Raw genomic sequence first — 57671 nt, forward strand, 5'->3', positions numbered from 1 at the left:
CATTCTGAGATTTGGACAGGGCATTTTTCGCCAGCTCCACTGTTTCCGCCAAACCGAGGTTTTCTAGAATTACGCACTGGGTGGATTTGGGCAGCAGAAACGGGTAACTGACTATTGAACGGGTTGAAATTAAATAAATTTTCAGTTCAATAAATGTACAAAATGTGAGTTTGGAGGAACATCGGCGTTGATGGGTAAAAAACAATCTAAATATGCCGCGTGTTTGATAAAAACACCGTAATATAATTTTTTGCGATTTAAATGAAACAGTTTTTCAATTCACGCGGCGCACTACATGCAGGCACGGCCGCCCATGATGATGTATTTTAATTAGGTATATTTTTTTGCATTGTGCATTCATTATAGGGGGCGATCCCCTCATTAATGATTCACCTGATTTGTACCAGCCCTCACACAACCCCAATCACCTGCATTTTATTGTAAAGCCGACCACCATAACGAAATCACTTAAGCAGGAGTTTTTCGCTATGGCCCAAGATTATCATCACGGCGTGCGCGTGCAGGAAATCAACGCAGGCACCCGCACCATTACCACCGTCAGCACTGCCATTGTCGGCATGGTCTGTACGGGGGATGATGCTGACCCCAATACCTTTCCCCTAAACACTCCGGTCTTGTTAACCGATGTCCTTACCGCCAGCGGCAAGGCCGGCGAAACCGGAACGCTATTCCATGCCTTGCGGGCGATTGCCGATCAGGCCAAACCCGTAACCGTAGTGGTGCGTGTCGCCCAGGGCGAAACCGAAGCCGAAACCACGTCCAATATCATTGGCCGCGTCACCGATGAGGGCAAAAAAACCGGCATGCAGGCGTTATTGGCCGCACAAGGTCAGCTGGGTGTTAAGCCGCGTATTCTCGGTGTGCCCGGTCACGATACCCAGCCCGTGGCCGAGGCGCTGGCCGGCATTGCCGAGAAACTGAAAGCCATGGCGTATGTGAGCGCTTATGGCTGCAAAAAAATCGAAGAAGTTATCAACTATCGTAAAAACTTCAAGTATCGTGAGCTGATGCTGATTTGGCCGGACTTCCTGAGCTGGGATACCGTGATCAGCCGTGAAGCTGTTGCTTATGCCACAGCACGGGCATTAGGCTTGCGGGCGAAAATCGACGAGGAAACCGGCTGGCACAAAACCCTGTCCAACGTGGGCGTCAATGGGGTGACCGGCATTTCAGCGGATGTCTTCTGGGATTTACAGGACGTCGCCACCGACGCCAACCTGCTCAACCAGAACGACGTGACCACGCTGATCCGCAAAGACGGATTTCGTTTCTGGGGTTCCCGCACCTGCTCCGATGATCCGCTGTTCCAGTTTGAAAGCTACACCCGCACCGCCCAGGTGCTGGCTGACACGATGGCCGAGGCTCATATGTGGGCTATCGATAAACCGCTGACGCCCTCGCTGGTGCGTGACATTATCGAAGGCATCAACGCCAAGCTGCGTGAACTCAAATCTAACGGCTACCTGATTGACGGCCAATGCTGGTATGACGAAAGCGCCAACAGCAAGGACACCCTGAAAGCCGGCAAGCTCTATATCGACTATAACTACACCCCGGTGCCGCCACTGGAAAACCTGCTGCTGCGCCAGCGCATTACTGACCAGTACCTGATGAACTTCGCCAACAGCATTAACAGCTAAGGGGCTGCATATGGCATTACCACGCAAACTGAAATACTTAAACCTCTTCAATGACGGCAACAATTACGTTGGGATTGTCGAAGAACTGACGTTACCCAAACTGGGTCGCAAGCTCGAAGCCTATCGCGGCGGCGGAATGCCCGGCACGGCGAACGTCGATTTGGGGCTGGATGACGGCGCACTGGATGCCGAATTTACGTTAGGCGGGGTTGACGCCCAGCTCTACAAACAGTGGGGCATTGATAAAGTCGATGGCGTGGCCCTGCGTTTCAATGGCTCTTTCCAGCGTGACGATACCGGCGAAGTGATTGCCATCGAGGTCGTCATGCGCGGGCGATTTTCCGAATTTGACCACGGCAGCTACAAACAGGGTGACAACACCCAGACTAAGGTCAGCGCCAAAAATACTTACTTTAAACTGACGTGGGACGGGGAAGTGCTGGTCGAAATCGACACCGTAAATATGGTGGAAATCGTCGGCGGCGTTGACCGTCTCGAAGCGCATCGCCGTGCTATTGGCCTGTAAATATTAACCTTTTTCATCTGAGGAGCTTTTATCATGACCGAACAAACCCCTGTTACCCTGCCTGAACAGGCCTCCGTCACACTGGAAGAGCCGATTATACGGGGTGCTACCACCATTACGGACGTGATTGTGCGCAAGCCTAACAGTGGTGCCCTGCGCGGTGCCCGCCTGCAAGCCCTGATGGAGATGGACGTAGACTCCATGATGCTGGTGTTACCCCGCGTCACCGCGCCGGCGTTGACCAAAGGCGATTTGCTGCTGATGTCACCGGGCGACCTGATTAACCTGAGTATCGAGGTGGTCAGTTTTTTGCTGCCGAAGTCGGTGAAGTCCGATTTCCAGACCAACTAACCGTTGATGAACTGGTGGCAGACATTGCCACCGTCTTTCACTGGTCGCCTGCCGTAACCGCTGACATGCCCCTGCCGGAGCTGCTGGAATGGCGTTACCGGGCAATGAAGCGGAGTGGTGCCGATGAGTGACCGAAATTTACGCCTGCAAGTGATCTTAAGCGCCGTGGATAAACTGACGCGGCCCTTTAAAGGTGCGCAGGCAGCCAATAAACGGCTGGCGGAGACCCTCAAACAGTCCCGCCAGCAATTGCGGGATCTGAACCAGCAGGCCGGCAGGATTGATGGTTTCCGCAAGACCAAGCGCCAACTGACAGAAACCCAGCAGGCTTACCGCAGCGCGACTGAACGCGTAGCGGCACTGAGCCGTACCCTCAATACCAGCGCCAGCCCGACACAAGCCCAAGTCCGCCAACTCCAGCAAGCCACCAATGCCGCTGCCCAACTCAAGGAAAAAACCCAAGCCTTAAGCCAGTCTCTGCAACGCCAGCGCGATGCCTTGCGCGCCAGCGGGATTGCTACCAACCAGCTTGGGCAGGCGCAGCGGCGCATCCATGCCGATATCAGTCGCACAACCAATGCACTCCAGCAACAACAGCAGCAACTGGAACGGTTGAGTCAACAGGAAAAACGACTGGCGGCAGCTCGTTCTCGCCATCAGAAAATGAAAGATGTGCGCAATCAGATGGCAGGGACAGGTGCCACAGTTATAGCTACAGGTGCTGCCGCGCTTTTGGGTACCAAGCGGGTAATGCTGCCGGGTTATGATTTTGAAGTGGGAATGTCGAATGTACAGGCGTTAACCCGTCTAGATAAGAACGATCCACAATTAAAAGTATTACGGGAGCAGGCACGGCATTTAGGGGCAACAACCAGTTTTACGGCGAATGATGTCGCAGGCGGAATGGGATTTCTGGCAATGGCAGGTTATGACCCTGACAAGATTCAAAAGTCTATGCCTGCCATGTTGGACTTAGCAAAAGCGGCGGGTATGAATGACTCACTGGCTGAGGTGGCTGATATTGCCTCCAATATCCAGAGTGCTTACAAAATTCCCGCCGATGAAATGAAACGAGTTGCGGATGTCCTGACTTACGGTTTTACCACCTCTAACACTGATTTACGTATGTTGGGGGAAACCATGAAATATGTTGGCCCGGCTGCCCAGTCAGCAGGTCAGGATTTTGAGTCGGTGGTAGCTTCTGTTGGGCTATTAGGGAATGTGGGGATACAAGGTTCGCAGGCAGGAACCTCGTTAAGAATGGCGCTGTTGCGTCTGGCTGCTCAGCCCAAAGCGGCCAAGAAGGCGCTCGATGCATTGAATGTTACTATTGCGGACAGCAGTGGAAAAATGCGGGCCATGCCGAAGATACTGTCTGATTTGGAATCTGCTTTTAAAAAACGGGGCATTGGTGGCGTCGGTAATGCGAAGAAAATTGCGTTTGTTAAAGATATTTTTGGGGTTGAAGCCTCATCCGCCATGCTTGAACTACTGGATAAGCAAGGCGAGATAGATCCTGAAAAACGTATTGATGCATATATCAAAAAAATTCATGAGCAGGATAATACGGCCAGTCAGGTGGCTAAAGCGAAAGCCGACAATATGGATGGGGATATCAAAAACCTGCGTTCAGCCTGGGAAGATGTTGGAATTACTTTATATGATTCAGTCAGGGAGCCGTTAAGGGATATTTTTCAGAAAGCCACCGATATTATGCGTTCCATCGGTGAATGGGCTAAGGCTAACCCCGAATTGACTAAAAAATTAGCCATGATTGCCATTGGAGTGGGCGTTATCTTAACAGCCTTTGGGGCGATTACGTTGGCCTTAGCCGCATTGTTAGGGCCGTTAGCTGTCGTTAAGTTTAGTCTGAGCGTGCTGGGTATCAAGGGAGCCGGTTCTGTCCTGAAACTTGGGAAGGCCTTTTCTGCTGTCGGTAAGGTGCTGTCGTGGTTACGGGTGTTGGTGCTGACGAACCCCTTGTTATTGATCATTGGCCTGATTGCTCTGGGCGCCTATCTGATTTGGAAAAACTGGGACAAGCTGGGGCCGTGGTTTAAAAAATTGTGGGATAACATTTCAAACTACGTTTCTACGGCATGGGCCAGCATTAAACAAAAGATCCTGAGCAAGTGGGCCGAAATTAAGGCCGACATTTTAGCCCGATGGGACACCATCAAAACGTACATTTCGAATAAATGGCATGAAATTGTCGAGAACGCCAAGAAACTGCCGGGGCGGTTTAAAAAATTCGGTGCCGATATGATTGAAAAACTGATCAACGGCATTAAAGAAAAATGGAAAGCGTTAAAACAAAATGTCACTGAGCTGGGGGCACAAATTAAGGACGCAGTAACACCGGATTTTGTGAAAGAACAGACGCAAAAGTCGGGCGTGAAACAAGCACTGGATGCCTATAACGACGCCACCCGCCCCCACGCTAACCCCCTCGCCGCCTTTTCCGGTGCCCATGATACCGGCGGTTATATTCCGGCGGGGAAATTTGGCCTGGTCGGTGAATACGGCCCTGAGCTGATAAACGGCCCAGCCCGCGTGACCAGCCGCCGGCAAACGGCGACACTGGCCCGCATGGCCGCTGCCGCGCTGTCGATGGGCGCATCCACGGTCAGCGCCCAACAAGCCCCGTTGCATCCCTACAGTCTGCCGGCCGCCCAATACCAGAGCGCAGGGGTCACGGTGATAAATCAACATCAACGCAGTGAGCGTCCTGCCTGTGAAATCCATATTCACCCCACACCGGCCCAATCGGCGCAGGATATCGCTCAGGCGGTTGCCCGTGAAATGGATCGCCGTGAACAACAACAACGTGCCCGCGCCCGCAGCGCCTTTGCTGACAGAGAGGAGTATTAACGATGATGGCCGCCCTGGGTTTATTTGTTTTTATGCTGAAAACCACCCCCTACCAGAGCCTGCAACACCAGCAGTCTTGGCGCTACGGCTTCAATAACCGGATTGGTGCCCGCCCCGCCTTCCAGTTTATCGGGCCAAACAATGACACCATCACCTTATCCGGTTCGTTATACCCGGAAATCACGGGGGGCCGGTTATCGCTGCTGGCGTTACAACTGATGGCTGACAGTGGCAAAGCCTGGTCATTTCTGGATGGTCAGGGCACCATTTACGGCATGTTTATTATCGAGAGCCTGGATCAGACCAAAACGGAATTCTTTGCCGACGGGGCCGCTAAAAAAATCGACTTTACCGTCACCTTGCGTCGTGTGGATGAAAATCTGGGAAAAATGTTCGGGGATCTGGGTACGCAACTGAACGACCTGAAAATCAGTGCGACCGATATATTAGGCAGCATTAAAACAGCGGCTACCGATAAAATTACAGGATTATTCCCATGATATCATTACCAAAGCTGGACTGGGTAACCGGCAACGCTAACTCGCCTGTCTATGTGCTGAGTGCGGGTGACAGCAATATCAATGCCCGTATCCAGGACAGGTTGATTTCCCTGAGCCTGACCGATAACCGCGGCTTTGAGGCAGATCAGCTCGATATTGAGCTGGATGACAGTGACGGCCTGTTATCGTTGCCACCCCGTGGCACAGAGCTTTCCCTGCATCTGGGCTGGCAGGGCGAAGCACTTATCCATAAGGGCAAGTTTATTGTGGATGAAATCGAATACAGCGGCCCACCGGATAAAGTGACGGTTCGTGCCCGCAGTGCTGATTTTCGGGCGACCCTGAATATCAGCCGTGAGTTGTCCTACCACCAAAAAACCATTAGCGATATTGTGCGCACTATTGCCACGCGTAACAACCTCAAGCCGGAAGTGGAAGAAATACTGGCCGCTATCGCAATAAAGCATATTGATCAGACCAACGAATCCGACGGCAGCTTTTTAACCCGGCTGGCCAAACAGGAGGGAGCTATTGCCGCGGTTAAAAACGGTTACCTGTTGTTTATGCGGCGGGGGCAAAACCAGACAGTGAGTGGCCGCCCGTTGCCAGTGGTTATGATTACCCGTCAGTCGGGGGATAGCTACCGGTTCTCGCTGGCAGACCGCAGCGCCTATACCGGTGTATCGGCCAGTTGGCTGAATACCCGTGAGCCACAGAAAAAAGAGCAGGTCACTGTTAAGCGCAAGCGGCGTCAATCCCACAAGACCAGCCAGCCGAAAAAAGAGGAAAAACAGGGAGAATATCTGGTCGGCAGTGAGGGAAATGTGTTGGTGTTGAAACACACCTATGCCTATAGATCAACGGCTGAGCGTGCCGCAAAAGCGGAATGGGAAAAAATCCAGCGTGGTGTAGCGTCGTTTTCCATTCAACTGGCGAAAGGACGGCCGGAGCTGTTCCCTGAAATGAAAGTTCGGGTGATCGGTTTTAAACCGCAGATTGACCAGGCAGACTGGACATTGGTCACGGTGACGCATACCTTAAATGACAGTGGGTTAACATCATCGTTAGAACTGGAAGTGAAAATTTCGGATGCTGACATGGGCGCTTGATTTGCTATAATCACGCTATTGCCTAACAAAGCTGGCAGTCATTTTCAATAAGGCACCTCATATTATGATGAAATGCCCCCTTTGCCATCATGTTGCACACACTCGCAGCAGTTTTGAACACACCGCCGAAACCAAAGAACGTTACAACCAGTGCCAGAATATCAATTGTGGTGCCACATTCGTCAGTCATGAAACCTTTGTCCGTTGGGTGGCTAAACCCAACTTGATTGAATTCGCCCAGCCCCACCCTACGAATGGTCAACAAACGGTAATGTGTTTTGATAATCCCTGAATAATAAAAAGAGCCTCGACAGTGAGGCTTTTTTTACGTCGCCATTCCGTCGCCACTTTTCTGTTGAATACGATAAAATCACATTGATTAATAATTATTCAAATTTAATGGTTTTTTATTCAATGGAATTTTTTTAAAAATAGGAAAAATCAGGCGTTATCAAGGGCAAAAGGCGGGGCTAAATGATATTGTATAAATAAACAGCGTTGCCAAAGTGCTGCCAATCTGCTGCCAATTTCGAAATTTAATACAATCGCAGAAAGCAAAAAAGCCACCGTAAAGGTGGCCTTTTCTGACTCTAACTCGATGTTTCGCATCAAGTTTTTATTTGGTGCCCAGGGCGGGACTTGAACCCGCACAGCCTTACAGCCGAGGGATTTTAAATCCCTTGTGTCTACCGATTTCACCACCTGGGCTTAATTTGGAGGCGCGTCCCGGAGTCGAACCGAGGTGAACGGATTTGCAATCCGCTGCATGGCCACTCTGCCAACGCGCCTTTTTTGGAGCGGGAAACGAGACTCGAACTCGCGACCCCGACCTTGGCAAGGTCGTGCTCTACCAACTGAGCTATTCCCGCCTTTCTTCGAACTGCTTGATTTACTTAACTTGTTTCGTAAATTTCATGCGCCGTCCGATGCGATGCATTCTACTTACTTCACAAAATGAGTCAACACAATTATTTATAAAACGCGTTCGTTCGATGTTTTTTGCGTCATTTGGATCAACTTTCACGCAAATCATCCCATGCGGCGCTCAAATATTGAAACATTGACCAGAATGTCAAGACCGCAGCAGCATATAATAGGATGAATCCTCCCACTTCGAGTTCAATGCAAGGACGCCATAATAAGGCAACCAATGCCGCCATTTGTGCTGTCGTTTTTATTTTTCCCATCCAAGAAACAGCGACGCTACTGCGTTTTCCCAATTCCGCCATCCACTCACGCAGGGAGGATATAATGATCTCACGGGCAATCATCGTTGCAGCAGGCAGCGTGATCCACCACGTATGGTAATGTTCTGCAATCAGTACCAGCGCAGTAGCCACCATCACTTTATCCGCCACCGGATCAAGAAATGCGCCAAAACGCGTTGTCTGCTTCCACAAACGAGCAAGAAAACCATCAAACCAATCTGTTGCAGCAGCAATAATAAAGATAATGGCACATGCCATCGGTGCCCATTGGAATGGCAAGTAAAATGCCAAAACAAAGAATGGGATTAAGGCAATACGAAATAGAGTAAGCCATGTTGGAATATTTAATTGCATAATGCTTAGTAACTATCTGGCCAAGTTAAGTTTATCAGTATGGTGCATCAATACTTCTAGTGTTTCAACGCATTATAGATTTTTTCTGCCAATGCATAAGAAATAGAAGGTACTTTTGCGATCTCTTCTACACTTGCGTTGCGTAAAGGTTGTAATCCTCCCATATATTTAAGTAACATTTGTCTACGTTTCGGCCCTATACCATCAATCGATTCCAATGTACTGGTCTTTTTCACTTTTTCCCGGCGCTGACGATGTCCTGTAATGGCATGGTTGTGAGATTCATCACGAATATGTTGAATAACGTGTAACGCAGGTGAATCAGGAGGAAGTGCTATCCCCTCCCCTTCCGCTGCAAAGAATAGGGTTTCTAGCCCAGCCTTACGATCACTGCCTTTCGCAACACCAATTAGCTTAGGATACTTTTTATTCCATTCAACCTTCAAAGAATCGAAAACTTCAATCGCACGCGCAAGCTGCCCTTTTCCACCGTCAATAAAGATAATGTCCGGGATTTTTGTCTGATCGATAGCTTTGCTATATCGACGACGCAGGACTTGGCTCATCGCAGCATAATCATCCCCTGGAGTAATACCTGTAATATTATAGCGTCGATATTCTGCACGAACCGGGCCATTAGCATCAAAAACAACACATGATGCAACAGTTTGTTCTCCCATCGTGTGACTGATGTCAAAACATTCCATACGTTGGATTTTTTCAAGGCCGATAAATGCGGTCAGTGATTCTAATCGCTGATGAATTGTCGATTGTTGGGAAAGTTTGGTAAGCAAAGCGGTAGCGGCATTAGTACGTGCTAATTTTAAGTAACGCGCTCTGTCACCTCTTGGCCGTGCCTGGATATAGATTTTTCTGCCCGATATTTCAGCAAGTGATTTTTCCAATAGTTCTTTTTCAGGTAATGCAAAATCCAACAAAATTTCTGTCGGCAATGTCCTGTTTTGGCTTCCCTGAAGATAAAATTGACCAAGGAAAGTTTGCACTACTTCATCTAATTTCGTATCAACCAGAATTTTGGGATAATAACTGCGGCTGCCCAATATCTTGCCCTGACGGATAAATAAGACATGCACACAGGCCATTCCCGCCTCAAAAGCAACGCTAATAACATCAAGATCATCACCTTCTCCAGAAACAAATTGTCGTTCCGTAACTTGCCGTACTGCCTGGATCTGATCGCGATAACGGGCAGCCTCTTCAAACTTAAGCTGTTGACTCGCTTTTTCCATTTTTGTAACCAGCTCATCCAATACTTGCTGATCTTTCCCCGCCAAAAACAAACGGACGTATTCAACTTGCTGCAGATATTCTTCATCTGTTACAAATCCCTTAACACAAGGGGCGAGGCAGTGCCCAATCTGATATTGCAAACAAGGTCTTGAACGATTGCGATACACATTGTCTTCACATTGGCGAATAGGAAATAGTTTCTGCAATAAAGCTAAAGTGTCACGTATTGCATGAGAATTGGGGAATGGGCCGAAGTATTCTCCTTTCGCATGCCTGGCTCCACGATATAAGGTTAAACGGGGATGGATATCACTACTCAAGAAAATATAAGGATAAGATTTATCATCTCTCAGTAATACATTGTAGCGAGGCTGATACAGTTTGATGTAGTTATGTTCGAGCAGGAGCGCCTCTGTCTCTGTGTGGGTAACGGTGACATCTATCTGGACGATATTTTTCACTAATGATTCAGTTTTGCGACTACTAACTTGTGCCCTAAAATAGCTCGATAACCGTTTTTTTAGATCCTTAGCTTTACCGACATAGATCACGGTGCCAGCGATATCATACATGCGGTAGACACCCGGCTGACTGGTAACTGTTTTTAAAAATGCCTTTGAATTAAATAGTTCCGCCATGACTGATCACCCATCAAATCTTATTACCCACTGTGAGTTACCATATTCTGCGCATCAAACAATCCACAGCGTATTGCCATATGGGTCAATTCTACATCACCTTTGATATTTAGTTTACTGAACATCCTATAGCGGTAACTATTCACTGTTTTTGGACTCAGATTAAGCAACTCAGAAATCTCATTAACTTTACGCCCCTGAGTTATCATTGTCATGATCTGCAATTCCCGATCCGAAAGTTCATCCAACGGGTTTTCTTTTGGGGGTGATAACTGGTTGAGTGCCATCTGCTGGGCAATGTCCGAGGAAATGTAACGCTGGCCTGCATAAACCGCCCGAATTGCATTGATCATATCCTGAGGAGCGGCAGCCTTGCTCAAATATCCCCTAATCCCTGCTTGCATCACTTTTGTGGGCAAAGAACTTTCAGTATGGATAGTTAGCATAATCACCCGTGTATCAGGTGAATAACGGATGATTTTTTTAGCCGCCTCCAACCCTCCTATTCCGGGCATTCCCATATCCATCATGACAATATCCGTGCTGTTTGATCTACACCATCTGACTGCATCTTCTCCACTACTGGCTTCCCCTACGACTTTTATCCCTTTTACATCATCAAGGACGCCTTTCACACCAATGCGCACCAGTTCATGGTCATCAACTAATAAAACATTAATCAAACAACATCTCCACTAACGTAATATCCACTATAATGATAAAATTAATAAATCCCAAAACGAAACGAACACGCTGAATTTATCTTTATGATTTTCATAAGATAAATTAACAAAAGATAACAGATTATACTCACATTAGCGCAAAACAGAAAGAAAATTGTTACATATCAATGAAATGTAATAAATATATACCAATCCAACTTCAAGATGCGTGTTATATTTCCCCGCGCAGTGGGGAAATATAAGGCTTCACGTCGTCTTGCGGATTGCAACTTGAAGTTTATCAAGCATATAGCCAATTGATTTCGTTTAATATTTCTTAAAAACATATCTCTATATTATTCATAGCAATCCAGAACAATATGAGGATGATATTTTCCCCCATACTGCAATAATTATTTAAATAAGTTAAGGATATCTGCTTTAGTCAGCATAGGGGTTTTTTCAACAAAGTTATAATATGCTGGCTTGTTGTCCACATAAATTTGGCGAGATAATTTACTTTTATTACTATTATCAAACAATGCAACTGGAACATAATAAGCGCTTGGTTGATGCAGGTGGTAAAAAAGATGTGTGCCGCACCTGTTACAGAAAGCGCGTTCTGCCCATTCGGATGACGAATATGTTGAAATATTTTCAGCTCCTTCTATTTTTAGGTCATCCTTACAGTCCACAGATAAAAATGGACCTCCATTCCATTTTTGGCAATTTTTACAGTGGCATACGTTAATATCTCCAATACCTTGATTGGTTTTTACACTCACCGCACCGCATAAACAATGACCTTTATTCATCATTTAACTCTCTATCTATAATAAATTTATAGGGAAAAATCTTATATCTGAGATTGAGTAAATCTACCACTATATTTCATCAAAAATACCCTATTCACTACAATGATCCTCTAATTTTTAACCATACAAATAAGTTTTGGAAACATCAAATTATGGCTTGATAGCAGAAAATTAAGTTATTTATTTTTTCACATCTTCGTTATCCTCCTCTTCATCATCATCTATGTGCCAGCTATGCAATATTCTGTGGACAAAAGGCGTCACCACCATACCTACTGCGATAAAAAAGATAGCCTGAAGGAATAGTCCATAAACGGCAGCAAAATATTTCCCCAGAGTACTGACGGGTTCAATATGCAAGTTTTGTGTTCCAATCATTGAAACTGAATTTAGTATTGCATCAGGAATAGCATGGCTTTCGATCAAGAAAAAACCCAGTACACCAGGAATAATGCCGATCAGAAAGATAATGAATGCATGCAAAAGAAAGCGCAGTATCCGTAAAAGAAATCGGTCAAAGCTAATTAATTTATCAGTAAATTTTTCCATATCAGATCTCCACTAATAAATTAGTTACCATGGTGATTGTATGTTAGTTTTTATTTTTATCAATGTTCATGAACCGGACATTACTCAATATTCCCTGCCCCAAGAGCACCCCCACAATAGTGATAACAACGCCGATTAGTTGTGGCAAGCTGGGAATATTTCCCATCATTAGCTGTATCATGAGTGCAAACATGGGAACCAAGTTAAAAAATACCGCCGTTTTTCCTGCTCCACGAATAGCAACCCCCATATTCCAAAAAAGATAGGCAACAGTAGAACCACCAATACCTATATAAAAACAGGCCAAATGGCTTTCAAATGTTCCCGAAGATAATGCAGTTATTGGCGATTCCACAAAAATCGCAATAAACGCTAATATGATCGCACCAAAAAGCATTGTCCAGCTCGTAGTCGCCAATGGCGTCGCATCTTTGACAAACACCCGTGTTCCCACTGTGTAAATTGACCAACCAAGACTTCCCATAAAAATGATTATATCGCCGGCTACTATCTGAGAGACACCTCCCAAATTCAATTCACCGTTGGTAATAACCAAAGCAACCCCCAACAAACTGATTGCCATACCAATAACCCGCATCAATCCAGGTAACCGACGATTTATCATCGCTTCCAGAATATTGGCAGAGATAGGCGTCGTTGCCACAATCAAAGCCGCCGTCACTGGATTGGAACTTTGCAGACCAACAAAAAATGCCCCATTAAATCCCGCCACACCAATCGCCCCAAGAATAATAAATGCCCACCAGTTTTGTTTCAAAACCTTGCTGTGAATCCCCTCTTTCCATGCAAAAAAAATGAAAATACAGATAACTGCATAAAAAAAACGCTCAACAGAAGCTGTCCACGGAGGCAAACTCGTAAGTGCAAATTTTGTTATCTGAAAATTTGATCCCCAAAAGAATGTTGCAATTAACGTCAGTGCAATCGCTGACTGTGGGGTTGTTTTCATATTCATTACCCTATCTTGATTTATCTTAAACAAAGTGATCCTTGACAAAATCATTGTGGCACCTTTTAAAATTGAAATATTTAGGCAAAATTGGTAATCAAATTTTCAGAAATGGAAAACAAATCGTGCAATCACTTATTTGGGATGATATTCGAATATTCTTGGCAATCGCGCGAGCAGGGACTATCAGTAAAGCGGCTGAGTTTCTTAGTATTGGAGTGGCAACGGTATCGAGAAAAATCGAACGTCTGGAAAATACTTTCGGAATGCCATTATTTTTGCGGCATCAAACAGGCTATCAACTAACAGAAGATGGCGCAGAACTATTGGAAAAAGCCAAAGCCATGGAGATAGCAGCAAGTTCATTTCTGTTTGAGGCCGATCTACGGGCAACTATTGCAGGCAGTGTACGCCTTGCAACACTCGAAACATTATCCAATTATTTAATTATGCCCAACTTGCCGACCTTACAAAAAAATCATCCAAACCTGACATTAGAAATCACAACGGATAATTACACAGTAAACCTTCACCGCCGTGATGCTGATTTAGCACTTCGTATCATCAGACCGGAGCAAGGCCATGTTAATCTCCGACAACTGGGAACCTTGGGGTTTGGTCTGTATGGCAGCGAAACTTATTTAGCGACCTGCCCCTCCGATATATTCAAAGGTAAATACAACGATGCGCATTTTATTGGCTGGACAAGTGAGTACTCGCAATTTCCTTCCGTTAACTGGCTTAAACAAGTCTTACAAGGACGCTCACTTTCAGTCGCAACAACTTCGATTTGTTCTCAAATTGCGGCAGCAACTGCGGGCCTGGGATTAGCCGTGCTGCCTCATATTGCAGCCAATGGCGCAGGGCTTACGTGTATTTCGCCTGATTTAGGCATAGATAAACCCATCTGGCTTGTTATTCAATCTGATTTGGCCCATTCTCCCAGAATACGGAAAGTGGCAGATTTTCTGGCAGAGGTGGTTTTTCAAAATCAGGATAAACTTTCAGGACGGTCACACCAATCGGGCATACTATAACATTCAGCATGACCAACAGCGGCACACTTGGTTGGATAAGCGATAAGATAGCCATCTAATTTCAATTTGGACTCCTGTCTGATCAATTGCTATCGGCCAGGCTTCCGTTTAAGATTATGTTAAGATGTTAAAGATGAATAAATCTTTAACATCCGATTATATTCGTCTCAATGGGATTGCCTGTTAAAGCAAGTTAATAAATATTCTGATAATAAATTAATTAACTGAAATAGAAGTAAAATAACATGTTAAATATTTAAGTCCTCAAGAGAAATTAACTTATCAGTCTTATGAAATGGATCAAACTGGCAACCCATTCAATCAAGCACTTCGTTCATCAATTTGGCAATTATCTTCAACTGATAAATGGCAGCTTAGATTCCATCAAGGTACGATCCTGCCTGTTTAAGAGAAAAATGGCCCAATATTTGGGCCACCAAAATTAATCAGCAGGATTTTTTTACTTCATGAACAAGGCGAGTTTTACGCTTTTTCACAATCTGAAACCCTATCATTAGAATAATAAACCAAATTGGTGTAGCCACTAACGCCTGGCGGGTATCTGGCTGCAAGGAAAGCAATACCAAAACAAAAGCAAAGAAAACCAAGCATATCCAAGACATTACAATACCAAATGGCATTTTGTACACCGAAGCCAGATGTAGTTCTGGGCGATGCTTTCTATAAACCAGATAAGAACATAAGATCATGCTCCAAATAAACATAAACAGGATCGCAGAAACGGTTGTCACTAGAGTAAAAACCCGCATCACATCGGGGATAAAATAGATCAAAATGACCCCAAAAGAGAGGCACAGACATGTAAAGACCAACCCTGATGCCGGAACCGAACGGCGGGAAAGACGGCTAAACTGCTTTGGTGCATCTCCTTCTTTTGCCAGCCCGAACAACATCCGGCTAGTAGAGAAAACCCCACTATTTGCCGAAGATGCCGCAGAAGTCAAAACCACAAAGTTAACAACGCTGGCAGCAGCAGGCAATCCGATCAAGATAAACAATTCCACGAAAGGACTTTTATCCGCACTGACGGCTCGCCACGGTGTAACTGACATAATGACAATCAGAGCCAATACATAAAACGTGATAATACGGATAGGAATAGCATTAATCGCTTTTGGTAAAGATTTCATCGGATTTTTAGTTTCCGCTGCGGCAGTTCCCACCAACTCAATCCCAACAAAAGCGAATATCGCTATCTGGAACCCGGCAAAAAATCCGCTTAGCCCCATAGGGAACATACCACCATCATTCCAGACATTAGCAAGTGCTGCAACATGCCCTGCTGGTGATTTAAAGTTGATGCCAATCAGAATGCCTCCTGTCACAATCAAGGCAATAATGGCAATAATTTTGATCATGGAAAACCAAAACTCCAGTTCACCAAACAGCTTAACTGTCGCTAGATTCAGAGTTAACAATACCAGAACACACAAAAGCGAAGTTCCCCATTCTGGAAAACCAGGCAGCCAATATCCAACATAAGCAGTGATGGCAACAATATCTGCTATACCAGTAATTACCCAGCAGAACCAATAAGTCCAGCCGACAAAAAAACCGGCCCACGGCCCTAGTAAATCCGCAGAGAAATCGCTAAACGACTTATAGTGCAAATTAGAAAGTAATAACTCTCCCATTGCCCGCATAACAAAAAACAGCATAAAACCGATGATCATATAAACAAAAATGATCGATGGTCCCGCAAGAGAAACTGTTTTGCCTGATCCCATAAACAGGCCAGTACCGATAGCACCACCAATTGCGATTAGTTGTATATGTCGGTTGGTGAGACTTCGCTGCAAGTGCGAACTTTCAGTTTCAGTCGTGTGAGTGGGTTGTATTTTTTCTTCCATAGTTGTATCCAATTTATTCTCACAGCATGGTCTTAATACCCTCAAGCTGTGTTTAATAGAACATTTTGACATAGACAACCGCGCCATTAACAGAAGGATTTCACATGAAAAACAGAGTGATTGTAATTCGACCAATTCGTTAAGAATTTATTGTGCGTATTTTATTCAATTAGTAAAAAAATGGATAATAGGCCATTGACGCCCGGTTAACATTGGAGAATAATTAATCGCGTTGGGTCGTTAGCTCAGTCGGTAGAGCCGTTGACTCTTAATCAATTGGTCGGGAGTTCGAACCCTGTACGACCCACCAAAATTAACAAGGACTTACGCTAATATCGTGAGTCCTTTTATTTTTCAAGGATACCCTTTCAAAGTAGTAGAAAGTATAACGAGTTAATATAATTACTGTACAAAACCAGCAACATACAAGAACAAAAAAACCTTGATCTTAAAAAATGGTTAAATATTGCTCCACTTTTAATCTCAAGGCTCACATCAAAAATTATTCTTTCACAAAATAAATAACGATTAGTGAGTTATTATTACTCTGGTTTATTTCTAACCTTCATTTATTGCAACTCAAATGGGGCATGTTTCATCACAAATGGTTCACAGTGTTTACGGTGCGTGGATGAGTGAAAATAGCGATGACCAAATTAAATTGCTAAATGAAAAACTCGCAATTGCCCCACATGTGCCCCAAGCAATTAATGAAAAATAAATATTTATTTTAAATCAATTGGTTAAACTTCTAAACCTGCATATTCATAATTTCGTGATAGGCACTCACCAGCTTATTCCTTACCTGGATACCCATTTGCAGGGAAATGCTCGATTTTTGCATATTCACCATAACATCATTTAGCTCCACACCGGGTACGCCCAGGGTGAAATCTTGTGCCTGCTTCGTCGCACTCAAGCGGTTTTGGTTTATTTTTTCCACTGCCGTCGTCAGTTGGCTGGCAAAACTGCCTTGTATTGGCATGGGTTTGGCAATGTTTGCTGCTTGGAACGCCTGAACCTGCATCTGTTGCAGTACACCTTCAATTGCCGGAATTGACATAAAAACCTCGCGTTAAATCACCCTATTGATTATGTGATTAAGTGCCATATTAGCCGTAGCCTGGTTGACAGTTTTCCACGACTGCCACCGTAACATAGCCTTTCTAAACTAAAGCGGGTAATTGAAGTAAAAATTCGAAGCTTATTGTGCCATTAAAAGAGGTGTGAACAGCGAATAATGATGGGATTAATAATAGGAAGAATCTTTTCGCTTGCGTATGGGGAGTCTGTTTTGTTACGCCACGCTTTTAGTATTCATGTTGACCAGCAAGGCAAGGATCGTCTATGAGTGCAGCAACAACCGACGTTGAAAACCAAAATAAAGGCTTCAACGCTATTATCAGCAGGATAAAAGCTGATCCAAAAGTTCCGTTATTAGTTGCTGGCGCTGCTGCCATCGCTATTGTTATCGCCCTGTTTCTCTGGTTGCGCAGCCCCGACTATCGGGTGCTTTACAGCAATCTGAGCGATAAGGATGGTGGCGAGATTGTTACGCAATTAACCCAAATGAATATCCCTTACCGTTTTGCCGAGAACGGCGCTGCGCTCATGATACCTACCGATAAGGTGCATGAAACACGTCTGAAACTGGCACAACAAGGATTGCCCAAAGGGGGCACTGCGGGTTTCGAACTCTTGGATAAAGAAAAATTCGGCATCAGCCAGTTCAGTGAGCAGGTCAATTACCAACGTGCGCTGGAAGGTGAGTTGGCTCGCACCGTGGAATCACTTGGCCCAGTCCAGAGCGTCCGTGTCCATCTGGCGCTGCCTAAGCCGTCTTTGTTTGTTCGTGAACAAAAATCGCCCTCAGCCTCGGTGACGGTAGGATTGCTGCAAGGCCGGGTGCTGGATGAAGGGCAAATCAATGCCATCGTGCATATGGTTTCCAGTAGTGTTGCCGGCTTACCGGCAAGCAATGTCACGATTGTGGATCAATCTGGGCGTTTACTGACACAAAGCGATGCAACCAGCCGTGATTTGAATACCACTCAGTTGAAATATACCCAAGAAGTGGAAAACCGTTTCCAACATCGAATTGAAACCATTCTGGCCCCTGTGGTTGGCCGTAGCAACGTTCATGCTCAGGTCACTGCACAAATTGATTTCTCCCGGCGCGAAGAAACAGCTGAAGAATATAAACCTAATCAGCCACCGAATCAGGCTGCTGTCCGTTCTAAGCAGAGCAGCACCAACGAGCAAAGCGGCGGGCCATTAGTCGGTGGCGTACCGGGTGCGTTGTCAAATCAGCCAAGTGCTGCCCCGAGTGCACCAATCGAAAAACCGAACGCAAATGCCAAAAACAACGGTGATGAAAAAACTGACCAACAGCGCAGTAACGCTAACAAAAACAATAGTTACGAGCGTATGTTAAGCAACAACCGCAATAACCGTTATGACGAAACCACTAACTATGAAGTAGATCGCACCATTCGTCATACCCAATTGCAGGCTGGCGCAGTGGAACGCCTTTCGGTTGCCGTTGTGGTCAACTATGCCACCGTGAAGGGAGAGAATGGCCCTGAAACACAAGCGCTGACACCAGAACAGCTATCACAAATCGAAGCATTGACGCGTGAAGCTATGGGCTTCTCTGCTGACCGTGGCGATAGCCTGAATGTGGTTAACACACCGTTCAATGACACCACCGAAGTGATAGAACCTTTGCCGTTCTGGCAGCACCCTGCCCTGCTGGAAAAACTGTTAGAAGCCGGTCGTTGGTTACTGTTGGTACTGGTTGCATGGCTACTGTGGCGTAAGATGGTCGTGCCACAAATCGCTAAAAAACGGGCTGCGGAAAAAGCGGCGCAGGAAGCACAAAAGAAACAACTGAAACAGCATACAGAAACCAGTCCTGAATTGGACGAAAAAATGCGCCGTAACATGGCTCGCCAGCGGGTCAATGTTGAGCTTCAAAGCCAGCGTCTGCGCGAACTTGCAGAAAAAGATCCTCGCGTCGTCGCGCTGGTGATCCGTCAATGGATGAGTAACGAACAATGAGCCTGACAGGAACAGAAAGAAGTGCCGTCATGTTAATGACCCTGGGAGAAGATCAGGCGGCCGAGGTGTTCAAGCACCTGAATTCCCGCGAAGTACAACAACTGAGTGTTGCGATGGCGGGGATGAAACAAGTCTCCAATCAACAACTGGTTGAAGTGCTGGCAGAGTTTGAAGAAGATGCGGGACAATTTACAGCCCTCAGCATCAACGCCAACGACTATCTGCGCAACGTACTGATTAAGGCATTGGGGGAAGAGCGGGCTTCCAGCCTGCTTGAGGATATCCTGGAGTCCCGTGATACCACGACCGGCATCGAAACGCTTAACTTTATGGAGCCACAGATGGCAGCTGATATGATCCGCGATGAACATCCGCAGATCATTGCCACCATTCTGGTTCACCTGAGCCGGGGTCAGGCCGCTGATATCCTCGCCCTGTTTGATGACCGTCTGCGTAACGATGTCATGTTGCGTATCGCTACTTTTGGTGGTGTCCAACCCTCCGCGTTAGCGGAATTGACGGAAGTCCTGAATAACCTGCTGGATGGTCAGAACCTGAAACGCAGCAAGATGGGGGGTATTCGTACAGCGGCAGAAATCATCAACTTGATGAAAAGCCAGCAGGAAGAAGGTGTCATTGACGCCGTTCGTTCCTATGATAACGAACTGGCACAGAAGATCATTGATGAGATGTTCCTGTTCGAAAACCTTATCAGCGTGGACGATCGCAGTATCCAGCGTCTGTTGCAGGAGATTACCACCGATTCCTTGCTGGTGGCATTGAAAGGTTGCGATCAGGCATTGCGCGATCACTTCCTCAATAATATGTCGCAGCGGGCGGCTGAAATCATGCGCGATGATTTGGCAAATCGTGGCCCTGTGCGGATGTCTCAAGTGGAAGCTGAACAGAAAGCCATCCTGCTTGTTGTTCGTCGTCTGGCAGAAAGTGGCGAAATGATCCTAACCGGTGGTGATGATACCTATGTCTGATAAGTCGAATAATGGCAACTGGCGGCCGTGGCAGCCGGGCGAATTGACTCAGTGGGAAACTCTGCGAACAAAACTGGAACCCATAGATGAGAAACAACAGCCAAGCGAACAAGATCGGCTGCGGGAACAAGCAAGAATACTGGACGAGCTAAAAGAGCAGGCGCGTCATGCTGGTCATGCACAGGGTTTTGCAGAAGGCCAGATACAAGGCTATGAACAAGGGGTTCAGGAAGGTCGCCAAGCCGGACTGGAACAAGGTTTGCAGGAAACCAGACAACAACAGCAAGTTATTACTGATCAGTGGAAAGCCTTGCTAACGGACTTTAGCCATTCACTGGATGGGTTGGATACCGTGATTGCTTCCCGCCTGATGCAACTTGCATTGACTGCGGCTCACCATATTCTGGGGCAACCTGCGGTTTGTGATGGCACCGCCCTGCTGAACCAAATCCGCGAATTTATCCAGCAAGAACCTATGTTCAGCGGCAAACCCCAATTGCGTATCCATCCACAAAATATCCCGCTGGTTGAACAGCAACTGGGGGAAGTTTTGGCGCTACACGGCTGGCGTTTAGTTGCGGATAACAAACTGCATCCGGGCGGCTGTAAAGTCAGCGCCGATGAAGGGGATATGGACGCCAGTTTAGCTACCCGCTGGCATGAAATGTGTCGTCTGGCAGCACCGGGAGAATTGTGATGACGGCAAGATTGGGTCGCTGGCTGGCAACGCTGGATTCCTTGGAGAAACGACTGGAAAAAACCCCAAAAGTACGTCGCTATGGACGCCTGACCCGCGCCACAGGCTTGGTACTGGAAGCCATTGGCTTACATATGCCCCTCGGCGCTACCTGCCTGATCGAGCGCCAAAATGGCAACGCCATTGAAGAGGTTGAAAGTGAAGTCGTCGGCTTCAATGGCGAAAAACTGTTGCTGATGCCACTGGAAGAATTGGAAGGCATTGTGCCGGGCGCTCGCGTCTATGCCCGTTCTTATGGCGAAGAGGCGGGTGCCGGACGCCGTTTGCCTCTGGGAGCGGAATTACTCGGCAGGGTTCTGGATGGTGCAGGCCGGCCACTTGATGGTTTACCTGCCCCTGATACAGGTTATCGTGCCCCTTTGACAACGACGCCATTTAATCCCCTGCAAAGAACCCCTATCAGCAATGTATTGGACGTTGGCGTCCGTGCCATTAATGCCCTGCTGACCGTGGGCCGTGGGCAACGTATGGGATTATTTGCCGGCTCCGGCGTCGGTAAAAGTGTGCTGCTTGGTATGATGGCGCGTTATACCCAAGCCGATGTGATCGTTGTGGGATTAATTGGTGAGCGTGGCCGTGAAGTTAAAGACTTTATCGAAAATATTTTGGGTACGGAGGGATTATCCCGCTCAGTCGTTGTTGCCGCTCCCGCCGACGTTTCACCTTTGCTGAGGATGCAAGGTGCCGCTTATGCCACGCGCATCGCCGAAGATTTCCGCGACAGAGGCAAACATGTCTTGTTGATCATGGATTCCCTGACCCGTTACAGCATGGCACAGCGTGAAATTGCGCTGGCTATCGGCGAACCACCGGCAACTAAAGGTTATCCCCCGTCTGTATTTGCCAAGTTACCGGCACTGGTGGAAAGAGCCGGAAATGGTGTCAGTGATGGTGGCTCCATTACGGCATTTTACACCGTGTTGACAGAAGGTGATGACCAGCAAGATCCGATTGCCGATGCGGCGCGAGCCATTCTGGATGGTCATATCGTACTATCACGTTCACTGGCGGAATCGGGGCATTATCCTGCTATTGATATTGAGGCTTCTATCAGTCGTGCCATGACCGCGCTGATCGACAATACCCATTATCGGCGGGTGCAACATTTCAAACAGTTACTTTCCAGCTATCAACGTAACCGAGATTTGATTAACGTCGGCGCATATGCTACAGGCAGTGATCCCCTGCTTGACAGAGCGATTGAGCTTTATCCTCATATGTCCCAATTCCTGCAACAAAGCATTGACGAGCATAGCGAATACGATAAGGCCTGTACTGAGCTTCAACAATTATTGCCAACATAATATTTTACTCAGGGGAAATTAACAGAAAAATACTTTTGCCAAAGGGTATAACGTTTATCGATACGATGCCGATATAACTTTACTATTGATGTCATTCAGTAACGCGTCTGTTTGGTGATTAAAACGAGGAAATACATGCAACAACACTCCCCTCTCAAAACTTTGCGTGAACTTGCCCAAGATGCGGCAGAAAAAGCGGCATCGCAACTTACACAGATTCGGCAAAGTCATCAACAAATGGAACAACAACTCACGGCGTTAATGAATTATCAGGATGAGTATCGTACCCGTCTGAATAACACACTTAGCAATGGTATGTCCTGCTCGACCTGGCAAAATTACCAGCAGTTTATGAAAACGCTGGAAATGGCCATTGAACAGCACAGATTACAACTCAATCAATGGAAAAAACGTCTTGAGCAAGCCATGTCACAATGGCAGGAAAAACAGCAACGCCTGAACGCCTTCGACACTCTGCAACAGCGGGCAGAGCATAATTTGAAGTTACACCAAAATCGCATGGAGCAAAAACAAATGGATGAGTACGCACAACGCGGTGCACAACGGAGAATGAAACAATGAACCTCACTCTTTTGCCTACTGATTTAAAACTCACAGACAAAGGTACGGATAAAAGTCAACCGACTCTGAATAATGCCGTGATCGGTCACCATTCTTCTCAATTTGGGCAACTTCTCAATGCAGAAACAGCCGCTATGCATAAGCCCATTACTCAGGCGGATAAAAATAGTCTGAAAGAGGAAAAATCCACTGCTGATAAAACAGCAGAAAACAACTGGCCGCAATTGGCCGTCGTGTCAGATAACAGTGTAGTCAAGGATAAATCACCGGTAGAAACAGCACCACAAGAAAACAGTGCCAAATTTGCTGTATTAAAAGATGAAGATCTCTTATCAGCCGAAGCATTAAGTGCAGCGATCCCCATCCAGCTTGCCGGGCTGCTTAACTTTCATCCCCATTCCGCGCTTCTTGCTGAAAACTCACAGGGTTTGATGGGCAATGGATCGTTAGAAAATACATTATTGGGGAATTCTTCATCAGAAGATGCCTTACTGAAAAATGAATGGCTGGATAGCGAAGGCAGCACGGTTGACACACTTTTGGACAGAAATACCGAAATTAGCCGGCTAACTGACACCAACCTTGCTGAACAATCTAAAGTCAGTGAACAAGATAAAGGCATTCAGCTTTCTGCTAAACAGGATATCCCCCTGAATACTAAGACAGAAGACTCTGCCAATCTTCAATCTGAATTGGCACCGCTGGCCGGACAAATCAGACAGGCCGCTAATCACTTTGCCACCCATAACAAAACCGAATCTGAACATACTCTTAAAAACACCGATTCAGGCAATAGCAAAGAGTCAAATCTGCTCCAGATGGCCAGTCAGGCCGGCCTTGCCTTAACAACCTCCACGACAGAAACAACGTCTATCGACTCACCGATGGTATTGGCAACCCCTTCCCTATTTTCAGTAGGGCAACACCCGACAGGGCAATTTCCGCTGAACAGTGCAACAACACCTTTATTAAATGCTCACCCTGGCAGTGAAGAGTGGCAACAACAACTCAATCAACATGTGCTGTTTTTTAATCGTAATGGATTGCAACAGGCTGAACTCCGCTTACATCCTCAAGAGCTGGGGGCGCTGCATATCCGTATGAACGTTGAAGACAATCAGGCTCACTTACATTTTGTTTCCGCCCATCAGAATGTTCGTGCGGCGCTGGAAGCCGCATTACCCGGATTACGCCATGCACTGGCTGAAAATGGCATTCAACTGGCGCAAAGCAGCATTAACAGCAATGCTCAGGGAAGCGGGCAGCAAGAGCACTTGGCTCATGATCATGCCAATAACCCGAACAGCCATTCCAATCCCCATGCTGAAACGCAAGCGTCTGGTTTAGCGGCCGCGACAGGGAGCACAGCCTCTCAGATATCAGCCATCAGGGTAACCCCTCAGCAACTCACCTCGATCCGAGGAGGCATTGATACTTTCGCCTGATTATTCACCTAAATATTAAGCCTAATTTCGTGAGGCATCGGAATAAAACGAAAATGGATCGATAACAAACGTGCGAGTTAATGGTTTTTTCCTCGTTTGTTCCAGCCATTGCCGGAACAAAGACGCGGGATAATTGATATCGATTTTGATGGATAGGGACTCCGCCACGGAATGAGCGGTGACTTATTTGCAACAGAAAACAGGAATTTATCTGTCCATGTCTGATTATAGCTACGAGCATAAACGCAAAAATCCAATTTGGATGATACTGTTAATACTGATTGCTGTTCTTGGTGTTGCCATCGGAGGGTATAGCTGGTGGGTAATGAACCAGTCAACCAACAACAGTTCAGAAAAAACCAAGGTCATTGACGCCCCCGTATTTATGACTCTGGAACCATTTACCGTCAATTTGATCGACAACGAAGCGCATTTCGATCGTGTGCTGTACGTTGGCATCACATTGCGTTTGACTGACGAGAAAACCCGTCAGCGATTTCATGCATATCTGCCCGAAGTTCGTAGTCGTATGTTGCTGCTATTATCTCGTCAGAAAGCGGCTGATCTGGCAAAAGATGACGGTAAGATGCGTTTGGTAGCAGATATCAAACAGGCACTACACCCGACACTAATACCCGGTGAACCCGATCAGGAAATCACCGATGTGTTATTTACCACGTTTATTCTGCGATAATCACAATGAGCGACAATATTCTTTCACAAGCAGAGATCGATGCTCTGCTCAATGGTGACAGTGCCTCTGCGGATGACGCAGAACAAGCTGCGTCCCAAGAAAGTGAGGTTCGCCCTTACGATCCCAATACCCAACGCCGTGTTGTACGCGAGCGTTTGCAGTCACTGGAAATCATCAACGAACGTTTTGCCCGCCAGTTCAGGATGGGATTGTTTAACATGCTGCGCCGTAGCCCGGATATTACGGTCGGCGCTATCAAAGTTCAGCCTTACCTCGAATTTGCCCGCAATTTGGCGGTGCCAACCAACCTCAATCTGGTTCACCTGAAACCATTGAGGGGCACTGCACTATTCGCTTTCGAGCCTAGCTTAGTTTATATCGCTGTTGATAACCTGTTTGGCGGGGATGGCCGTTTTCCAACCAAAGTGGAAGGTCGTGAATTTACCCATACCGAACAACGGATCATTAACCGGATGCTAAAACTGGCACTGGATGCCTATCGTGACGCCTGGGATTCCATCTTTAAACTTGAAGTGGAATACGTGCGTTCCGAGACGCAGGTGAAATTCACCAATATCACCACTTCACCGAATGACATCGTGGTGACTACCCCGTTCCAGGTAGAGATCGGGGCATTGACCGGGGAATTCAATATCTGTATTCCATTCGCCATGATCGAACCGCTGCGCGAGCGCCTGACCAATCCCCCTGTGGAAAATGTACGTCAGGAAGAGAGCCAGTGGCGTGAAAGTTTAGTGAAGCAAGTTCAACATTCAGAATTAGAGCTGGTGGCAAACTTTGTTGATATTCCTCTGCGGCTGTCAAAAATCCTTCAATTGAAAAGAGGCGATATCTTGCCGATTGAAAAACCTGAACGCCTGATCGTTCACGTTGATGGTGTGCCTGTGCTCACCAGTCAATATGGAACACTAAACGGGCAATATGCCCTGCGTGTTGAACACCTGATTAACCCTGTTTTAACTGCTCTGGATGAGGAAAAGCCCAATGAGTGATGCTAAACAACCTACAGATACCAGCTCGACTGAAGATATGTGGGCGGAAGCGCTGGAACAACAGGCCGCACAGCAAACCTCTGACGGCGGCGCATCAATATTTGAGAACCTGGAAGCGCAGGATGCGTTGGCCCAACTTTCCGATATTGATTTGATCATGGATATTCCGGTCAAGCTCTCTGTCGAGCTAGGCCGTACTAAAATGACCATCAAACAACTGTTGAGACTGTCACAAGGCTCAGTTGTTCCTCTTGATGGTTTAGCGGGGGAACCATTGGATATTCTGATTAATGGTTATTTGATCGCGCAGGGAGAAGTGGTTGTCGTATCGGATAAATACGGTATCCGTATTACAGATATCATCACGCCTTCTGAGCGTATGCGTCGCTTGAGTCGTTAACTATGATGGCGAACCAGCCCTCCGTTCATACGTCTTTTCAGTCTGGTGCGGCATCTGATGCTGCACCTGTTAACACGGCAGCCAGCCATGTTCATGTCAATACAATCAAACAGGTCCCTCTTTCGGCCAGCCAAACGCTGATGCAAGTCAGCAGTGCTCTGGGCGGCATTTTATTGCTGATTTTCTTCATAACATGGCTCGTTCGCCGTTTGGGTTTTTCCCCTGCCAAAAGCAAAAATCATCGTTTGCTAAACGTTAAGGCAAGCTGCGCCCTTGGACCGAAAGAACGGGTCGTCGTGGTAGAAGTTGAGGATAACTGGCTGGTTTTGGGCGTCACATCCCAACAGATCAGTATGCTGCATCAAATGCCTGCACCACCTGACAACGTGGACAAGGAACCCGCGCTCAAGCCGCTGCCATTTGGACAGATGCTAAAAAAGACACTCCAGAAAAAGCAAGAATAACAAGGACGATGATGAAAAATAGCGTTTTTATGACAGGCAAGAAATTGGTTTCACGGCTTTATCCCATGCGTTTGACGACGCTGTTTATGGTGCTCCTGCTGCCACTGTTCCCTATGAACGCGGCGGCTGAGTTTCCTGGTATCATCAGCCAGCCCTTAGCCAATGGTGGACAAAGTTGGTCATTGCCAGTCCAAACCCTGATTTTCATCACGGCACTGGGGTTCATCCCAGCTGCCCTGCTAATGATGACCAGTTTTACCCGCATCATCATTGTACTGGGTTTGCTGCGCAATGCGCTGGGAACACCTTCTGCCCCGCCTAATCAGGTTATGTTGGGTTTGGCGTTGTTTATGACTTTTTTTATCATGGCGCCGGTATTTGATAAAGTTTATCAAAACGCTTATCTGCCCTACAGCGAGGATAAAATCACGCTGGAAGTCGCACTGGATCAAGGTGCCAAACCCCTGCGCCAATTCATGTTACGCCAGACACGGGAAAATGATTTGGCACTGTTTGCCCGCTTGGCAGATCAGGGGGCATTTGAAACGGCGGATTCAGTTCCAATGCGCGTGCTCGTTCCCGCATTTATTACCAGTGAATTGAAAACCGCATTCCAGATTGGCTTTACGCTCTTCATTCCGTTCCTGATCATCGATCTGGTTGTTGCCAGTGTCTTGATGGCGTTGGGGATGATGATGGTTCCGCCCGCTACCATTTCATTGCCGTTCAAACTTATGCTGTTTGTTCTGGTCGATGGCTGGCAACTCTTGCTGGGTTCACTGGCACAAAGTTTTTATGTTTAATCAACAACTTTATATCTAACGTGAAATCTTATTGGAATAAAGATCAAAAAGCGGTTTAAGGAAATTATGACTCCAGAATCGGTAATGGCCCTCGGTGTTGAGGCGATGAAAGTGGCGTTAGCACTGGCCGCCCCTCCCCTTTTATCCGCCTTAATTAGTGGCTTAATCATCAGCTTATTGCAGGCGGCAACTCAGGTAAACGAGATGACCTTATCGTTTATTCCAAAAATTCTGGCCGTCTTCGTGACTATCGTCACTGCCGGACCCTGGATGTTAAATTTATTGCTGGATTACATGCGCACGCTGTTTAGCAGTATTCCGGCTATCATCGGTTAATTATGATCCCGTTTGATAGTGAAACCCTTTCCCGCCTTGTCAGTGATTTTTTCTGGCCAATGGTGCGCCTGTTGGCCTTGTTCAGCACCGCCCCCATTTTCAGTGAAAAACAGATACCGATAAACGTTAAAATTGGCTTGGCCTTAGTGATCACAGCGTTACTCGTTCCAACCCTTCCCTCCCCGCAAATTCCGATTTTTTCTGTTGCCGGAATTTGGGTTTTGATACAACAAGTATTGATTGGTATGGCCCTGGGATTGACCATGCAGATCACCTTTGCCGTAGTGCGTCATGCAGGTGAAGTACTCGGCTTACAAATGGGGCTTTCATTCGCCACTTTTTTTGATCCTACCGGTGGCCCGAATATGCCTATCTTAGCCCGCATCCTCAATATGATGATGATGTTGCTGTTCCTGGCTTTTGATGGGCATTTATGGCTATTATCAATTCTGGCCGATACATTTTATTCTATTCCCATTCAATCAACCCAATTGAATCCAAAGGGTTTCTTACTGCTATCCCAAAGTGCCAGCCTGATTTTTATCAATGGCATGATGCTGGCAATGCCAATGATTACCCTACTTCTGGTTCTGAATTTTTCTCTGGGCATGTTAAACCGCATGACACCCCAACTTTCTGTATTTGTGGTCGGTTTTCCATTAACGCTGACAGTGGGGATTTTCACGCTTTCCCTGTTATTTCCAACATTGGTGCCATTCACTGAGCGGTTATTTGGTGAAATGTTTGACCATTTGGCGATCATTATTCGTGAACTGGTACGGTAGCTGTTATTTTTCTGATAAACCCGTCAATCTGGCGGGATAACTTCCATCTTATCCTGATACTCCTCTTCAACCATCCGCTATAGCACCCGCACCCAACATTAACGTTAACATTTAAGCTACAAAAAATATCGACACACGGTATTTATTTCAGTTAATTTAATTTCAAAATGTTACTATCAAGCGTGCATTTAGCATAAAAAGCCGCCAAATTGGCGATAATCAGTTCATTTTTACAAAAAAACAGTTACAGGCGGTGTTTAATTTACTTTCAAACGGATGCAACAAATAAAAATCAAATAACTACAAAGGAGTAATGAAAATGTTACACAAAAATTCTTCACAAACTTCTTCAGACGCTTGTCATAACCATTCTCTCTCTTTGTCTGCCTCTCCTCTTAGTTCTTATCCTCTTAGTTCTCCCCAGCAAGCCATCTGGTTTGATCAGGCTATTCATCCCAATTCTTCCAACTACAACCTCAGCATTTTTATCTGCATTGAAGGAGAATTGAATGAAGCATTATTTGCCCGTGCCTTTGAATCCGTTGTTTATTGTCATGACACTCTGCGGTTGCAGTTTCTCAACACCCACGCTTTACCCAGACAAAAAGTGGTGCATTCTCTCCCGGTAGCTATAGATATACAGGATTTTTCATTGCATCCAGAGGCTGAAACCAAAGTAAAACAATACATGGATGACGAGTTCATGCATCCATTTCGCCTGAACGAGACACTGTGGCGTTCCAGATTATTGCGGGTCAGCAATACCTGTCGGTACTGGCAATTTTGCTGTCATCATTTAGTCATTGATGGCACGGGTATGTTCATCCTCATCAACAAGGTTATCGATGCCTATAACCGCCTGATGAAAGGAGAAACCCTGAACAACTCCGCTCATTCTTATCTGGATTTTATTACGGATAACCTCAATTATCTTGCTTCCGAACACTACTCGCACGATAGGCAATTTTGGTTGAAGCGCTATGAAAACCCGCCGCCTCCCTTGCTCCAGCCTGTCAATTGCACTAACACGACGGGCCATAAACAAATCAAACCCACGGCTGCCCAGTCTGTCATTTGGTCAATCGACCATGCTCTTTTTAAACGTATCGAAAACGTAGCGGGTGGGCAGGGATTGCCCTTCCTGCATTTCATGTATGCCATTCTGGCCTGCTATTTCACCCGAGTCACCGATGTCAATGAAATTGTCATTGGTGTTCCCGTGCACAACCGCAAAAATACGCGACAAAAGTACACGATGGGTATGTTCGCATCCGTGATCCCTATTGGTATCACCCTTTCGCCGGAAGATACGTTTCGTGATGTCATGCGCAAAGCCGCAACCGAAATGAGTCTTTGCCATGAACATGACCGTTTTCCCATCGCAGAACTCAACCGACAAATACCCTCGCGGCAACAAGTCGGAAATGCGCGATTATTTGACGTGACTTTATCTCTCGAACCGTTTAAAGCTAATTTGCATATGGAAGGAGAAAACGTCAGCGCCAAACAGTTCGACCTGCGTTCCGGCACTCCCTATCCTCTTTGTGTCAGAATGAAGCAATACACAAACACCGCCCGCCCTGAAGATACCTATTCTCCGGTTTCCATTGAGTTCTATTTTTCTCCTGATTATCTGAGTACCCCGGAGGTTACGGCGCTCCGCTCTCGTCTTGCTGTCCTGCTTGACGCCGCTCTCACTTCTCTGGAGACCCCCTCTCTTGCGCAGACAAAAATAGTCAATCTGCCAATCCTGCCCGATATCGAACGCCAGCAGGTATTAAGGGATTTCAATGCCACTCAAACCGAGTTCCCGCAAGATACGCTGATTCATCAACTGTTCGAAGCACAAGTGCGACGCACACCCGATGCCACCGCCGTGGTTTTTGAAGAGCAATCTCTGAGCTACGATGAACTGAACAAACGCGCCAACCGTCTGGCGTATCATCTGATTGCTCTCGGCGTGCGTCCTGATGATCGGGTGGCAATTTGTATTGAACGTAGTCTGGAAATGGTGGTCGGTTTATTAGGTATCCTCAAGGCCGGTGGCGCTTTCGTTCCCCTTGACCCGACTTATCCAACCTCGCGGCTGACCTATATGCTCAATGACTCAGCCCCCGTGGCGCTGATAACTCAAACAACGGTGACAGGAATAGGGAACAGTCACCTGCCTGTCATTCTACTGGATATTCCAGACGATCCTGTTTTGGATGGAAGATCGGAAGAAAACCCAGAAATCCCGTCATTAGGACTAACCTCCCGTCATCTGGCTTATGTTATCTATACCTCCGGCTCCACAGGGCAACCCAAAGGGGTTATGATCGAACATCGCAGTTTGTGTAACCTGATTACCACCCAGCAAGACCGACTCTCCATCACGTCAGACAGTCGGATCTTGCAGTTTGCCTCAAACAGTTTCGATGCCTGTATTTGGGAATTCGGCATGGCTCTACTGGCGGGCGGATGCCTTTACCTTGCCAGGCGGGAAAACCTGCTGCCGGGAACAACCCTGTCTCACTATTTAGAGACTCACACCATGACTCATGCCCTCTTGTCCCCCACGGCTCTGGCAACGATGGACTCGCTTCCGGCAACCCTGCAAACCTTAATGGTGGGAGGAGAAGCCTGTCCGCCTACGCTGACCAAACGCTGGGCATCAGGACGACAGATGATCAATGCATATGGCCCGACGGAAGCCACTGTTTGTGCTACTCTTTGCCGATGTGAAAGTCAGGGAGATAATGCCCCGCCGATTGGTCGCCCCATCGCCAATACCCAGATCTATATCCTTGACAGGCACGGCCAACCCGTTCCGTGGGGAGTGGCAGGAGAAATATATATCGCGGGCGTCGGCGTTGCCCGTGGTTACCTGAACCGTCCCGAACTCACTGCCGAACGTTTCCTCATTAATCCGTTCTCTTCTGAGCACAATGCGCGTATGTACAAAAGCGGGGATCTGGGACGTTGGCTACCCGATGGCAAAATTGAATATCTCGGCCGTAATGATTTCCAGATCAAACTGCGGGGTTTCCGCATTGAGCCGGGAGAGATCGAAGCAAGGCTGCGGCAATGCCACGGCGTACGTGAGGCTTTGGTACTGCCTTGTGAAAAATTACCTTGTGAAAACAGTCCGGTATCAAAACAGCTAATCGCCTACTTGTTACCGAAGACCGGTGTTGAACTGGAACCCATGACATTAAGGCAGCAACTCGCACAACATCTGGCTGAATACATGATACCCGGTGCTTTCGTGACACTCGACGCCTTCCCACTCACACCCAATGGCAAACTTGACCGTCAGGCTCTTCCCAAACCCGATCATACGGCAATCGTCACACGCAGTTACCAGACGCCCATAGGCGAAGCAGAAACTCTCCTGAGTCAAATTTGGCAAATGTTGCTCGGCGTGAAATATGTCAGCCGCTGCGATCACTTTTTCGAGCTTGGCGGGCACTCGCTGACAGCCATTGGTCTGATCGAAAAACTTCGTGAATTGGGGTGGTCTCTTGACATTCAGAATGTATTCACCAAACCCGTATTGAAAGAGATGGCCAAAGCGCTACTGTCGGTACAAAAAGATACCGTTCAAGGGAATACCGCGCAAGAAAATGCAACTGTGTTCACTGTACCACCTAATCTCATTCCAGAAGGCTGTACTGCCATTACCCCCGACATGTTGACTTTAGTTTCCCTGTCCCGGCACGAGATTAATGCCATCGCTGCCACTATTCCTGGTGGTGCGGCCAATATTCAGGATATCTATCCTCTTGCACCGCTACAGGAAGGTATTTTGTTCCATCATCTGCTACAAAAACAAGGTGATACTTATCTGTTACGCGAGTTGCTTGCCTTCGACACCCGCGAACGGCTCGATATCTTTCTGGCAACCTTACAACGGGTCATTAACCGTCACGATATTCTGCACACGTCAATCTACTGGCAGGGGTTAGCACAACCTGTGCAGGTTGTCTGGCGACAGACATCTTTGAACATCAAGACATTCTTACCCGATGACGATCAGGATATTCCTCGCCAATTACTGGCGCGTACCGATCCCCATCACTACCGCCTTGATGTGAGTCAGGCACCACTATTTTCCGCTGACATCGCCTATGACCCGCATCAGGATGAGTGGTTACTGGTTTTATGCATCCATCATTTAGTCTGTGATCATATAACACTGGAACGTATCATTGATGAAATTGATCTATTATCACCCGACCATAGCGAAAAGGGATATCCTGACCATCGTCATTCTGTAAAATTACCCCCAATATTGCCTTATCGTCATTTTGTGGCCCAATGCCTGCATTGGCCGACGTCAGATCATGAAGCCTATTTTCGTAAAATATTCTCTGACATAGATGCACCCACAGCGCCTTTCGGGATACTGGATATTCACAGTGAGGATAAGCAGATAACCGAGGCCAAACAGCCACTGGATGCGGCACTGTCCAGAGCTATTCGCACCCAAGCCCGTCGTCAGGGTGTCAGCCCCAGTATATTGTTTCATGTTGCTTTGGCGCTGGTGCTGGCAAAAACCAGTGGCCGCGACGATGTCGTCTTTGGTACGGTATTGTTGGGACGTATGCAGGGCAGTACCGGCATTGATCACATGATGGGGCTGCTTATCAATACGTTGCCCATTCGGATCGGACTGACAGATAATAGTGCACAGGCGATCGTTCAAGAAACCTACCTCAATTTGATGAACTTGCTGGAACATGAACAGGCAACACTGACACTGGCGCAACATTGCAGCCGTGTGTTACCCCCTTTGCCGCTCTTTAACACACTATTCAATTATCGTCATAGCCAGGCGGATATTACTCTGGCTAAATGGGAAGGTGTGCGTCTGCTGATGGAAGAAGAGAGGATCAATTATCCTATCGGTTTATTTGTTGATGATTGGGGCGATGGATTTAGTTTGGTTGCTCAAACCGTATCGGGCATCGATCCGATTCGGCTGATCGGCTATATGACCACTGCCCTGACGGGGCTACTCGAAGCGCTGGAAACCGCCCCCCACCAGCCAGTTTTGGCTATTCCGATTTTGCCCAATGCGGAACGTCAACAAGTGCTGGTGGATTTTAACGCACTCCCATCTTCTCCAGACCTTGTATTCTCTCAAAATACAGCAACCGACGTCCCACAAGATGCATTTATTCACCAACTGTTTGAAAAGCAAGTACAGCAAAATCCCGATGCGATTGCTGTCATCTTTGAAGAGCAATCATTGAGTTATGCTGAACTGAACCGTCAAGCCAATTGTTTAGCGCATTATCTGATTACCCTGGGTGTCCGCCCGGATGATCGGGTGGCGATTTGTTCTGAACGCAGTCCGGTTATGATGGTGGGATTACTCGCTATCCTTAAGGCTGGCGGGGCCTATGTTCCGCTCGACCCAAACTATCCAGCCGAACGACTGGCTTATATACTTGAAGATGCCGCTCCCGTTGCCTTGCTCACCCAAACTTTATTCACCCAAACAACGTTAATCAATCGCCTGACCAACGTCCCCATTGTGGATCTCAACCATCTTGCATTTCTTAGTGCCGACATGCCAGATAGCAACCCTGATCCTCAAGTGCTTGACCTAACCTCACGCCATCTGGCTTATGTGATTTATACCTCGGGTTCAACAGGCCTGCCTAAAGGGGTAATGAATGAACATCGCGGGGTTGTGAATGGTCTGCTCTGGTCACAGAAGACTTATCAATTAACCCCGCAGGATCGGGTCTTGCAGAAAACACCCTTTAGTTTTGATGTTTCCGTTTGGGAGCTATTCCCGCCCCTGATGTCTGGGGCACAATTAATTCTGGCTCGTCCCGATGGTCATAAAGATCCGCACTATTTACGGTCTGAGATAGAAAAACGCCAGATTACTCTTCTCTACTTCGTGCCTGCCATGCTACAGCAATTTGTCCATGCTATTCCTGCCGGTTGTTGTCCTTCCTTGCGTCATATTTTATGCAGTGGTGAAGAATTTCCTTATGCTTTACAGCAGAAATGTCTGTCCCATTTTGCTCACTGCCAGTTACACAATTTATATGGCCCGACTGAAGCGGCGATTCATGTCACCGCCTGGCAATGCGTGCCGGATCGTTATATCGGACGAGTACCGATTGGGAAACCCATCGCCAATATCCAAATTTATCTGCTTGATAGTCACAAAAAACCCGTGCCAATCGGTGTTACAGGGGAGCTTTACATTGGTGGGATCGGTGTTGCCCGAGGTTATCTGAACCGTCCAGAACTAACCGCAGAACGCTTCCTTGCTGATCCTTTTTCTTCAGGCCCTGATGCCCGCCTCTACAAAAGTGGTGATCTGGCGCGTTGGTTGCCTGACGGTAATATTGAATATCTTGGTCGTAATGATTTTCAGGTCAAGATCCGGGGTTTTCGTATCGAACTTGGCGAAATTGAGACGACTCTGGCGCAATGTCACGGTGTACGGGAAGCGGTTGTAATTGTCCGAGAAGATATCCCGAATGAAAAGCGTCTGGTTGCTTATCTGCTCGCCGAACCCAATGCGACACTGGTGCCAGCAGAACTACGCCAGCAACTGGCGCAACACCTTGCCGAATATATGCTGCCCAGCGCCTTTGTCACGCTAGCGACTTTCCCGTTAACCCCTAACGGTAAACTCGACCGCCAGGCACTGCCAGAGCCAGATCAAACAGCACTCGCAACCCGCAATTACGCAGCACCCATCGGAGACATAGAAACAGCGCTGGCCGGCATTTGGCAACAATTGCTGAAACTGGAACAAGTCGGTCGTCATGATCATTTCTTTGAACTCGGTGGTCATTCTCTGCTCGCCATTCAGCTTGCCGCACGAATACGCCAGAAACTGGCGCGAGAATTGCATTTGCAGCAACTCTTTTCCCATCCTGTTCTGGCTGATTTGGCTGCCTTGCTCATCGACACGCCGGTCACAACCCACATCGTTATTCCCGCTACCGATCGCAATCAACCACTACCACTCTCTTTCTCCCAACAACGCTTGTGGTTCCTTACCAGACTCAACAGCAAAGCCAGTCTGGCCTATCATATCCCGATAATCCTGCATCTCAGCGGAGATCTCGATCATGCGGCGTTTACGTCTGCACTTGACCATCTCGTTAGCCGACATGAAAGTCTGCGAACCCGTTTTGTCCTGATTGATGACCAACCTTACCAACACATAGATAATGCCGATACGGGTTTTTCTCTGACCTGTCAGGATCTGCGCGGGCTAGACGAAATTTCTCGTATGGCCCGCATTCACGAATTAGCGGAACTTGAAACACAAACCCCATTCGATTTCGCTAATGAGCCAATGATCCGAGGTCATTTACTGCAACTGTCTGATAAAGAACATGTGCTGATCCTTACCCAGCATCACATCATCACCGATGGCTGGTCAGTAGGGATATTGCTCCGCGAACTGAGTGCCCTCTACCGTACCGCACAAGGGAAGTGTGGCAATCCTTTGCCCCACCTTCCCATCCAGTATGCGGACTATGCCGTCTGGCAACAGAAATGGCTGCAAGGTGATGTGCTTACTGCACAACGGGATTTCTGGCAGAAACAACTGCAAAACGCACCGACATTGCTGACTCTCCCTATTGATCATCCACGCCCGCCAGAACAAAGTTACACCGGCGATCATGTGCCCGTGCACCTGAATGTTGATTTATTGTCGGCTCTCAAAGCGCTCGGACAACGGCAGGATGCCACATTATTTATGATGTTGCTTGCAGCCTGGAGCATCGTGCTGGCCCGTTTGAGTGGGCAGGATGATGTTGTCATTGGCATCCCCGTTGCCAATCGTTCATTGAGTGACCTTGAAGGCTTGATTGGCTTTTTTGTCAATACCCTGCCTTTACGCATCAAACTGGAACAGGCCAACCCGGTGACCAATCTGCTTGCCCATGTTCGGGAACAGACGCTGGCAGCTTATGCACATCAAGACCTGCCTTTTGAACAATTGGTGGAAATCCTAAAACCCGAACGCAGCTTAAGCTACAACCCCATTTTTCAGGTTATGCTGGCCCTGAACAATACCCCCACTCAATCCCTTGAATTACCGGGTTTATCTGTCTCGAAGATAGCGCCGCCACACCGCAGCGCGTACTTTGACCTGACATTGTCACTGACCGAAAGCCGGGAGGGTCTCAGTGGTTATCTGGAATATGCATCAAGCCTGTTCGACCGGCCGACGGTTGAACGCATGGTGGGTTATCTCATCCATGTACTGACTGCCATGACAACGAATGAAACACAGACTATTGCCCGTCTGCCGGTGTTGTCCGTGGCAGAACGCCAACAATTATTGATTGATTTCAATGCCCCTCAAGCGGATTTTACGCATAATGCGCTGATTCACCAGCTGTTCGAAGCGCAGGTACAACGCACACCAGATGCTACGGCGGTGATCTTTGAAGAACAATCCTTGAGTTATGACGAACTGAACTGCCGGGCCAACCAACTGGCACATAGTTTGATGGCTTTTGGTGTACGCCCTGATGACCGCGTGGCCATTCAGGTTGAACGAGGTTTGGATATGATCATTGGTCTGTTCGGGATCTTAAAAGCAGGTGCCGGTTATATCCCGCTTGATCCAGCATATCCTGCCGAGCGGCTGATTTATCAGTTGTCAGACTGCAAGCCTGCCATATTGCTGACCCAGAAACATTTACAGGCACGCTTACCAATACAAGGTATTCCCATCTGGCTGCTGGACGATGAAATTCATCAAAATAATCTGCAAAAACAGCCTGATTATAATCCTGACAGCCGGCAAACAGGCGCTCAGCCTCATCATTTGGCCTATATCATCTATACCTCGGGTTCAACCGGAAACCCCAAAGGCGTCATGCTGGAACATCGCAATGTTGTCAGCCTTATCCATGCTCATTGCCAGATCAGTGAACCAGGCTTGGGGGATCGTATTCTGCAATTTGTGACTTTCGCGTTTGACATTTCAGTGTCAGATATTTTTCCTACTCTGGCATCAGGTGCCACGCTGGTTTTGCGACCACCTCATATCAAAATACCGAATAGCACGTTTGTTAATTTTTTACGTGAACAAAAAGTAACGATCATCAATATACCGACGGCTTTCTGGCACCATTGGGCGCAAGAAATGAAAGCTGAACGTGTCGGTTTCAGCCCCTATATACGTACCGTTATTGTGGGGGGGGATAAAGTAGAATACCGTTATTTAGTGGATTGGCTGTCGTGCCCGGAAACCCAATCTTGCCGCTGGTTCAACGCTTATGGTCCGACAGAAATCACCATCACGGCTACCGCTATGCAGATAGATAAAGAAATGGTGATAGATAACCAATGTACTCCGCCTATCACCAACAATATTCCGATTGGCCGACCACTGTCCAACACACTTATTTATATTTTGGATGCCTCTGGTCAGCCAGCGCCGGTTGGCGTAAGTGGCGAAATCTATATCGGCGGAATGGGGGTCGCCCGGGGTTATTCCAACCAACCGGCGCTGACAGCCGAGAAATTTGTTGCCGATCCCTTTAGTGAACATCCCAACGCTCGCATGTATAAGACCGGAGATTTGGCTCGCTGGCGATCTGACGGCAATATTGAGTACCTCGGCCGCAATGATTTTCAGGTTAAGCTGCGCGGCTTCCGTATCGAGTTAGGAGAAATCGAAACCCGATTAATGCAATGCCGCGGTGTGCGTGAGGCTATCGTGCTTGCCCGCGAAGATAAGCTGGGTGATAAACGTCTGATTGCTTATCTGATCGCTGAACCGAATGCCAAACTGATACCGACAGAACTGCGCCAGCAACTCGCACAACATCTCGCCGACTATATGCTGCCCAGCGCCTTTGTGACACTGCCTGCTTTTCCGTTAGCGCCTAATGGCAAGATTAACCGCCAGGCCCTACCGATGCCGGATCAGACATCCATTGCAACCCATACTTATGAAGAGCCGCTTGGTGAAATGGAAATTGCGCTGGCTGAAATTTGGCAAGCATTATTAGGACTGAAAAAGGTTGGCCGTTATGATCATTTCTTTGAACTCGGTGGTCATTCTCTGATGGTTATCAACCTGATTGAGCGGTTGCGCAATCGAGGTTGGCACCTTGATATTCGTGCTGTATTTTCCACACCAACATTGGCGGAAATAGCAAAAATAATGCGGGTCATTCAAGATGATGAGGCCGCTTTTACCCTCCCCCCCAATCTTATCCCTGATGACTGCACCGCCATCACTCCTGATATGCTGCCGCTGGTTTCGCTGACGCAACATGAGATTGATACCATCGCGGCGACTATTCCTCATGGTGTCAACAATATTCAGGATATCTATCCACTTGCATCATTACAGGAAGGTATGCTGTTTCATCATCTGCTGCAAACACAAGGGGATGTTTATCTGTTGCACCTTTTGCTTGCTTTCAACACCCGCGAGCGTCTTGATGCTTTTCTGGCTGCTTTGCAACAAGTTATTAATCGTCACGATATTTTACGCACTGCCATCTGCTGGCAGGGTTTAACGCAGCCCGTACAGGTTGTCTGGCGCCAGGCTTCTCTGCGCATCAATACGTTTGTGCCAGATAACGATAAAGAAGATGTATCGTCTCAATTGCTGGCACAGACAGATCCATCCCAACACCGCCTCGATATCAGCCAGGCTCCACTATTCTCTGCTGATATTACCCATGATCCGAATCAGGGAGAGTGGTTGTTAGCGTTGTGTTGTCACCATATCCTCAATGACCACATATCGCTGAATATCATCATGGCTGAAATCAATGAACTTCTGCACTATCGTACTGAGCCATTACCGCCTGTATTACCGTACCGCCATTTTATCGCCCAATCCTTGTGTGTGCCGAAGCCCGATCACGAAGCCTATTTTCAGGAAATACTCGCTAGTGTGGATACGCCAACAACACCTTTCGGCATATTGGATGTTCACCGTGGGGACAGGCCCGTCACAGAGGTCATTAAGCCACTTAATGCAGCACTGACTAACGCTATTCGCAAACAGGCACGCCGTCAAAGTGTTAGCCCCGGTGTTCTGTTTCATGTTGCGTTGGCACAAGTTCTGGCAAAAATAAGTGGGCGAGATGATGTCGTCTTCGGGACAGTTTTGTCAGGACGGATGCAGGGCAGTGCCGATATTGAGCGAATTCTGGGAATGTTCATCAACACCCTGCCCGTGCGGATCACGCTGGCGGGGAACAGCACACAAGAAACCGTGCAAGCAACTTACCGCAGTTTGACGCAGTTACTTGAACATGAACAGGCACCACTGGCACTGGCTCAACGTTGCAGCGGTGTAGCACATCCTCTGCCGCTTTTTAATACACTCCTTAATTATCGCCATAGCCAATCGAATGCTATCAATACCCTATGGGAAGGTATACGTCTGGTAACCGGGCGAGAAAGGACTAACTATCCCATCTATCTGGCTGTCGATGATTTGGGTAAAAGTTTCCTGCTGACCGCTCAGGCCATATCAGGAATCGATCCGGCACGCCTGATTGCTGATGTAACGACTGCTTTAGCGGATCTGGTAAAAACATTGGAAACCGAACCCCAAAAACCAATCATGAACATTACGGCCCTGTCTGCCACTGAGTGCCGGCCGCTACTGACCGATTTCAACGCTATTCAGGCGGGCTTACCGCAAGATACACTGACATCAGGACACTCTACTATTGGAACAACTTCCGGTTACGAAGCGCCACGCGGTGATGTGGAAACTGCACTGGCTGAGATTTGGCAGAAATTGCTAAAACGGGAACGGGTCGGTCGTTATGACAATTTCTTTGCATTGGGAGGTCATTCATTGACAGCAATACAATTGTTGGCGCGTATGCGTGAACAAGACATGGAAATGCCATTAGCAACTTTGTTCACTCACCCTACACTGTGTGAACTGGCCGGGGCTATAAACCCAAATCGCTCAACGGTAGTGAGTCGCCTAAACTGATACTCTGGGCCAAAACGAAATTAAGTGGTTCCACTCCCCGTGGAGCCACTTTTCAATCAATCATCTAACAGGTAATGTTTGCGGCAAACTCAGTTAAAATTAGGTTGACCATTGGATGCATTTACCCCGCCATCTATCGGCAAGTTCACCCCATTAATGAAACTGGCATCTTCGCTGGCCAAAAATGCAATGGCTGCTGCCACTTCAGAAGGTTGGCCCGCCCTTTTTAACGGAATACGACTATCGAAATGCGCAAGGGTTTCATCATCAAAGCGGGCAACCATCGGAGTCAATACCAGGCTCGGGCAAACCGCATTGACACGGATCCCTTGTGAACCATGATCCAGCGCCATCGCACGGGTTAAATTCACGACAGCACCTTTTGCTGCACAATAGTGAGCGCCGCCCCAATCTCCCCCCAAGCCAGATACCGAGGCATTATTGACAATACACCCTTTGCTTTTCAGCAAATGAGGCAAAGCAGAATAGCTACAATTGAGTACACCATTGAGATTCGTAGCCAGTACTGCATTACCGTCTTCTTGTGAAGTACTCAATAAATCACCAACCACATATAACCCGGCGTTGTTCACCAGAATATCTATCCGGCCAAAATGCCTGACGGTTTCATCAACCATATTTTTAGCCGATTCCCGGTCCGCGACATCTGTCTGAATCACTAACGCTTTGCTCGAAGGCAACTCGCTCAGTACACGATTAAGCTTCTCTGTATCCCGCCCAGCTAACACCACAATGGCTCCCTCTTGTGAGAAACGCTTTGCTGTAGCCTCACCAATACCACTACCTGCACCAGTAATAATGACAACTTTATCCTCAAATCGAATCATTTTATTACCCTCATTGATATATATTCAAAGCTTACCGTGTAATATCAAACACCAGAGTCTTCCCTCAATAAACTTATATTCATTAGTTAATCACAATATAAAATATTACTTATTTAATATTTAATATAATGTACTTATTTATATTCGATAAACTTCAAGTTGCAATCCGCAAGACGACGCGAGACCTTATATTTCCCCGCTTCGCGGGGAAATATAACACGCATCTTAAAGTTGGATTGGTATAGTATATTCTGTTTAGGCTACGGGTTATCGCATTATTTTAGATATTCACCACGACGAAGGGCTTCAATACGCTTATCCAACGGCGGATGAGATAAGAACAACTCACTGAAGCTCTTAGCTTTGCCATTAATACAGAATGCCATCATTCTCCCCTCTTCCTGAGGTTCATAACTGGTCTTAAGACGTTGCAATGCAGCAATCATCTTTTCGCGGCCAACCAATTTCGCTGATCCTGCATCCGCATGGAATTCACGATAACGGGAGAACCACATGGTAATAATACTGGCTAAAATACCAAATACGATCTCCAATACCATGGAAATCACCATGTAGACGATTGGATTACCATTACTGCTGCTTTCACTTTCATCATCGCTGCTGGAAAGGAAACTCGCAGCAGCCTGTGCAATGATCCGTGAAATAAAGATAACGAATGTATTCACGATACCCTGCAACAATGTCATCGTCACCATATCACCATTAGCGATATGACTAATTTCATGTGCAATGACGGCTTCGGCTTCGTCACGGCTCATATTGTTCAGTAGCCCCGTACTAACAGCAACCAGAGAAGCATTACGGCGTGCCCCTGTAGCAAATGCGTTAATATCCAGGGCATCATAGATAGCCACTTGTGGCATCGTGATTCCAACCTGATCCGCCTGACGACGGACAGTTTCCATCAACCAGGCTTCAGTTTCATCGGACGGTTTTTCAATAACCTGACCACCAACAGAACGTAAAGCCATCCATTTCGACATTAACAAAGAAATGAATGCACCACCAAAACCAAACAAACCAGCCATAATCATGAGACCAGCAACACTGCTCCGCTGAACTCCTGTAAGTGAAAGTATTATTCCAAACACCACCATGACAGCAAGGTTTGTGAGAAGGAACAAGGCAATTCTCATCATATAAATTTGCTTCCTTTAATTATCAAACAGTTCAACTAAGCGTTAAGCCATAAGATGGGGATTAACCCCATATTATTCAAGTTTTTTAAGATGTTAAGCGATGTAAACAACATAACTTTACAATATGATAAAAAAAGGCCGGCTAACAAGCCGACCTTTTATCTATAACGAATTTTAAAACTATCTCGTTACAGCCATTTCAGCAGGCTGATGCGCCAAATCCAGGGCAATTTTTACAGATTCATCTAAGTAAGGATCAGGCCCTTTATAATCTTTTGGTAAATCCTCAAGCGATTTGAGCGGTTTTTTACCTGCCCGTTTAAAGCGTTCATTAAGATGATTCAATTTGTTTGTTTCGTATTCCTTGTTTTCTTTCTCTCTTTGAGCATAGTTCAAGGAGTAAACGCCCTTACGTTCTTTCATGGCTTTATAGTAAGCAATATCCTGTCTGATATATTTAAACTCAGGATCATTAGCAATCCGTTGATTATGCAGCTTAGTCAGTAGCGGGGTTAACTCTGAAATCACTTTCAAGGAAGTATAATGCGCAGGCTGAATGCTGTCCCAAGGTAACGCATTATCCTCTTGACTTTCCCCTATTTCAGACGGTTCTTCTCCTGTCGGCATAATGATATCAGGCGTTACCCCTTTAAGCTGGGTGCTCCCCCCATTTATCCGGTAGAATTTCTGGATAGTGTATTGCACAGAGCCAATTTCAGGCCACTCAGGCCGTAACATTTGATCATAAATACGATTCAAAGGGCGATATTGCTGAACGGTACCTTTACCGAAAGAAGGATCCCCCACAATTAATCCACGGCCATAATCCTGCATCGCAGCTGCAAAAATTTCAGATGCAGAAGCACTTCTGTTGTCAATCAGAACGACCAGAGACCCTTTATAATATCTTGCCTCATCTGTATCTGCCTCCACTTTGACTCTACCGGTATTGTCCCGGATCTGGACAACGGGACCCGTGGGAATAAATAAGCCAGATAACGATACAGCTTCTGTGAGCGCTCCACCACCATTGCCGCGCAAATCAATAACAACCGAAGCAACCCCCTGTTTAGTGAGCTTTTGCAACTGCACTTTTACATCGTTAGTCAAGCCGACATAGAAACTGGGTATATCCAGAACACCCACCTTCTCTTTCCCTACCGTTTTCACCGACATCTTGACAGCATTATCTTCAAGGCGGATATTCTCGCGGGTTAAGGTAACAATGTGGTTTTTTGCCCCTTTTGTACTCGGCGTGATTTCAAGGCGGACTTTACTCCCCTTTGGCCCTTTAATAAGCGCAACAACATCTTCCAAACGCCATCCAACAACATCGACAATTGGCTTGCCTACTTGCCCAACACCAATGATTTTATCTCCAACTTTCAATAAATTGCTTTTGGCAGCCGGGCCGCCCGCAAGTAATGAACGAATGGTAATATACTCATCATCATATTGTAAAACAGCACCGATGCCCTCAAGAGATAAGCTCATCTCTGAATTAAACTGTTCTGTATCACGAGGAGAGAGATAACTGGTATGCGGATCTATTTCACGGGCAAAAGCCATCATAATGCTTTGAAAAACATCCTCACTCTTGGTTTGTGTAAGGCGTTTTAATAACGTCCGATAGCGCTTAGTCAGGGTTTCTTTAATTTCTTTATCATCTTTTTTGCCGGATAACTTAAGGTTTATCCAATCAAATTTGATTTTGGCATCCCAAAGCCTGTCCAACTCTTCAACACTCTTTGGCCATGGTGCTTTGATACGGTCGGTTTCAATGGTGTCATGACCATTTAAGTCAACGGGTCGTTCTAAACGGGAGAGCACATATTGATAACGTTCAAAGCGGCGTTTTTGCATCAGATTAAATAGATCATAAGGAAGCTTTAGATCGCCATTTTCAAGCTCTTTTCCTAATCCTCCCTTTTGAGACGCGAAGGGGGCAATATCAGATGCCAAAAAAACATTGTGTCCATAATCCAGTTGATTCAGGTAACGATCAAAAATTTTTCCTGAAAAATCTGCATCCAGATAAAACTGGCGATAATGAGAACGGAGAAAGCGGGAAACAATCCGCTTACTTACTGTGGGATGCTGTGGTTCCGGTTTTAAATCTGGCAGTTGGCTCAGGCTGATAACAGCCGTATTGTGACCATTAATGACATTGGCGTTAGTCGCGTGGCTACCACCCGCGACATTGTCATTAATCGTATCTGCATAACCTATACTAGAAAATGGTAGACCTAAAACGAAAGCCAATGTAATGAGTTTGTTCATGCCCAAGTTGGCCTCCGTATCAGAACTTTAAGTGTTCTGCGCGTACAATCATTGCCAAACCAGTAGGTAACTGCACTCTGACACCATCTTTTGCAATTTCAAGCACAGATGCATCCATTAAGCTTTTTCCTACGTTTACTTTAATAGTCTGGCCGACTTTCAAAGCGGATACGTCAGTGACTGAGTTTAACTCAGGTTGTGCCATTTTTTTTATGGTTTTATCTGCTGGTTTACGCGATTGTAGCGGGTGGTTTTGCGAACGCACCGGACGTTTTTCACCATCACCTGATCTCTTTTGATGACGAGGAGCCGGCTTTTTATTCACAGGGCGTTCATTTTTCTTGTCAGATACGTTTTCAGCTTCACGTTTCTTGGCACGCTGTTCAGATCGTTGAGCCTGTACCCGTGCTTTCGCTTCTGCCAGTTGCTGACGCGCATGTTCAATATGTTCAATTTCCAGCTCCCCACACATGTTTCCGTCAAGGTCAACACGCTGGGCACCTTCTTTTACACCATAGAGATAACGCCAACTGGAGGTATACAAGCGCAAAGCAGAACGGAGCTGTGTTTTACTCAAACACTCCTCGTCCTGAATACGTTCAACGATGTCCTGGAAGATCCCAATCTTCAAAGGACGTGCTTCACCTTCTGCTACAAAGCAAAGCGGGAAGCGCTCAGCCAAGAAAGCAATGACTTCTTTACTACTGTTCAACTTAGGTTGATTTTCCATGAAATTTCCTGATTACAACGGTTTTGCCAACCAGCGCAGGCATGAACAGGCGACATTATAATAGCGTTGCTGATAAATGCCACGTTATACGTATGTTAAGTTACGTTCTGTTGTAGATATTTTGACATAACACATTGTTCCAAATGGTTACAAAGCCTGATAACCAGCGCTTTCAAGCCATTTTCATCATTCTCGTCAAACCGATCAAAAACCGTGCTATCAATATCCAAAACGCCAATAATTTGTCCATTGATTTCTAAAGGAAGTACAATTTCAGCATTACTGGTGGCATCGCAGGCTATATGACCGGGGAAAGCATGTACATCAGAAATACGCTGTATACGCTTATTTGCAACAGCCGTTCCGCATACACCTTTTCCTACAGGAATACGAACGCAAGCGATCTTACCCTGAAATGGCCCTAAAACCAGAGTATCATCATCAACTAAATAAAAACCAACCCAATTAACATTATCCAAACGTTCGTATAACAATGCGCTTGTGTTAGCAAGAGAAGCAATAAGATCGTACTCCCCTGATAGCAGTGCCATCAGACTATCTGCTAGCTCTTGATAAAATTCATTCTTATTCATAAACTCCTACGCAATAGACAATTTTTAACAAAATAGAAATAATGATTTCACATAAAATTTTTACCATATTTAACAGACTATTTCTAAGCATAATCTGCCACTATGATTTAAATTTTCGTTCAGAATACTACCTCTCTTCCTGAATTTAAATTTTCTTTAATTATTTTTACCCATATTCACTTATAAAATCTAGGGAGATATCACAGCTTATTTAAAAACCAGCGTGTTTTGTTATGTAAGCACAAGCAAAAAAAAGGCCGAGTTCACTCCTCAACTCGACCCAGGGAAAAATAGCTCTATCAAAGAGCCTTGCGCTAAAAGTTGCCATTGAGACGTAGAACAACTTACGATTTAAAGCGTAGTTTACATACAATGATTTACCAAATTTCAACCATTATCGGTTGGATGGAGGGTCACATAAAGCCAATGCCGCTTTCTGGAATGGCACAACACTCATTTTTTGATTGGGATGTTCGGGGTCATTTAATAGGATTGTCTCTAATGATGATGCAATCACTTTATTGGCTTGCATAAGTTGTGTTGCTCGATCATTCAACGGATACTGCATCAATGTGCCGGGATTTATCACAAACAACGCGCCATCTCCTCGACAATCAAGCATAACCTCTTCGCGAGTAAATGCCCACTGTTTGCCAAACTGTAGCTTGCTAATGGTTTTTATTGGTGCAGCCACTCCCTGAAAAGAGAGAAGCAAAAGAGGCAAAGCCCAAAATAGTCGTTTCATTATCTTTCCCCTGATAGATACATGCCGTGATTTTATCGCTAATTTTCCTGTTGATATAGCCAGATTTACACCAATCATTTAAAAATCACGCAGGCGGTTGCGTTGCAAAAATCGCTACGCATAACAATGCGGTTGTACCCAGAATAATTTCCAGCCAACTATTGATTATCAATTGCTGATAGCTCCTTTTCTGCTTTAACTTGGGAACTAAAATATAGCGGTTAATCAAAGCCAAAAGTACCATTCCAATAACCAGCACTATTTTTAACCATAACATGGATTGGTATTCAGACAGAACTCGACTGAAGACAGGCCAGTCTGGAATGAGGATCACACTACTCACAATTCCTGTCACAATCACCAGAAACACGGCAACATGCCCATAAAGAGAGAATTTCCTCATGGCTGTTACGCTCTCTGCATACAGGATAGTCACATTGGGAGATAAGCTTGTTTCTGCTGGCTGCCGTAATCGCAAGCATTGCAGACACACTAAGAATGGCCACAATCCACCAAACCAGTAACCTGCACTGAGTAAATGGATAACCTGATTGGCTTGAAATAATAGCCCTATGCTTCCTTCATACATCGCTGCATGCCCAATGAAAGCATGGCTGGAGAGTAAAATAATCGAGCAACCTAACAACAGGAAATTTCTGACTTTAATATCGGAAAGGAACAATCCACCAGCAGCAAGTACAGCTATCAATAACTGCCATCGCCATACTTGCCCAAAAGAGGTTCTCAAGACAGCCAGCCAGATATCCGAAGCATAAACATCGTGCCAGCCATCCCCCATTAATCCAGCCTGTACAATAAACCAGATGATTGAGGTTAGCAAAACCAGCACGGTGCTGATTAAAACTCCAACGTTTAACCATTCTCTCATTAGGATCGAGAAATGCCCAGAAACAAGCATTACGGTGAATAAGCTAAGGCCGAACATCAACATGACGACCACAAAATGAGAGAAACGGCAGAATATGTATAGCACCTCTAGAGAGATCATTATCTTACGGTAAAGCTATAAACGCCTTTTGTTTTATGACCATCGACAGAGAGTACACTCCAGTCAACACTGTATTTTCCCGCCGTAAGTTTGCTTTCAACCGGCAGGATTAACTTGGTTTTGGTTTCAGGATCGAGTTCCAGCTTACCTGTTTTAACTACGTTTTTTTCTGGGCCAATCAATTTTACCTTACTGAATCCAAGTTCAATACGTTCTGAGAAGTTCAAGGTGATAATTTGTGGGATAGCTTCAACCGTTGTATTTTCTGCGGGAGTCTGATCTTTCAAATGTGCATGGGCCAAAGCCTGCTGACAAGACATACCGACAAACAGAACCACAAGAGTCGATAATTTGGTCCAGAATGAACGGATGTTAAGAATAAACATATAGATAACCCTTTAATATGTTGATGAATTTTTTATGCCTGAAAGGAGATTCTATATCAAAAAATCTGTTTAATCTGCGGTAAATGACGGGGAATGTCCTGACCTGTGAGACACTACGCAAAAATGGGAATAAAGGAGGGTGGGCCGTAACCCCGGTTTCACAATGCATGAAAAAATACGTAAAGAAACGGGAGTTACGGTGGAAAAACAGATCAAGTTGAAAGACGAAAGCGATATCAGGCGTGTGCCGGTGCCATAGACAATCCCTTAAGATCTTTATCTAGTAAGAACAAGGCATTTCCCGTTTCACCCACCATATCCAGTTTGTCCAGAATAGATTTGAACAGTTTTTCTTCTTCGTGCTGTTCAGCCACATACCACTGCAAGAAATTAAAAGTGGAATAGTCTTGTGTCGTCATCGCTACATGGGCAAGTTTATTGATCTCTTCTGTGATCAATTTTTCATGCTCATAAGTCTGATTGAATACATCGGAGATAGATTTAAATTCAACAGGCGGGGCCTGAATAGCGCCTAAAACAGGCATTGAACCCGTATCACCCAAATAATCAAACAAGCGTTGCATATGTTGCATTTCTTCCTGTGAATGCGTCTTTAAAAACGCTGCTGCGCCTTCATATCCCTTATCGCTGCACCATGCACTCATTTGCAGGTATAAATTCGCAGAATAAAATTCCAGATTTAATTGCTCATTTAATTTTTTGATCATTTCTTTTTTTAACATCGGACAACCCTCCTAATAATTCATTAAACCTGGCGTATTATGCCAATTAAAATCACATAATACAAAAACAAAATAAAAATACATAATAATATGATAAATAAAGATTTATTTATAAAAACCAACAAGAATAAATCTCATTAAATATGAGAAAATAAGAATCAATTTTATTTAATTAAATTTTTATTCAGAAAAACATTTTTAATAAAAATGAGAATTGATATTATTTATATTTATACCAATCCAACGTCAAGATGTGTGTTATATTTCCCCGCACAGCGGGAAAATATAAGATCCCGCGTCGTCTTGCGGATTGCAACTTGACGTTTATCGCGTATATCAGGTGAATTTTTGCCCTTTTTTAAACAACTTGCTAAACGAAAAAGAGTCTATTAATTTTCTGTTATGTTAGATAAATTAAAAATGCGTTTTCAGAGAGGCCAAAATGGAACATAACTTAGCCAAATTATCTAAAGATGAGATGAATGAGGTCAATGTTGATTTAGCCGCATCCGGTGTTGCTTTTAAAGAACGTTATAACATGCCTGTCATTCCTGACACTGTTGAACAATCACAACCAGCACATCTGCGGAAATATTTCCAACAACGCTTACAGCACTACCGCCAGCAATCAAGATTACTGTCGCGCCTGCCTTATGAGCCTAAAAGCCGTTAACGGAATGATAAGAAAGGATAACCACCACTTTGCGGGTGGTTATCTTAACTATTTTCGGTAAATCTATTTTCCAACAAACTTATCAGTCGCCTTAATGAGTTGGTGTAAAATACCGGCTTCATCAAAAGAGTGACCCGCACCTTCCACAAGGTGCAATTCGGCTTCCGGCCACGCTTTTGCCAAATCCCACGCATTCTGTACCGGACATGCCATATCGTAGCGGCCATGGATAATCACCGCTGGGATATGTCTGATCACATCAATATGATCCAGTAATTGCTGGGTTTCATCCATAAAACCATTATTGATAAAGTAATGGCTTTCAATACGTGCAAATGCCAAAGCAAAATTATCTTCTGCAAAAGAAGCTGAACTTGCAGAAGGCAGCAACGTTACCGTTTCGCCTTCCCAGAGACTCCATAAACGTGCTGCTTCCAACTGTACTTGCACATCTTCATTGGTCAGCCGTTTGTTATAGGCAGCGATGACATCTTTACGCTCTTCTTCCGACAGGATAGATAATGTACGTTCCCATTTTTCTGGGAAAAAATGAGAAGCGCCTTCTTGATAATACCAATGCAATTCTTGTGGGCGAAGCAGGAAAATCCCTCTTAGCACTAATTCTGACACGCTATTCGGGTGTTTCTCAGCATAGGCTAAAGCCAGCGTTGATCCCCATGACCCCCCAAAAACCAGCCACTGCTCAACGCCCATAAGATTACGCAGCCGTTCAAGATCGGCTATCAAATGCCATGTGGTATTATTTTCCAGACTCGCATAGGGCTTAGAACGCCCACAGCCACGCTGATCAAATAACATAATGTGATAGCGTTCGGGATCGAATAACTGACGATGATAGTTTGCTATCCCACCACCAGGCCCACCATGAATGAATACTGCGGGCTTACCTTTTGGGTTGCCACACAATTCCCAATAAACCTGGTGTCCATCACCTGTATCCAGATACCCTGTTTGATACGCGTTATAAGCGGGATAGAGTTTCCGTTGTTCCGTCATAAAGCCCTCTCACTGTTCAAACAAAACGGGATACTTTCTCAGTATCCCGTACATATTTAAAGAAAAGATAGCGCGACAAATTATTTACTATAATTGATAGTCTCTTTTTGACAATCAATGATGACATTGTAACTTTTATCTTTTTTCGTGCCCCGGACGACCAGAGGAACCTGCAATGCGTCCTTATCACCAGTAATATCATTGATATTTACCCACGCAATCAGTTTTGCAGTGCCTAATTGCTTTCTGTCTTCATCCCAGTGATTAATACGATTTTGTAAAAAATCTTGTTTAACCTGTGCCGCCACTTGATCTTTGGTTAAATTTTTACAAGAAATAAACTTCGCCACACGCTCATTATCAGCAGCGATTGCAGTAAATGAAACAGAAAACAGGACACCGACACTCAATAAACCAATACGACGAATGAATTGACTTGACTTCATGTTACCTCCTATTACCATCCAAATAGTATGGATTAAAAGTTGCGGTAAATTAACATGTAATAGAAAGTAATTATGTGATTTTTGTTAAAAATGCGTTGCGATTAGTTTTCACCGTCTTCAAATAAAACATGGATCTGCTCATGGTGCTGGTGCTTTTCGCGCAATTTCCGAGCAATAATAGCAATGGCTTCTCCGCTGCTCATTCCTTCGGAAATAAGCTGATGGATCCTTTCTACGGCAGCTTGCTGCTCTTCATGGGATAATGCTGGCATACCTGAAAACATCGTTATAACCTCAAACAAAACATAACAGTTAATGGCAAGCGGCGATTATAGCCTGTTTTACCTCAAGTCAGGAGCAAGATTGTATGATAATCTCCGCAGATTAATATGTTATTCCTTGTGGATTGCTAAACACCAATATTGATTCCGTCATGAAAATTGCATTACAAAAACGACAATTGCCGTATTCTCCTGATCTCGCCATTCACTATTTTGCGCCCCTTTCTGCATTACCCTGGGCCATGCTGTTACATTCTGGCGCTGCCGAACATCCGCATAATCGATTTGATATTATCGTCGCCGAACCAGTGACAACGCTTGTCACTCAAAGAGCCTCTACCGAAATTAATCGTCATGGTCAGGTTTCTCTTTCCAAAGAAGATCCCTTCCAGCTATTGAAAGACCATCTTCACGCCTGTGGTATTGATACTCAATTTGATCCAGACCTCCCTTTTCAAGGAGGCGCATTAGGGATATGGGGATACGATCTCGGACGACGTATCGAAACGCTACCTGAATTAGCTGCCAATGAACTGAGCTTTCCTGATATGGCTGTGGGTATCTACGATTGGGGCTTAGTTATTGATCATCAGCTACAGAAAGCGACGTTACTAAGCTACCACAATATTGACCAACGGCTGACATGGTTAGAGTCTCTGCGAGAAAACAGGAAAGACGTTTTTTCCCTGACAAGTCCGTGGCAATCCAATATGACAGAGCAGCAATACCACGAAAAAATTGCTCATATCCATCGCTACCTACGAGAAGGGGATTGCTATCAAGTCAATTTATCACAACGGTTCCAGGCTGATTACAAGGGAGATGAATGGCAGGCATTTAGCCAGCTCAATGAAAGTAATCAAGCGCCTTTTTCTGCCTTTATTCGCTTGCCTGAGCACTGCATCATCAGCGTTTCACCTGAACGTTTTATTCTTTTGAAAGACCATCGCATTCAGACACGCCCAATAAAGGGAACGCTGCCCCGATTGCAAGATCCCGCAGAGGATCAAAGACAAGCAGAGAAATTAGCAAACTCACGCAAAGATCGTGCGGAAAACCTGATGATTGTTGACTTGTTGAGAAATGATATTGGGCGGGTTGCTATTCCAGGCTCGGTCAAAGTCCCTGAATTATTTGTTGTTGAACCTTTTCCGGCCGTACACCATCTGGTCAGTACTATCACTGCAACCTTGCCCGATACATATCATGCCACAGATTTACTGCGTGCCTGTTTTCCCGGTGGATCAATTACGGGTGCCCCTAAAATTCGGGCCATGGAAATCATTGAAGAGTTGGAACCACATCGCAGACACGGATATTGTGGCGCTGTTGGCTATATTAGTTTCTGTGGCACAATGGACAGCAATATTACTATTCGTACCTTATTGACAGAAAAAGGAAAAATTTACTGTTGGGCCGGTGGTGGTATCGTTGCAGATAGCATTGCTGAAAAAGAGTATCAGGAAACATTTGATAAACTCGGACGGATCTTACCTCAATTAGGGAAACTCTCTCTATCATGACATCGCTCTCTGACTTCATTCATCGGTTTCAATTGCAGCTTCCTGCACGACCAACACATTCAGCCAGCAACTCGCGCAATGCGGCAGTATTATTACCGATTATATGTAAGCCAGAACCCACGCTGTTATTCACTCAACGCTCTGCAAGCCTCCGCTCCCATGCCGGGCAAATTGCTTTTCCCGGCGGAGCGGCAGATCCTGAAGACACATCCCTGATTGCCACCGCCCTGCGTGAGGCAGAAGAAGAAGTCAGCCTACCGCAAGATAAGGTGCAAATACTGGGGCAATTAGCCCCCCTGGATAGCATTGGCGGTTATCGTGTCACTCCGGTAATTGGGCTTATTTCCGAACCTATCTCTTTTCGAACCAACCCAGCAGAAGTAGCAAGCATTTTTGAAATCCCACTGTTTGATGCTCTTTCTCTTCCCCATTACCGGTATCTGGATATAAAACGCCGTAATCAACAACGCCGAGTCTATTTTTATTGGCACCAAGAGCATATGATTTGGGGATTAACCGCAGCCATTCTTTATCACTTAGCACAGCAAGTGCAAAAAACGTTCTGAATTGGGCGCAAAACACCACAAAACTGTGCATTACTTATCCATAATCATATCAATTGCTATTATAATTAAAAAAAAACTGTAAACTCCTTTATCAACACTATCAAATAACAGTAAAGTAGCGCGCTTTATAAAATAACTATATCTCTTTCTTCTTTAAAGGAGTCTGGCGTGATTAGCGTTTTCGACATGTTTAAGGTGGGTATTGGCCCATCCAGCTCTCATACTGTTGGTCCTATGAAAGCAGGCAAACAATTTGTCGATGATCTTGTAAACCAAGGGGTAATGTCCTCTATCACGCGTGTAGCTGTTGATGTATACGGCTCACTTTCATTAACCGGGAAAGGTCACCATACGGATATCGCTATCATCATGGGCCTGGCAGGTAATATGCCCGCAACTGTTGATATTGATTCAATTCCAGGTTTTATTCGTGATGTTGAGCAAACTGAACGTTTGCCACTGGCAAATGGTTTACACGAAGTCGATTTTCCTCGCAATGGCGGTATGAACTTCCGTAGCGATAACTTATCACTGCACGAAAACGGCATGCAAATTCATGCGTTCGCTGGTGATGAAAAAGTTTACAGCAAAACCTACTACTCTATCGGTGGTGGTTTTATTGTTGATGAAGAACATTTTGGCAAGCCATCCCAAGATTCCAAACCTGTTTCTTATCCTTATAGCTCTGCGGCAGAACTGCTGATGAACTGTAATAAAACCGGCTTGTCTGTTTCTGGCTTGATGATGAAAAATGAATTGGATTTACACAGCAAAGAAGAAATTGCTGAGTATTTCGCCGATATCTGGGCAACGATGCAAGCTTGTATTGAGCGTGGCCTGAATACAGAAGGCATTTTACCAGGTCCCTTGCGGGTTCCTCGCCGTGCCGCCGCATTGCAGCGTATGCTGACATCATCAAACAAATTGTCGAATGACCCAATGAATGTTGTTGATTTAATCAATATGTTTGCATTGGCCGTCAATGAAGAAAATGCGGCGGGTGGCCGGGTTGTGACAGCGCCAACTAATGGCGCGTGTGGTATTGTCCCGGCTGTTTTGGCCTATTACAACCATTGCATTGAACCTGTAACGGCGGAACTGTACACCCGCTATTTTCTGGCTGCCGGTGCAATCGGTATCTTATATAAGATGAATGCCTCTATTTCTGGTGCCGAAGTTGGCTGCCAGGGTGAAGTTGGGGTTGCTTGTTCTATGGCCGCAGCCGGCATTGCAGAATTACTGGGTGCAAGCCCTGAGCAGGTTTGTATCGCAGCAGAAATTGGCATGGAACATAACCTCGGCCTGACCTGTGACCCTGTCGCGGGCCAGGTGCAAGTGCCTTGTATTGAACGTAATGCGATTGCTTCCGTTAAAGCGATCAATGCTGCCCGTATGGCACTTCGCCGTACCAGTGAACCACGTGTTTCTCTCGATAAAGTGATTGAGACCATGTATGAAACCGGCAAAGATATGAACGCAAAATACCGTGAAACTTCACGCGGTGGTTTGGCAATAAAAGTTCAATGTGACTAGTCGTAAGATATCGTTCATTTATTTTACAATAAGCGATATTTATGCCTGTTTTTCCTACCATTGAATGGTAACTGAAAAAATATCCCTGCCATTTGGCAGGGATATTTTTTTGGCTGAAACGAATTACTAAAGTATATTTTTTTCTATTTTCGCCAAAAACATCACAATTTTTTTATAATAAATTTAAGAAAATGTTACCGGGAACGGATTTAAACACTAAATTATAATGAATGACCGGAGTTTAACGACAAACAAAGATAATTTCTTAGAATAAAATATTGTTTTAGCCTGTCAAAATAGTCTATCTTAATTTTTCTGACTGATAGCAATTTTCTTGAAGCCTGCAAATGATATTCTAACTATATATTTACTTATGTAACAAAATATAAAACCATGACAGTTTTATGTTCACGACTATCCTATTGATTGATAGGAAGTTAAATACATTAGAAATATTGAGTATGAGCGTGCAGTAGTCTGAGTTCAATTGTTATAGAAAGGGGAAAACAAGTGAGTATAGCCATTATGATTGGCACACACGGAGCCGCGGCGGAACAACTGCTTCGTACCACAGAGATGTTGATTGGGGAACAGGAAAATGTTTCTTATATCGACTTTGTGCCCGGTGAAAATGCTGATACGTTATTCGAGAAATACAACCAAAAACTGGCATCGCTTGATACAGAACAAGGCGTACTGTTTTTCGTCGATACCTGGGGTGGCAGTCCATTCAATGCTGCAAACCGTATTGTGATTGATAAAGACAACTATGAAATCGTTACTGGTGTCAATGTTCCGATGTTGGTTGAAGCTTTCATGTGTCGTGACGATGATCCAACGATGGAAGAGCTGGTTGCTGTTGCATTGGAAACCGGCAAAGAAGGGATCCGAGCCTTTAAAGCAAAACAAGATGAAGAGCCTGCCAAACCTGAACCCGTAAAACCCGCTGCACCGGTTTCAGCCATTTCAGCTTCATCACCCCCTGCCGGCGGCCATATGAAGATTGCCCTTGCACGTATTGATGATCGCCTTATCCACGGCCAGGTTGCTACCCGTTGGACGAAGGAAACTAACGTCAAGCGTATCATTGTCGTCAGTGATGAAGTTGCCCAGGATACTGTTCGTTCTACCTTGTTGAAACAAGTTGCACCTCCCGGCGTCAGCGCACATGTCATAGACGTTGCTAAGTGTGTTCGGGTTTACAACAACCCCAAATATGCTAACGAACGCGTCATGTTGCTCTTCACCAATCCAACAGATGTTCTGCGTATTGTCGAAGGTGGCGTCGCTATCGAATCCATAAACATCGGGGGCATGGCTTTCCGCCAAGGAAAAACCCAAATCAACAACGCGATTTCCGTTGATAAAACTGACATTGAATCTTTTGAAAAACTGAACTCTCGGGGCATAGAACTTGAAGCGCGTAAAGTTGCCAGCGATACCCGTTTGAACATGATGGATCTACTGAAAAAAGTTTAACAATAAAAAACAGATGTCATTTTACTCACCATTACTTAATAACAAAATTCTTACCAAATTACATTTGGTTACAGGAGAAAAACAATGGAAATTACCGTTGTTCAACTTGTGTTGATATTCATCGTTGCCTGTATCGCAGGTATGGAGTCAATTCTTGATGAATTTCAATTCCACCGTCCATTAGTTGCTTGTACATTAATCGGCTTAGTGCTCGGCGATATGAAAACCGGCATTATCATCGGCGGTACACTGGAAATGATTGCCCTTGGCTGGATGAATATCGGTGCAGCAATCGCCCCCGATGCAGCATTGGCTTCCATCATTTCAACCATCCTGGTTATCGCCGGCGGACAAGATGTCGGTGCCGGTATCGCACTAGCTATTCCACTGGCAGCAGCAGGCCAGGTTCTGACTATCATCGTCCGTACCTTAACTGTGGGTTTCCAGCACGCAGCCGACAAAGCCGCAGAAAACGGTAATCTTCGTGCCATTAGCGTCATTCACATTTCCGCTTTGCTGCTCCAGGCGATGCGGATCGCCATCCCTGCCCTGATTGTTGCGGTATCAGTAGGAACGTCTGAAGTTCAGCATATGTTGAATTCCATTCCACAAGTGGTCACCAGCGGCCTGAATATCGCCGGGGGTATGATCGTGGTTGTCGGTTATGCCATGGTGATTAACATGATGCGCGCAGG

Annotated in this window: 49 protein-coding genes and 4 tRNA genes (1 of these 53 running past the window's edge); 30 read left to right on the plus strand and 23 right to left on the minus strand. The window is 45.8% G+C overall.

Features of this window, described 5'->3' with window-relative positions; all coding sequences use genetic code 11:
* The first annotated feature begins 488 nt into the window (after window positions 1-488).
* The 8 genes from AAY47_RS05950 (at window position 489) to AAY47_RS05980 (ending at window position 7310) form a co-directional block, all read left to right on the plus strand.
* Complete coding sequence (locus tag AAY47_RS05950; protein ID WP_047767862.1) at window positions 489-1661, plus strand: phage tail sheath protein; 1173 nt, start codon at window positions 489-491, stop codon at window positions 1659-1661.
* 10 nt (window positions 1662-1671) lie between these two features.
* On the plus strand, window positions 1672-2187 hold the full coding sequence (locus tag AAY47_RS05955; RefSeq protein WP_047767864.1) for a phage major tail tube protein: 516 nt from the start codon (window positions 1672-1674) through the stop codon (window positions 2185-2187).
* Between the two features lie 33 nt (window positions 2188-2220).
* Window positions 2221-2538: a phage tail assembly protein gene (locus AAY47_RS05960; protein WP_047767867.1), complete on the plus strand. Its 318-nt coding sequence runs from the start codon at window positions 2221-2223 to the stop codon at window positions 2536-2538.
* 14 nt (window positions 2539-2552) lie between these two features.
* Window positions 2553-2669 carry a GpE family phage tail protein gene (locus tag AAY47_RS20470; RefSeq protein ID WP_072161182.1) on the plus strand — a complete coding sequence of 39 codons (117 nt, stop codon included), beginning with the start codon at window positions 2553-2555 and terminating at the stop codon, window positions 2667-2669.
* Window positions 2662-5409, plus strand: a complete 2748-nt coding sequence (locus tag AAY47_RS05965; RefSeq protein ID WP_047767869.1) for a phage tail tape measure protein — start codon at window positions 2662-2664, stop codon at window positions 5407-5409. The genes AAY47_RS20470 and AAY47_RS05965 overlap by 8 nt, the downstream gene beginning before the upstream one ends.
* A gap of 2 nt (window positions 5410-5411) precedes the next feature.
* Window positions 5412-5909 carry a phage tail protein gene (locus AAY47_RS05970; protein WP_047767871.1) on the plus strand — a complete coding sequence of 166 codons (498 nt, stop codon included), beginning with the start codon at window positions 5412-5414 and terminating at the stop codon, window positions 5907-5909.
* On the plus strand, window positions 5906-7018 hold the full coding sequence (locus AAY47_RS05975; protein ID WP_047767873.1) for a phage late control D family protein: 1113 nt from the start codon (window positions 5906-5908) through the stop codon (window positions 7016-7018). Before AAY47_RS05970 ends, AAY47_RS05975 begins: the two co-directional genes overlap by 4 nt.
* Before the next feature lie 64 nt (window positions 7019-7082).
* Entirely contained in the window at window positions 7083-7310 is a 228-nt protein-coding gene (locus AAY47_RS05980; RefSeq protein WP_047767876.1) for an ogr/Delta-like zinc finger family protein, read from the plus strand.
* A 329-nt stretch (window positions 7311-7639) separates the two neighbouring features.
* Here the strand turns inward: AAY47_RS05980 and AAY47_RS05990 are convergent.
* From AAY47_RS05990 to AAY47_RS06030, 9 genes are all read right to left on the minus strand, one after another.
* A tRNA-Leu gene (locus AAY47_RS05990) sits at window positions 7640-7726 on the minus strand.
* Between the two features lie 6 nt (window positions 7727-7732).
* Window positions 7733-7806: transfer RNA gene (locus AAY47_RS05995), tRNA-Cys, on the minus strand.
* Between the two features lie 5 nt (window positions 7807-7811).
* A tRNA-Gly gene (locus tag AAY47_RS06000) sits at window positions 7812-7887 on the minus strand.
* 144 nt (window positions 7888-8031) lie between these two features.
* The gene (gene pgsA, locus AAY47_RS06005) at window positions 8032-8580 is read right to left on the minus strand and encodes a CDP-diacylglycerol--glycerol-3-phosphate 3-phosphatidyltransferase (RefSeq protein WP_047767881.1); all 549 of its coding nucleotides are present in this window, start codon (window positions 8578-8580) and stop codon (window positions 8032-8034) included.
* A 56-nt stretch (window positions 8581-8636) separates the two neighbouring features.
* Window positions 8637-10469 (minus strand): excinuclease ABC subunit UvrC, encoded by a 1833-nt coding sequence (uvrC, locus tag AAY47_RS06010; RefSeq protein WP_047767883.1) that lies wholly within the window; start codon window positions 10467-10469, stop codon window positions 8637-8639.
* Between the two features lie 23 nt (window positions 10470-10492).
* Window positions 10493-11152 carry a UvrY/SirA/GacA family response regulator transcription factor gene (uvrY, locus tag AAY47_RS06015; RefSeq protein WP_047767885.1) on the minus strand — a complete coding sequence of 220 codons (660 nt, stop codon included), beginning with the start codon at window positions 11150-11152 and terminating at the stop codon, window positions 10493-10495.
* Between the two features lie 392 nt (window positions 11153-11544).
* Entirely contained in the window at window positions 11545-11946 is a 402-nt protein-coding gene (locus tag AAY47_RS06020; RefSeq protein ID WP_047768006.1) for a GFA family protein, read from the minus strand.
* A gap of 180 nt (window positions 11947-12126) precedes the next feature.
* Window positions 12127-12495 carry a hypothetical protein gene (locus tag AAY47_RS06025; protein ID WP_047767887.1) on the minus strand — a complete coding sequence of 123 codons (369 nt, stop codon included), beginning with the start codon at window positions 12493-12495 and terminating at the stop codon, window positions 12127-12129.
* A gap of 43 nt (window positions 12496-12538) precedes the next feature.
* On the minus strand, window positions 12539-13465 hold the full coding sequence (locus AAY47_RS06030; protein WP_047768007.1) for a DMT family transporter: 927 nt from the start codon (window positions 13463-13465) through the stop codon (window positions 12539-12541).
* A 125-nt stretch (window positions 13466-13590) separates the two neighbouring features.
* Here AAY47_RS06030 and AAY47_RS06035 point away from each other — a divergent pair, with 125 nt between their 5' ends.
* Window positions 13591-14502: a LysR family transcriptional regulator gene (locus AAY47_RS06035; protein ID WP_235428300.1), complete on the plus strand. Its 912-nt coding sequence runs from the start codon at window positions 13591-13593 to the stop codon at window positions 14500-14502.
* A 446-nt stretch (window positions 14503-14948) separates the two neighbouring features.
* Here the strand turns inward: AAY47_RS06035 and cycA are convergent, their stop codons facing one another.
* On the minus strand, window positions 14949-16373 hold the full coding sequence (gene cycA, locus AAY47_RS06040; protein ID WP_047767888.1) for a D-serine/D-alanine/glycine transporter: 1425 nt from the start codon (window positions 16371-16373) through the stop codon (window positions 14949-14951).
* A gap of 234 nt (window positions 16374-16607) precedes the next feature.
* Here cycA and AAY47_RS06045 point away from each other — a divergent pair.
* Window positions 16608-16683 (plus strand) — tRNA-Lys (locus AAY47_RS06045).
* 441 nt (window positions 16684-17124) lie between these two features.
* On the opposite strand, the gene fliE is transcribed toward AAY47_RS06045, so the two are convergent.
* Window positions 17125-17436 (minus strand): flagellar hook-basal body complex protein FliE, encoded by a 312-nt coding sequence (fliE, locus tag AAY47_RS06050; protein WP_047767890.1) that lies wholly within the window; start codon window positions 17434-17436, stop codon window positions 17125-17127.
* Between the two features lie 284 nt (window positions 17437-17720).
* On the opposite strand from fliE, the gene fliF reads away from it, so the two are divergent.
* The 14 genes from fliF to AAY47_RS06120 all read left to right on the plus strand — a co-directional run bounded on the left by fliF (window position 17721) and on the right by AAY47_RS06120 (window position 40964).
* The gene (gene fliF, locus AAY47_RS06055) at window positions 17721-19433 is read left to right on the plus strand and encodes a flagellar basal-body MS-ring/collar protein FliF (protein WP_047767892.1); all 1713 of its coding nucleotides are present in this window, start codon (window positions 17721-17723) and stop codon (window positions 19431-19433) included.
* A complete protein-coding gene (gene fliG, locus AAY47_RS06060) occupies window positions 19430-20422 on the plus strand; it encodes a flagellar motor switch protein FliG (RefSeq protein ID WP_047767894.1) in 993 nt (330 codons plus the stop codon). The genes fliF and fliG overlap by 4 nt, the downstream gene beginning before the upstream one ends.
* On the plus strand, window positions 20415-21119 hold the full coding sequence (gene fliH / locus AAY47_RS06065) for a flagellar assembly protein FliH (protein WP_047767896.1): 705 nt from the start codon (window positions 20415-20417) through the stop codon (window positions 21117-21119). Before fliG ends, fliH begins: the two co-directional genes overlap by 8 nt.
* Window positions 21119-22483 carry a flagellar protein export ATPase FliI gene (gene fliI / locus AAY47_RS06070; RefSeq protein WP_047767898.1) on the plus strand — a complete coding sequence of 455 codons (1365 nt, stop codon included), beginning with the start codon at window positions 21119-21121 and terminating at the stop codon, window positions 22481-22483. The genes fliH and fliI overlap by 1 nt, the downstream gene beginning before the upstream one ends.
* 135 nt (window positions 22484-22618) lie before the next feature.
* Window positions 22619-23065 carry a flagellar export protein FliJ gene (fliJ, locus tag AAY47_RS06075; RefSeq protein WP_047767900.1) on the plus strand — a complete coding sequence of 149 codons (447 nt, stop codon included), beginning with the start codon at window positions 22619-22621 and terminating at the stop codon, window positions 23063-23065.
* Window positions 23062-24510, plus strand: a complete 1449-nt coding sequence (locus AAY47_RS06080; protein WP_047767902.1) for a flagellar hook-length control protein FliK — start codon at window positions 23062-23064, stop codon at window positions 24508-24510. The genes fliJ and AAY47_RS06080 overlap by 4 nt, the downstream gene beginning before the upstream one ends.
* Window positions 24511-24727: 217 nt before the next feature.
* Window positions 24728-25204, plus strand: a complete 477-nt coding sequence (gene fliL, locus AAY47_RS06085) for a flagellar basal body-associated protein FliL (protein WP_047768011.1) — start codon at window positions 24728-24730, stop codon at window positions 25202-25204.
* Window positions 25205-25209: 5 nt separating this feature from the next.
* The gene (gene fliM / locus AAY47_RS06090) at window positions 25210-26217 is read left to right on the plus strand and encodes a flagellar motor switch protein FliM (RefSeq protein ID WP_047767903.1); all 1008 of its coding nucleotides are present in this window, start codon (window positions 25210-25212) and stop codon (window positions 26215-26217) included.
* Window positions 26210-26617: a flagellar motor switch protein FliN gene (gene fliN, locus AAY47_RS06095; RefSeq protein ID WP_047767905.1), complete on the plus strand. Its 408-nt coding sequence runs from the start codon at window positions 26210-26212 to the stop codon at window positions 26615-26617. The genes fliM and fliN overlap by 8 nt, the downstream gene beginning before the upstream one ends.
* A gap of 2 nt (window positions 26618-26619) precedes the next feature.
* The gene (gene fliO, locus AAY47_RS06100) at window positions 26620-27081 is read left to right on the plus strand and encodes a flagellar biosynthetic protein FliO (RefSeq protein WP_235443825.1); all 462 of its coding nucleotides are present in this window, start codon (window positions 26620-26622) and stop codon (window positions 27079-27081) included.
* A 65-nt stretch (window positions 27082-27146) separates the two neighbouring features.
* Window positions 27147-27884, plus strand: coding sequence for a flagellar type III secretion system pore protein FliP (gene fliP / locus AAY47_RS06105; protein ID WP_047768013.1), 738 nt, complete (start codon window positions 27147-27149; stop codon window positions 27882-27884).
* Between the two features lie 66 nt (window positions 27885-27950).
* The gene (fliQ, locus tag AAY47_RS06110) at window positions 27951-28220 is read left to right on the plus strand and encodes a flagellar biosynthesis protein FliQ (protein WP_047767907.1); all 270 of its coding nucleotides are present in this window, start codon (window positions 27951-27953) and stop codon (window positions 28218-28220) included.
* Between the two features lie 2 nt (window positions 28221-28222).
* Entirely contained in the window at window positions 28223-29005 is a 783-nt protein-coding gene (gene fliR / locus AAY47_RS06115) for a flagellar biosynthetic protein FliR (protein ID WP_047767909.1), read from the plus strand.
* 319 nt (window positions 29006-29324) lie between these two features.
* The gene (locus tag AAY47_RS06120; protein ID WP_053014213.1) at window positions 29325-40964 is read left to right on the plus strand and encodes a non-ribosomal peptide synthetase; all 11640 of its coding nucleotides are present in this window, start codon (window positions 29325-29327) and stop codon (window positions 40962-40964) included.
* A gap of 89 nt (window positions 40965-41053) precedes the next feature.
* On the opposite strand, the gene AAY47_RS06125 is transcribed toward AAY47_RS06120, so the two are convergent.
* The 9 genes from AAY47_RS06125 to ftnA form a co-directional block, all read right to left on the minus strand.
* Window positions 41054-41812 (minus strand): SDR family NAD(P)-dependent oxidoreductase, encoded by a 759-nt coding sequence (locus AAY47_RS06125; RefSeq protein ID WP_200897742.1) that lies wholly within the window; start codon window positions 41810-41812, stop codon window positions 41054-41056.
* Window positions 41813-42087: 275 nt separating this feature from the next.
* On the minus strand, window positions 42088-42972 hold the full coding sequence (gene htpX / locus AAY47_RS06130; protein ID WP_047767911.1) for a protease HtpX: 885 nt from the start codon (window positions 42970-42972) through the stop codon (window positions 42088-42090).
* A gap of 180 nt (window positions 42973-43152) precedes the next feature.
* A complete protein-coding gene (prc, locus tag AAY47_RS06135; protein WP_047767913.1) occupies window positions 43153-45252 on the minus strand; it encodes a carboxy terminal-processing peptidase in 2100 nt (699 codons plus the stop codon).
* A gap of 19 nt (window positions 45253-45271) precedes the next feature.
* Window positions 45272-45982 (minus strand): RNA chaperone ProQ, encoded by a 711-nt coding sequence (proQ, locus tag AAY47_RS06140; protein WP_047767915.1) that lies wholly within the window; start codon window positions 45980-45982, stop codon window positions 45272-45274.
* Window positions 45983-46077: 95 nt separating this feature from the next.
* A complete protein-coding gene (locus AAY47_RS06145) occupies window positions 46078-46575 on the minus strand; it encodes a GAF domain-containing protein (protein ID WP_047767917.1) in 498 nt (165 codons plus the stop codon).
* A 394-nt stretch (window positions 46576-46969) separates the two neighbouring features.
* Entirely contained in the window at window positions 46970-47320 is a 351-nt protein-coding gene (locus tag AAY47_RS06150; RefSeq protein WP_047767919.1) for a YebY family protein, read from the minus strand.
* An 85-nt stretch (window positions 47321-47405) separates the two neighbouring features.
* Window positions 47406-48329 carry a copper homeostasis membrane protein CopD gene (gene copD / locus AAY47_RS06155; RefSeq protein ID WP_047767921.1) on the minus strand — a complete coding sequence of 308 codons (924 nt, stop codon included), beginning with the start codon at window positions 48327-48329 and terminating at the stop codon, window positions 47406-47408.
* Window positions 48329-48715: a copper homeostasis periplasmic binding protein CopC gene (gene copC / locus AAY47_RS06160; protein ID WP_047767922.1), complete on the minus strand. Its 387-nt coding sequence runs from the start codon at window positions 48713-48715 to the stop codon at window positions 48329-48331. Before copC ends, copD begins: the two co-directional genes overlap by 1 nt.
* 236 nt (window positions 48716-48951) lie before the next feature.
* Window positions 48952-49458: a non-heme ferritin gene (ftnA, locus tag AAY47_RS06165; protein WP_047767924.1), complete on the minus strand. Its 507-nt coding sequence runs from the start codon at window positions 49456-49458 to the stop codon at window positions 48952-48954.
* A 442-nt stretch (window positions 49459-49900) separates the two neighbouring features.
* On the opposite strand from ftnA, the gene AAY47_RS06170 reads away from it, so the two are divergent.
* The gene (locus tag AAY47_RS06170; protein WP_047767930.1) at window positions 49901-50131 is read left to right on the plus strand and encodes a DNA polymerase III subunit theta; all 231 of its coding nucleotides are present in this window, start codon (window positions 49901-49903) and stop codon (window positions 50129-50131) included.
* Window positions 50132-50194: 63 nt separating this feature from the next.
* Here AAY47_RS06170 and pip read toward each other — a convergent pair whose 3' ends face one another.
* From pip to AAY47_RS06185, 3 genes are all read right to left on the minus strand, one after another.
* The gene (pip, locus tag AAY47_RS06175; protein ID WP_047767932.1) at window positions 50195-51148 is read right to left on the minus strand and encodes a prolyl aminopeptidase; all 954 of its coding nucleotides are present in this window, start codon (window positions 51146-51148) and stop codon (window positions 50195-50197) included.
* 80 nt (window positions 51149-51228) lie between these two features.
* The gene (yebF, locus tag AAY47_RS06180; RefSeq protein ID WP_047767934.1) at window positions 51229-51594 is read right to left on the minus strand and encodes a protein YebF; all 366 of its coding nucleotides are present in this window, start codon (window positions 51592-51594) and stop codon (window positions 51229-51231) included.
* Window positions 51595-51695: 101 nt separating this feature from the next.
* Window positions 51696-51878: a YoaH family protein gene (locus AAY47_RS06185; RefSeq protein ID WP_047767936.1), complete on the minus strand. Its 183-nt coding sequence runs from the start codon at window positions 51876-51878 to the stop codon at window positions 51696-51698.
* A gap of 149 nt (window positions 51879-52027) precedes the next feature.
* On the opposite strand from AAY47_RS06185, the gene pabB reads away from it, so the two are divergent.
* The 5 genes from pabB to AAY47_RS06210 form a co-directional block, all read left to right on the plus strand.
* Window positions 52028-53398, plus strand: a complete 1371-nt coding sequence (gene pabB / locus AAY47_RS06190) for an aminodeoxychorismate synthase component 1 (protein WP_047767938.1) — start codon at window positions 52028-52030, stop codon at window positions 53396-53398.
* The gene (locus tag AAY47_RS06195; RefSeq protein WP_047767940.1) at window positions 53395-53964 is read left to right on the plus strand and encodes a CoA pyrophosphatase; all 570 of its coding nucleotides are present in this window, start codon (window positions 53395-53397) and stop codon (window positions 53962-53964) included. The genes pabB and AAY47_RS06195 overlap by 4 nt, the downstream gene beginning before the upstream one ends.
* 168 nt (window positions 53965-54132) lie before the next feature.
* Complete coding sequence (locus AAY47_RS06200; protein ID WP_047767941.1) at window positions 54133-55497, plus strand: L-serine ammonia-lyase; 1365 nt, start codon at window positions 54133-54135, stop codon at window positions 55495-55497.
* 510 nt (window positions 55498-56007) lie between these two features.
* A complete protein-coding gene (manX, locus tag AAY47_RS06205) occupies window positions 56008-56976 on the plus strand; it encodes a PTS mannose transporter subunit IIAB (protein ID WP_047767943.1) in 969 nt (322 codons plus the stop codon).
* Window positions 56977-57060: 84 nt separating this feature from the next.
* Window positions 57061-57671, plus strand: partial view of a PTS mannose/fructose/sorbose transporter subunit IIC gene (locus AAY47_RS06210; RefSeq protein ID WP_047767945.1) — the 5' portion only. Its footprint extends 190 nt past the window's final position; the window shows 611 of its 801 coding nt (coding positions 1-611); its start codon is at window positions 57061-57063; its stop codon lies beyond the right edge, outside the window.

The sequence above is a fragment of the Xenorhabdus griffiniae genome (genome assembly GCF_001028135.1).
Lineage (GTDB): Bacteria > Pseudomonadota > Gammaproteobacteria > Enterobacterales > Enterobacteriaceae > Xenorhabdus > Xenorhabdus bakwenae.

Bases quoted from the DNA above. Each gene is read 5' to 3' on its own strand.
- AAY47_RS05950 (WP_047767862.1), top strand. From the start codon at position 489: ATGGCCCAAGATTATCATCACGGCGTGCGCGTGCAGGAAATCAACGCA.
- AAY47_RS05955 (WP_047767864.1), top strand. From the start codon at position 1,672: ATGGCATTACCACGCAAACTGAAATACTTAAACCTCTTCAATGACGGC.
- AAY47_RS05960 (WP_047767867.1), top strand. From the start codon at position 2,221: ATGACCGAACAAACCCCTGTTACCCTGCCTGAACAGGCCTCCGTCACA.
- AAY47_RS05965 (WP_047767869.1), top strand. From the start codon at position 2,662: ATGAGTGACCGAAATTTACGCCTGCAAGTGATCTTAAGCGCCGTGGAT.
- AAY47_RS05970 (WP_047767871.1), top strand. From the start codon at position 5,412: ATGATGGCCGCCCTGGGTTTATTTGTTTTTATGCTGAAAACCACCCCC.
- AAY47_RS05975 (WP_047767873.1), top strand. From the start codon at position 5,906: ATGATATCATTACCAAAGCTGGACTGGGTAACCGGCAACGCTAACTCG.
- AAY47_RS05980 (WP_047767876.1), top strand. From the start codon at position 7,083: ATGATGAAATGCCCCCTTTGCCATCATGTTGCACACACTCGCAGCAGT.
- pgsA (WP_047767881.1), bottom strand. From the start codon at position 8,580: ATGCAATTAAATATTCCAACATGGCTTACTCTATTTCGTATTGCCTTA.
- uvrC (WP_047767883.1), bottom strand. From the start codon at position 10,469: ATGGCGGAACTATTTAATTCAAAGGCATTTTTAAAAACAGTTACCAGT.
- AAY47_RS06020 (WP_047768006.1), bottom strand. From the start codon at position 11,946: ATGAATAAAGGTCATTGTTTATGCGGTGCGGTGAGTGTAAAAACCAAT.
- AAY47_RS06025 (WP_047767887.1), bottom strand. From the start codon at position 12,495: ATGGAAAAATTTACTGATAAATTAATTAGCTTTGACCGATTTCTTTTA.
- AAY47_RS06030 (WP_047768007.1), bottom strand. From the start codon at position 13,465: ATGAAAACAACCCCACAGTCAGCGATTGCACTGACGTTAATTGCAACA.
- cycA (WP_047767888.1), bottom strand. From the start codon at position 16,373: ATGGAAGAAAAAATACAACCCACTCACACGACTGAAACTGAAAGTTCG.
- fliE (WP_047767890.1), bottom strand. From the start codon at position 17,436: ATGTCAATTCCGGCAATTGAAGGTGTACTGCAACAGATGCAGGTTCAG.
- fliF (WP_047767892.1), top strand. From the start codon at position 17,721: ATGAGTGCAGCAACAACCGACGTTGAAAACCAAAATAAAGGCTTCAAC.
- fliG (WP_047767894.1), top strand. From the start codon at position 19,430: ATGAGCCTGACAGGAACAGAAAGAAGTGCCGTCATGTTAATGACCCTG.
- fliH (WP_047767896.1), top strand. From the start codon at position 20,415: ATGTCTGATAAGTCGAATAATGGCAACTGGCGGCCGTGGCAGCCGGGC.
- fliI (WP_047767898.1), top strand. From the start codon at position 21,119: ATGACGGCAAGATTGGGTCGCTGGCTGGCAACGCTGGATTCCTTGGAG.
- fliJ (WP_047767900.1), top strand. From the start codon at position 22,619: ATGCAACAACACTCCCCTCTCAAAACTTTGCGTGAACTTGCCCAAGAT.
- AAY47_RS06080 (WP_047767902.1), top strand. From the start codon at position 23,062: ATGAACCTCACTCTTTTGCCTACTGATTTAAAACTCACAGACAAAGGT.
- fliL (WP_047768011.1), top strand. From the start codon at position 24,728: ATGTCTGATTATAGCTACGAGCATAAACGCAAAAATCCAATTTGGATG.
- fliM (WP_047767903.1), top strand. From the start codon at position 25,210: ATGAGCGACAATATTCTTTCACAAGCAGAGATCGATGCTCTGCTCAAT.
- fliN (WP_047767905.1), top strand. From the start codon at position 26,210: ATGAGTGATGCTAAACAACCTACAGATACCAGCTCGACTGAAGATATG.
- fliO (WP_235443825.1), top strand. From the start codon at position 26,620: ATGATGGCGAACCAGCCCTCCGTTCATACGTCTTTTCAGTCTGGTGCG.
- fliP (WP_047768013.1), top strand. From the start codon at position 27,147: ATGCGTTTGACGACGCTGTTTATGGTGCTCCTGCTGCCACTGTTCCCT.
- fliQ (WP_047767907.1), top strand. From the start codon at position 27,951: ATGACTCCAGAATCGGTAATGGCCCTCGGTGTTGAGGCGATGAAAGTG.
- fliR (WP_047767909.1), top strand. From the start codon at position 28,223: ATGATCCCGTTTGATAGTGAAACCCTTTCCCGCCTTGTCAGTGATTTT.
- AAY47_RS06120 (WP_053014213.1), top strand. From the start codon at position 29,325: ATGTTACACAAAAATTCTTCACAAACTTCTTCAGACGCTTGTCATAAC.
- AAY47_RS06125 (WP_200897742.1), bottom strand. From the start codon at position 41,812: ATGATTCGATTTGAGGATAAAGTTGTCATTATTACTGGTGCAGGTAGT.
- htpX (WP_047767911.1), bottom strand. From the start codon at position 42,972: ATGATGAGAATTGCCTTGTTCCTTCTCACAAACCTTGCTGTCATGGTG.
- prc (WP_047767913.1), bottom strand. From the start codon at position 45,252: ATGAACAAACTCATTACATTGGCTTTCGTTTTAGGTCTACCATTTTCT.
- proQ (WP_047767915.1), bottom strand. From the start codon at position 45,982: ATGGAAAATCAACCTAAGTTGAACAGTAGTAAAGAAGTCATTGCTTTC.
- AAY47_RS06145 (WP_047767917.1), bottom strand. From the start codon at position 46,575: ATGAATAAGAATGAATTTTATCAAGAGCTAGCAGATAGTCTGATGGCA.
- AAY47_RS06150 (WP_047767919.1), bottom strand. From the start codon at position 47,320: ATGAAACGACTATTTTGGGCTTTGCCTCTTTTGCTTCTCTCTTTTCAG.
- copD (WP_047767921.1), bottom strand. From the start codon at position 48,329: ATGATCTCTCTAGAGGTGCTATACATATTCTGCCGTTTCTCTCATTTT.
- copC (WP_047767922.1), bottom strand. From the start codon at position 48,715: ATGTTTATTCTTAACATCCGTTCATTCTGGACCAAATTATCGACTCTT.
- ftnA (WP_047767924.1), bottom strand. From the start codon at position 49,458: ATGTTAAAAAAAGAAATGATCAAAAAATTAAATGAGCAATTAAATCTG.
- AAY47_RS06170 (WP_047767930.1), top strand. From the start codon at position 49,901: ATGGAACATAACTTAGCCAAATTATCTAAAGATGAGATGAATGAGGTC.
- pip (WP_047767932.1), bottom strand. From the start codon at position 51,148: ATGACGGAACAACGGAAACTCTATCCCGCTTATAACGCGTATCAAACA.
- yebF (WP_047767934.1), bottom strand. From the start codon at position 51,594: ATGAAGTCAAGTCAATTCATTCGTCGTATTGGTTTATTGAGTGTCGGT.
- AAY47_RS06185 (WP_047767936.1), bottom strand. From the start codon at position 51,878: ATGTTTTCAGGTATGCCAGCATTATCCCATGAAGAGCAGCAAGCTGCC.
- pabB (WP_047767938.1), top strand. From the start codon at position 52,028: ATGAAAATTGCATTACAAAAACGACAATTGCCGTATTCTCCTGATCTC.
- AAY47_RS06195 (WP_047767940.1), top strand. From the start codon at position 53,395: ATGACATCGCTCTCTGACTTCATTCATCGGTTTCAATTGCAGCTTCCT.